This is a genomic window from Neobacillus notoginsengisoli, from assembly GCF_003515685.1.
Classification (GTDB): Bacteria; Bacillota; Bacilli; order Bacillales; family Cytobacillaceae; genus Bacillus_D; species Bacillus_D notoginsengisoli.
In genome coordinates this window covers 1-57,671 of sequence record NZ_QWEG01000013.1, presented here as the reverse complement: position 1 = coordinate 57,671, position 57,671 = coordinate 1, and the positions used below count along the sequence as shown (strand labels likewise).

The following is a 57,671-nucleotide window of genomic DNA, read 5'->3' as shown; positions in this document are numbered from 1 at the left end:
CAGGGGATATTTTTGGAAGCAAACGGTGTGATTGCGGCTACCAATTGAAGCACTCGATGAAAATGATTGTGGAACACGGGACCGGAGCGCTCTTTTATCTGGCCAACCACGAGGGTAGGGGAATTGGCCTCTTCAGTAAAGCGATGGCTTACATCCTCCAGGAAAATGGTTACGATACGGTGGAAGCCAATGAAGCGCTGGGCTTTGTGGATGATTCCCGTAATTACGATGACGCCATTTCTGTGCTGAAAGCGTTGCGCTCAAAGCCTGTGACCTTGATGACGAATAACCCAAGAAAATTGGAAGCGTTGGAAAAATCGGGCCTTCCGGTATCGGGAAGGCAGCCTTTATGGGGGGATATTTCCGAATTTAATGAAAAATATTTAGAAACGAAAATTAACCGTTCGGGGCATTTAGGGGCAGAAGGGACATGTCCGAATGACTAACCAAGAGTTTTATATGAAATTGGCTCTCCAAAATGCGAGGGCACAAAAAGGGCAAACCGATCCAAACCCCCTTGTTGGTTCAGTTATTGTGAACGAAGGGCGAATTGTTGGAATAGGGGCGCATCTTAAAGCGGGTGAGCCCCATGCGGAAATCCATGCTTTAAGAATGGCAGGGGATAAGGCAATAGGGGGGACTATTTACGTCACTTTAGAGCCATGCTCCTATCACGGGGGAACTGGACCTTGTGCGGAAGCCATTGTCCAGGCGGGAATAAAAAATGCGGTCATCGCCACCCTTGATCCGAATCCGCTTGTATCAGGAAAAGGGATTGAAATTCTTGAAGAGGCTGGAATCAATGTTCAAATTGGTATTTGTGAAGAAGAATCCCGAAGAATGAACGAGGTATTCAATAAGTTCATCGTCACGAAAAGGCCTTTTGTCACAATGAAAGCCGGCTCTTCCCTCGACGGCAAGATTGCCACCCATACAATGGAGAGCAAGTGGATCACTTCTGACGAGTCCCGCCACGATGTCCACTTGCTGAGAAACGAATATATGGCTATTCTGGTTGGAATCAACACAGTCATTAGGGATAATCCTGCACTGACGGCAAGAATTCCAAACGGGCGGAATCCCGTTCGCGTCGTCCTGGACTCAAGTTTGAGAATTCCACTTGATTCAATAGTGGTAACGGATGGACTTGCAGAGACATGGATTTTCACTAGCCAGTCGGCTGACCGTGAAAAAGAAAATATGCTGCAATCTATGGGGATTGAGGTTTTTCGTACACAAGGGGAAAATAAGGTTGACCCTTCCGATGTACTTGAGATCCTCGGTGAGAGGGATATCTCTTCCCTGCTCCTTGAAGGGGGAGGAACGGTCCATGCAAGCTTCCTGGAGAGAGGGTTAGTCGATAAAGTCGTCCTCTATTTCGCCCCGAAGCTCATTGGCGGCCAGTCAGCACCAACGTTTTTAGAAGGAGCCGGAGCCGAAACGATGAAAGATGTCGTTGACCTCGTTGATACGGAGATCGTAAAAATCGGAAATGATTTTAAGTTTATCGGGTATCCAGTAATAAAATAAACTCTTAAAAGCGGGCGCATGCCTGCTTTTTTTACTTTTTTAAAAAGATGTAAGGGGTGATTCGAGGCAGTTGTGTAATGGTTAGGAATTTTGCAAAAAAAGCAAATAATTTTCACTTCAAAGTGATATAGTTAAATTGTCATAGATTAGGAAAGGAGGACAGGGAAATGGAACTATTGATCGTCGCGGGGCTAACAAAATCATTTAAGGATTTCAAAGCTGTGAAGGAGGTATCGTTTGACGTAAAAAAAGGCGAATCCTTCGGGTTGCTCGGGCCAAACGGGGCGGGAAAATCAACGACCATAAACATGCTGACAGGACTGTTTCCGCCAACATCCGGTTCAATACAGATTGCAGGAATTGACATGGTGAAGGAACCGAAAAAGGCTCAGGGGCTGATTGGAATCGTCCCACAGGAAATTGCGCTTTACCAGTCGATGAGCGCGAAGGAAAATCTGATTTTTTGGGGCAGGATGTACGGACTATCGGGAAACATGCTCGAACAGCGGGTTGCGGAAGCGCTTGAATTAATTGGGCTTGAGGACAGGGCGAAGGATAAAGTCGAAACCTTTTCGGGAGGCATGAAGCGGCGGGTCAATATTGGGGCTGCCATTTTGCACCGGCCAGAATTGCTGATTATGGATGAACCAACTGTCGGAATTGATCCGCAGTCAAGGACGCACATCCTTGAAACGGTCAAAAGGTTGAACGGTGAGGGCATAACGGTCATTTATACCAGCCATTACATGGAGGAAGTCGAGTTTTTGTGCGAGCGGATCGGCATTATGGACCATGGCCGGCTCATTGCCCTCGGGACAATACCAGAGCTGAGGGAAACAATTGGGGATAGGTCTCGGATGATTTTCGCCATCCCGGAAGGCTTTAGTGATTCCGCTGTTTTAAGCGGGATGATTCCCTCGGAGGATGTTCTTTTTGCAAGCCAAAAGCTCACTGTTTTCCATAAACAACCTCAGTCCATCCTGAGCAGCCTTGTTCAGAAAATCACAGAAACCGGCGCCCAGATTACAGGAGTGGAAATTGTCGAGCCGAATTTGGAAAGTGTCTTTTTGCATTTGACCGGAAGAAGCCTGCGCGACTAGGGGGGGGGAGAAAAATGAGTTTCTGGTGGCTTGCCTTAAAGGATACGCTGCTGATTGCGAAGGATAAAAAAGCTCTGCTGACCCTGATTTTAATGCCAATGCTTTTGATTGCCATTCTTGGCGCAGCTTTTGGCAACTTGATGGGTGACGGAGAAGTGAAAATTGACCAATTTGCCCTTGGGGTCGCTAATTTGGATGAAGGCGAACTTGGGGACACAATGACAGAGGAAGTTTTTGCAAAAGGGCTTTCGGAAATGGTTGAAGTGAGAAGGATGGATGAAGAAGAACTTTATCGCAGCTTGCGTGACCAGAAAATTGCTGTCGGATTGTTAATCAATCAGGATTTTTCAAGTAGAGTGATTGCCGGGAAGGAAACAGCGGTAAAGCTCGTTTCCATCCCATCTGCCCAGCTCCAGGCTACGATTACAGAAAATGTTGTGCAGCAGTTTGCCCGGGAAGCGGCCGTTCGAATGGAAGGGATGAAGCTTGCCATTACGGCAGCAGGCGGTGCTGGCTCCAAGGCGACAGCAACTCCAGCCACAGCTGGTGAGGCTTCATTCGGGAGGATTAAAGAACAAGCGGTTGGTGAGGAAGGAGTACCGGTCAGCTCGTTCCAGTATTACGCAGCCGGGATGGGTGTCATGTTCTTGCTGATGACGGTCACCATTGGCGTCAGTGCGATGATTGAGGAAAAAGAGCAGGAAGTTTATAAGCGTCTTCTTGTATCAAAATTAACCCATTTTGAGTACCTGACAGGAAAATTTTTAGGTCTACTGTTCCTCTCCCTTCTGCAATTACTGGCCATTATGCTCGGTACACACTTCCTGTTTTCGGTTGATTGGGGCAGCTCAATCTCAGGGGTTTTGCTGATTGGCGTGTCATTTGTCTTCAGCGCGAGTGCCCTTGGAGTGATGGCGGGCTCGTTTATAAAAACGGAGAAAGCCTTCAGTACAGCAGCGATGCTCGGCACACAAATCATGGCGGCTGTCGGTGGAAGCATGGTGCCGCTTTATGCTTTCCCGGACTGGATTAATCATCTTGTAAAAGTTTTTCCGAATGCCCTTGCCTTACAGTCGTTCCTGGAATTAATGTCAGGCGGAGGCGTGAAGGATGTATTGCCTGGTGCGGCTGCGCTTATTGGACTCGGAATCATCTTCCTTGCGATTGGCCTAAGCCGCCTCGCTGTCGAGAGGAGGACCATATATGCGTAAAACGGTTGCAATCTTATTGCTTCATCTCAAATCGAAGTTCAGGACTTCTTCCGTCTGGGTGCTGATGATTGTCATGCCGCTCGTGTTCAGCTTTATTTTTGGCGGAATGGCGGGGGACAAGGAAAGTAATAAGCCGCTGGTTTTGTATGCGGTTGGGTCTGGCGAGATTTCAGTCCGAGCAGCCGATTTGCTGACAGCGAACGATCAATATAACTGGAAGAAAGTGACGGCAGAAGAAGCGAAGAGTGAAGTGAAAGAACAGAAGGCAATCGCGGCTGTGATGATTGCTGACAGAATAGAAGATAAGATTGCCGCGGAGGAACCGCTGTTCGACGTTATTGTCCAGCGGGAAACGCAGGAGTACCTGGCGCTTTATCCACATCTTGAAGGGGCCGCGCGGACGATTGTGACAAGCCACTCCTTTACTTCGACAATCGATGGGAATGCTCTGCCGGTATTGCTTCAGAAGGTTTCAAACCATAAGGGAATCAAAGTTGAGAAGGAAATCATCCAAAAGAAAGGTAAGAAAGGGGAGAATGTATCAATCGGTTCCCTTGGGTTTACAATTATGTTCATGATGTTCGGTATTTCGGCTGCCGCGGCGACAATTCTTGAGGAAAGAGCCGGCGGCACGTGGGCGAGGCTGATGACGACGCCGGCATCAAGGTCGCAAATCATTTCCGGCTATATCCTATCTTATTTTTTAATGGGGTGGATCCAGCTTGGGGTCATGGCTTTGTCAATTAAACTGTTTTTTAATGGCAGCTTGGGAAACCCGCTTTACTTCATCCCGTTCGCATCTTTGGTCATCCTGACGGTTGTCGGCCTCGGGCTCATGATTGCCGGGCTAGTAAAAACAAAACAGCAGGCGGGAGCAATCAGTGCTGTCATCATCGTCAGCACTTGTATGCTTGGCGGTGTGTATTGGCCACTGGACGTTGTGCCTGATTTCATGAAACTCATTGCAAAATTCGTGCCGCAGAGCTGGATGATGTCTGGAGTCACGGAAATCGTCAGCGGAAGCATGAACGGATCAGTTATCCTGTCTTCGGTTTTCGTGCTAATCGGATTTTCCGTCCTCTTTTTCTTTGTTGGCCTTCGGAAATTGAAATATGAAACTTGAGGAAGACTTAAGCGGAAATCAACACCAAGATTAAAAGTACTTTTGCCAAAAAAAAGAGAGCCTGTCCGGCTCTCTTTCACGTTTTTATTCAATTAAATACGCTTTGCTCCAACATAACGCGGCTTCCAATACGAGTTACTGAGGTATGCGATTGACACGCCCTTGGAAGAAGCGGAGTGGATGAACTTTCCGTTGCCTATGTAGATCCCTACATGTGTCGGCTTTGCAGATGCGTAAGTTTTATAGAATACAAGATCACCTGGCTGAAGGCTGTAAACACGCTTGCCTTTGCCCCACATTTCACCAGCTGTTCGCGGAAGGACTTTCCCCGCCTTGCCATAAGAATATTTCACAAGTCCGGAACAATCGAATCCGGCCGGGGTGATTCCTCCCCATTTATATTTAACACCCATATTGGCTTTTGCGACAGAAATAGCTTTCGTATGGTAGGATGCAGCTTCACTCATGCCCGGTAGGATTGTTGTCAGCATCGTTGTCATTAGAAGGACGGCGAGAAATTTCTTCAACATAGTTGTTTACCCCCTGGTGTGATTTGCTAAACATACTATAAACGATTCTATTTAACAGAGTCATCACAGGTAGATTACAAGTCTATTACAGTGCGAATAAAAAATTCTGAAAATTACGGTCGGTTTTTGATGAGCCATCGGGAAACCAGGACCATTTTTTTGCAAAAACATGGCTGGGTAAGGGGTTATAGCCATATACATAGGAGTTACATGAAATTGAAAACCTCTCATTCTGCTTGAAAACTATCAGGTTATAAGGCAAAAATATTTGGCGGAAAAATGAACAATTATGAAAGAGGTTAAAAAAGAGTTGTATTTCTTACAAAAATGTAAGATTGTCAGGAGCAAATGTAAGGAAAAGTTATGGTTGGTCCTGCAGAAGTTTTATAAAATTTAAGTAACAAAAAAATAAAAGAGGGATCAGTATGGAATTGGTTTTAGAGGCAGTTGGCATTAATAAATCATTTGGAAGCAGAGGAAATGTGTTTCCGGCACTCCACAACATTGACTTTCGAATTGAAAAAGGTGAATTCACTGCGGTAATGGGGCCTTCAGGTGCGGGAAAAACAACACTATTAAATATTTTATCGACAATTGATGACCCGACCTCCGGAACAATCCGAATCAATGGCATGACAGTACAGGGATTTAAAGAGGAGGAACTTAGCAGGTTCAGGCAGGAACAGCTTGGATTTATTTTTCAGGATTACAATCTGCTTGATACATTAACAATTGAAGAAAATATTTCACTTCCTTTGGCTTTGGCTAATATACCGCCAGTTGACATTAATCATAAAACTGGAAGTATCGCAAGGGCGTTTGGGATTGAAACGATCCTTACGAAGTATCCTTATGAGGTATCCGGCGGCCAGCAGCAGCGAGCATCTGCTGCAAGAGCACTGGTGACGAATCCTAGTATTGTTTTTGCTGATGAGCCCACAGGTGCGCTTGATTCCAAATCAGCCCATACATTGTTACAAACTCTAGAAGGAATCAATAAACAACAAGGGTCAACCATTTTGATGGTCACGCACGATCCAACGGCAGCCAGTTTTTGCAATCGAGTCGTCTTTATTAAGGACGGCACATTTTTCACTGAACTGCGAAAAGGCGGACAGACTCGAAAGCAATTTTTTCAGCAGGTTGTGAATGTTCTGGCTGCTCTTGGGGGTGGACAGATTGACGCTGATTGAGTTGACGAAAAGAAATATTCGAAAAAACAGCAGAGCCTATCTCGTGTATTTTTACCCGATGGTTTTCAGTGTGATGATCTATTTCACGTTTGTGTCCCTGCAATACAACAGGGAAATTGTTGATGGTGCAAAGACCCTTGGTAAAATTGGTCCGGCTTTCATGGCAGCCTCTGTTTTTCTAATGGTTTTTTCTGCTCTATTTATCTTTTATTCAAACAGTTTTTTCATGAAAAAGAGAAAGAAGGAAATCGCGCTCTATTCGTTATTTGGGATGACGAAAGGAAAAGCGGGCAGAATGCTTTTTTATGAGAACGCGCTTGTCGGGGCGGGAGCGCTTCTCGTCGGGATAGGACTTGGCGCTATTCTTTCAAAGCTGTTTGCAATGGTGTTGGTCAAATTAATGGGGATGAAAGTCGTTGCAGGATTTTCTCTATCGCCGGCAGCGGCTATTCAGACTGTCCTTGTTTTCTTTCTCATCATCGCGGTAACTTCGGGGTATAATGCAAGAATGATTTATACATCCACTTTACAGGAGCTTTTTCGGGCGGAAAAGAAAGCTGAGCAGAAGCCTCAGGCATCCACAATCATGTCTTTTGTTTCAATCCTGATGATCGGGGGTGGATATTGGATCATTCTTCAGTCAGCCTCATCAAGCCTTTGGTCGAGTTTTGCATGGCAAAAACTGCTTGGTTCTATTGTTCTTCTCATTATAGGAACGTATTTGTTCATCAGAGCTTTTCTCATTTTTTTGCTAAGATTCATTGCGAGAAAAGAAAAGTTTTTTTATAAAGGCTCGAATATGCTGAGTCTGACAAACCTCCTGTACAGAATAAAAGGGAATATGATGGTGTTAGCCGTTTTGTCGCTCTTAACAACATTTGCTCTTTTTCTAATGGGGACAACATGGAGTTTTTACGCAAATTTAAATCAAGTTTCGGAACAGAATTTTCCGCACAGCTTTCTCTACACCATTCCTAATAAAGAGGCGGAAAAGGAGATTAAGAGCCTTTTTGCCAAGAGGAAAGATATCCGGTACGGGATGAAGCTCGAAACCGTAAAACTGGCAGCAGGTCCTGATTTTCTAGAAAAATTCCCGCCTGATTACCCAGTCCTCCTCATCCCGGAATCATCATTTAAAAAGCTTGCTGGAAACATGGGGAAAAAAGACGTTGAGTTTACTGAAGGGGAGGCTGTTTCATTTTATGACGGCACACTGAATCGCTCGCATGATCCTTATACAGGCAAAAGCCTACAACTTCCGGGTGGGGAAACTGTTACAGTCGGTTCATACGAGCCGTATTCTCTGCTCAATCAAATTATTTTTGCCTTTCCTTTAGTGGTCAAAGATTCTGTATATGAGAAGGCAAAACAGGCTGGCGGACAGGTTGAAAACTTGCAAATTTACAAGCTTGGCAGAGAAAAAGAGACAAAAAAGCTGAACGATTCAATTGAAGAGGTCCTCTTTAGTCATACAGAAAAAGAGGTTGATGTGATTTGGTCCAGCTTTTACAAGCAATACGAACAGGGGATGGAAACGTATGGCATTCTCATTTTTATTAGTGGCTTCCTCGGGCTTGTTTTCCTTACCGCTACCGGCAGTGTTCTCTATTACCGGATGCTTTCCGAAGCGGAGGCTGATAAACCAAGGTATCAAATTTTGAAAAAAATTGGCTTGAGCAGCAAGGAAATGAAAAGGACGATTCGCTTCCAAACAATGTTTGTTTTTTCCGTTCCACTCGTCATTGCCATTTTACACAGCTCGGTCCTTATGACTGCACTGGCAAGGTTTGCAGGAATTGCTATGTCTGGCGCGTTCGCTCTCGTGCTTGGCATGTATATGCTCTTGTTTTTTGGGTATTTCTATTACACTTCAACACGGTTTTACAAACTCGTATATGAATGATAAAAGGGATGGCTGGCCATCCCTTTTTTATATTGATTAGGAATAAAACTCCCTGGGAATTTTTCCAAACGTACGTTTATGGTAGAGTAGTGGTTCTTTATGATTGCTTTCAATGTCAATGACTTTGCCGATCAGGATTGTATGGTCGCCTGCATCGACCGTTTTAAAGGTGTGACACTGAAAAACTCCAGCTGTTCCACCTAGGACCGGCAAGCTATGCTTTGAGAGATTCCATTCGCAATTCGCGAAACGGTCGGTGCCCTTCATTGCAAACAGGCTGCATACATCGCCCTGGTCTGCCGCAAGGATATTAACAGCAAATTTGTCCGTTGCTGTGAAGAGATCATGCGAGGAAACTCGCTTGTCAATCGACCAGAGAATCAAAAGCGGTTCAAGCGAAACCGATGCAAACGAATTGACTGTCAGGCCGACTGGTGTGTTGGTTTCGTCAACTGTGGTTACAACGGTAACGCCAGTAGGATAATTTCCCATAACTTCTTTAAATTTTGAAACATTGTCCATCGAAAACACCTCTTGATTGTAAATTAATATTTCCATATTGATCAAACACAAGCTAATTAATATTACTATATAATACCTGTTAGTAAAATTATTAGAGTTGTCTCAAAAGGTTCTTTTTGGGAAACCCTTTTGCAATATAAGGAACTTCAGTATCATTTAGCTCCCATATGAAAGGCATCGCCGTGATCGGGAAAGTGAATGCAAGCCTCTGTATAAGAGCCTTTTTCCGAATGGATTTTTATTCGGTGACCGAGCTTATCAGCGATTTTTTTGGCCAGGTAAAGTCCCATCCCGGTGGAAGAATGCAGTTTTCGCCCATTTTTTCCGGTAAAGCCTTTTTCGAAAATTCTCGGAAGGTCTTCAGGCGAAATGCCTATTCCGTTGTCTGAGATGACGATTGTTTTGTTTTTGCTCCTTACCGTAATCCTTAATTCCCCGCCAGCGCCGGTATATTTCAGGGAGTTGCCGAGAAGTTGATTCAGTATGAACTGCAGGGCCTTTTTATCGGTCAGGCAGATGAACGATTCAAGGTGAACGACAGGCCTGATTTTTTTTGCAAAAAAAGTCTTTGAATGGGCTTTGAGTAATTCCTTCACAAGAGAATCTATTTCTAATTCCTGAATCAGATAATCATTGTTGAATTCATTCAGCCTTGAAAAATAAAGGGCCTGTTCTGCAAAATGTTCAATTCTGTCCATTTCTTCCTCAAGACTTTTGCTTCCATCACCGGTTTCAAACAGCATTCTGCTTACAGCAATGGGTGTTTTAATTTCATGAAACCAGGAAGTCATATATTCCATCCATTCCTTCTTTTCGAGGTCGCTCTTATGTATTTTATCAAGATAGGACGCATGATGCCTGGCAAGAAGGTTCATGTATCGTTTTTCTTCATTGCTAAACCTGACACCTCTAAAATCAATCGGTTGTCCGAGCTCAAGCTTATCTGCACTTTTAAAAAATGCATTTTTCCTCCTGAAATCAAGAATAAAATAACCTGCCATAATGAGGATGGCGATGGAATCAATGTAGAGAAGGCTGCTCATATGGATTTTCAATGCTGGATCGGAAAGAACGACAATATTCATAAAGGCCATAATCAGCATGAAACAACCAATCAACGCCTTTTGGTCCGAAAAATAGCCACGGAAGTTCATTGAAGTATGTACCCCTGGCCTTTTCTAGTGTGAATGACTTCCTTGCGGCCGATGCTTTCAAGCTTTTTACGAAGCCTGTTCATATTGACCGTCAATGTATTATCGTCGATGAAATTTTCGTCTTCCCACAGCACCCGCATAATGGCATCTCTTGTGGCAATTTGTCCCGGCTTTTTCATGAGTATTGATAAAATGAGGAATTCATTTTTTGTTAAGATGGCTTCCTTCTCTCCAAAAGAAATGGTGGCTTTATCAACATTAAGCTTTAGGCCATTATAGTGGGGGAAGGCGGTTTCTGGAGATAGGGACGTTTTTGACCTTCGCAAAATGGCCTTCAGCTTCGCAGTTAGCACTTCGAGCGAAAAAGGCTTCTGGATGTAGTCGTCACCGCCAACATTCATCGCCATGACGATATCCATGTTTTCTGTCCTCGAAGAAATAAACACAATTGGAGCAGCAGTGACTTCACGTATTTTTTGGCACCAGTAAAAGCCATCAAAAGAAGGGAGATTGATATCCAGTAAAATGATGTCAGGCTTCCAATCAGCCGCCACTTGATCAATTTCTTCAAATGATTCAATGGCCAAAACTGAAAAATTCCACTTTTCAAGATATGTGGCAATCAGGTGCCTTAATTTATGTTCGTCTTCAATGACCAGTACTTTTTCCACGTGCCCGCCTCCTTCGAGAATTGAATGTAAATATAGTATAGTTAAATTTGGAAAGTTTTAATAGAGTGTCCAAGAAAGTAGATTGAAAGGGAGGAGATTGGATGATTAAAGGAATCGTCTTTGACTTTGACGGCCTGATTGTTGACACAGAATCGCTTTGGTTTGAGGCGTATCAAGAAATAATGAAGGAGTTTCGCTGCGACTTAACTCTTGAAGAGTTTTCAAAAGTGATTGGAACAACAGATGAACAGTTAAACGAGTTTTTTGAGCTGACAACCGGAATGACGGTGGATGAAGCGGGTCTCCATGTAAAAACGAGGGACTTTTACCATCAAAGGGCAGGCAGCCTTGAACTGAGGGAAGGAGTCCGGGAATTTCTCGATGAAGCGAGGGAACTTAATTTGAAAATCGGACTGGCCTCGAGCTCCGGCAGGGACTGGGTGGAGTCGTATTTAAAGAAATTCGAAATTCTTGAGTATTTCGAAACAATTAAAACGAAAGAGGATGTCGAAAAGGTCAAGCCCGACCCGGCTTTATACGTCAAGGCCCTCGCCGCCTTGGGCATCAGGCCAGAAGAGACAATCGCCTTTGAAGACTCACTGAACGGATCCGCAGCCGCCATAGCCGCCGGCATGCACTGCGTCATCGTCCCTAATCCCGTCACAAACCACCTGCCATTTGAAAACTACCGCCTAAAACTCATATCCATGGCCGAAAAAAGCCTCGCCCAAGTCATAAAAGAAGTCGAGGCAGCCTCATCCACATGTTGAACACAATTTTATGTTTGCACATGCCGTGAATAAAGGTATAGAAGAGGGAACCTGCCGAATTGGCTGGTTCCCTCTTCATAATACTGGCAATTAATTATTTGATGATGATATTGTAATTGTAAGAAGACGAAGGGAGTGGTTGGAATGTATAAACGGCCGGCTCAAGGAGAGTATGCTGCTTATTATGAGCCATATGTTGACCTGGTACCTGAGGGGGATATCGTTCAATTGCTTGAACGGCAGGCTGAGGAAACGAGGATTCTCTTAAAAGGCCTGTCCGAAGCACAAACCTTATTCAGATATGGGGAGAAAAAGTGGAGCATAAAAGAAGTTTTGGGGCATATGGCTGACACGGAACGAGTCATGGTTTACCGCCTTCTAGTCATTGCCCGCGGGGACACCGTACAGCTGCCAGGTTTTGAGGAGAATGCCTATGTTCTGACGGCGGATTTTGATCGTATTCCGCTTGTGGATTTGCTCGCAAATTTTGTGGCCGTCCGTCTAGCAACCATCCAGCTTGTAAAAACGCTGCCAGAGGATGCGTGGACGCGTGAAGGCATAGCGAATGATCAGAGGGTTTCCGTCCGGGCAATCATTGCCATCATCGCCGGCCACGAACTTCATCACCGGAAAATCTTGATGGAAAGGTACCTCGGTTCGAATGGGTTTCCTACTGAATAACTTAGTATGGCAGGGAGTTTTCTTCCCTGTCTTTTTTTCAGTGCGAGAATTTTACACCGATTCTCTTTGTTTCGGGCCGAATTTTTGCAAAAGAAGGCAGTTGGGCTGGGGAAGTTTGGACCTGCCAATTTTCTTCCCAGTTTATAAACCGTCCGGATAGGCAAATATGTTATCGACAGTCACGTTTATTTTTGCCAAAGGAGAGATCGACTTGAACGGTGAAGTCCCAAAAGACCAAAGTCTTGATAATAGCCTTGCTTTAATGCAGGAGGGGTATGAATTTATCCGGAACCGCTGCAGGAAGTATGGCGCCGATTTGTTTGAAGCTCGGCTGCTCGGCCAGAAGGTTGTTTGCATGACGGGCGAAGAAGCGGCGCGAATCTTTTATGATAACGAAAAGTTCCAGCGCAAGGGAGCTGCACCAAAACGGGTGCAGAAGACGCTGTTCGGCGTGAATGCGATTCAAACAAAGGATGGCGCCGTCCATCACTGCAGGAAAATGCTGTTCATGTCACTCTTGTCGCCGGAAGGGGTGAATCAGCTGAAAAGCCTTGCCGAGGTGCATTTCCAGGAAGCTGTTTCCAGATGGAAGAAGATGGAGCGAGTCGTGCTGTTTGACGAGGCAGAAGTGATTCTTTGCAAAATTGCCTGCGAATGGGCCGGCGTCCCCTTAACGGAAGAAGAGGCGAAAGAACGGGCGGAGGATTTCAGCGCGATGGTCGATGCGTTCGGCGCAGTCGGACCGAGGCACTGGAAAGGGAGAAGGGCGAGGACCAGCGCCGAAGAATGGATAACCGGAGTAATTGAAAAAGTCCGGACCAGTGAACTGGACACACGGCAAGGTTCAGCGCTTCATTCGTGGGCTGTCCACCGGGATCCGGATGGCGAACCGCTCGATGCGAACATGGCTGCGATCGAGTTAATCAACGTCCTTAGGCCGATTGTCGCGATTGCCACATTCATCACTTTCAGTGCGCTTGCTTTGCATGAACATCCGGAATGCCGGGAAAAACTCCGGACAGAAGGAGATGAATACAAGGAATGGTTCGCAGAGGAAGTTCGGCGCTATTACCCATTCGGGCCATTCGTCGGCGCGAGGGTAAAACAACCTTTCACCTGGCAAAATTACAATTTTGCAGAAGGCCAGCTCGTCTTGCTTGACATGTACGGAACGAACCATGACTACAGGCTGTGGGAATTTCCTGAACAATTCCATCCCGAACGCTTCCGGGACTGGGACGGCAACCTGTTCAAATTCATCCCGCAAGGAGGAGGCGACCCCGCCAAAGGCCACCGCTGTCCAGGTGAAGGCGTCACCGTCGAAGTCATGAAAGTGTGCATCGACCTCCTCGCCAACAAAATCACCTACGAAGTACCAGAAGACCAAGACCTAACCTACAGCCTTACCCGTATGCCAACCCGCCCCCAAAGCGGCTTCATCCTCACTAATGTTGAGTGAAGCAGGGGACGGTTCCACTGCATCATTCGGGTTACGAAAGAAGCAGGGGGACGGTTCTATTGCTTCATTCTATTTGCCAAGCAGCAGCCAGTATTTCAATTTGTCGAGCCATGTTTTAGCGGGGACCAATACATTGAAAAACAAAAGGAGCACGGTCCACGAGTGGGATCGTGCTCCTGGCTTTTACCAAAATGAAAACAACGGAAAAATTCAGCAACTTCATGACCACTCTACTGTATTCAGCCTCATTCCTAGACCTTATCTTGGAACTTCCCTCTAAACACCTATTACTAGCATTTTAAGAATCAGGCAAATTAATCGGGTTTCTGTTGATGATTGGTTACAATAAAGGCGAAGCTTCATAAGAGAAAGGAGACAATATTTTGTCTAATTTAAATATACCTGTGTCTGTCCTGAACCTCGCTCCAATCCGCCATGGAGAAGGCCCGAAGGAAGCTATAGACGCAATGGTTGAACTGGCGCAGGCGACTGAAAGGATGGGCTATACCCGATATTGGATCGCGGAACATCATAACACACCGAATTTAGTCAGTTCCGCGACTTCAATTTTAATCAAACATACTCTAGAACATACCGAGAAAATCCGTGTCGGTTCTGGAGGAATTATGCTCCCAAACCATTCACCATTGGTTGTTGCGGAGCAGTTCGGAACAATGGCAACGATATATGGGGACCGCCTGGACCTTGGCCTTGGCCGTGCTCCAGGTACGGATATGCTTACAGCTAGTGCCCTCAGGCGTTCAAAACATGAAACTGTTTATACATTTCCTGAGGATGTTAAAAGCCTACTAACTTATTTCGGTCCTCCCCAAGAACAGGGCTATGTAAAGGCCTACCCGGGAGCTGGGACCAATATCCCAATTTACATTTTAGGCTCATCAACGGATTCCGCGTATTTGGCTGCAAGCCTCGGCCTTCCTTATGCTTTTGCTTCCCATTTTGCCCCGCGCCACATGGCGGAAGCAATTCAAATTTACCGAAATCGGTTCCAGCCATCGGCGTACCTTGATAAACCGTATATGATGGTATGCCTAAATGTAATTGCGGCCGAAAGCGATGAAGAGGCTGAGCGCGAGTTAACAACATTGCAGCAATTTTTCTTGAATGTGGTACGCGGGGCGCAAAGCCCGCTTCAGCCTCCTGTCGATGATATGGATGCAATCTGGAATGCACAAGAGAAGGAAATGGCTCTGTCTATGACAAGTGTCTCACTTGTAGGAGCAAAAGAGTCCATCCGCAATCAACTGCAGCAATTTCAAAATAAATATAATGTCGATGAGTTGATGGCTGTAACCTATATGTACGATAGGGGGAAGCAAATCAGATCCTATGAAATTTTGAAAGAAGTCGTGGACGGGAGATAAACGGGCTTTATAGCAAACACAGAAAGCACAGATTAAAAAAGAAATTCTTCTCCCTAGTAAGCTGGTGAAATGCTAGAATATGAAATAATAAAAGTTTAGTGGAAATAGAAGAAAGCCGATTGATAGGTAAAGGAGACTGAAAAATGGACTGGTTTGGCGGCAGCTCCGACAGCTATAAATTTACGATGTTTTCGACAACGCATATCATCGTACTTGTGACTCTCATTGCAGCATCCTACGCGATGTTCTTGCTGCGGAATCGTTTCCCGGAAACACGCCAGCGCAAACTGGAGGTTGGTTTCGCGTTTTCACTTATTGTAATGGAATCACTTTACCATGTATGGATGGTGGCGAACGGCTTCTGGCGGTCGTTCGATTCATTGCCTGCCGGGCTTTGCAGCATCAGTTTGATTCTTGCTATCATCCTGCTTTTGACAGGAAAGAAAGTTGTGTATGACATCTTGTTGTATACCGGGTTGCTTGGGGCGACCCAGGCGCTCGCAACGCCGTACCTGTTTTACGATTTTCCGCACTTCCGGTTTATCCACTTTTTCTATACGCATATGATGATGGTCCTTGTGCCGCTTTATTTCACTTGGGTCAAGGGCTACCGGCCGACAATCAGGTCGGTCTTCCGGCTAATCATCTTCCTGAATCTGCTCATGCCGGTTGTCATGCTGATCAACAAACTCACAGGCGGCAATTATATGTATCTTAGCCACAAACCCGAGACCGCCAGCCTCCTCGATGTCCTTGGTCCATATCCATGGTACATCCTGTCACTCGAAGGCCTGCTCGTCTCACTTAGCCTTTTACTCTGGCTGATCTTCCGTCAAAAAGGAAACAAAGCGACGGTGCACGCTTCGAAGAGAAATGAGGCAGGGGACGGTTCCAGTGCCTCAAAGCTGGAAAAAGTGAAAACATAATAAATCGAAAGTACTATTCATTCCATCGGCCGTTCCTAGAGGGACGGTTTTTTCCTTTTTATTTGAGATTATGGTTGCATGTGAAGTTGTACCGAGAAAAAACAACTGAAAGAGATTGAAAAATCGAGTTTAGAAGAGAAAATCACTGTGATATTAGATGGAAATCGCCCCAATTAATAGCAAACTCATCTTTATCAAAAAAATTCCGGACGATATCGGAGTCTGTCACACGTTTATCAATAAATTTTTCGTTTTATCGAAAACTTTTCTTGCTTTATCAGAGTCTGTCACATTTCCGACACATCTAACCACTTAGGGTTTCCACCTTCCTCACGTTTAATAAATTGTTCACATTGCAATACTCAACGACCAAAGCACTCGCCTTATAATGGGAGTACTAAGAACTCTTCGGAGGTATGTTCCAATATGGCAAAACACATGACCGGTTTTCTATTGTTGATTTTCATTTTGATAAACCTGGGTGGCTGCACGAAGGAAGCAACCGCCCCAACCAAAACAAAAGCACCTGCACAAACGGACACTGGACAGCCGCCCCAAGAGGTTTCAGACGAATTAAAACATGTCCTGCAAACCCACCAGATGCTTACCCCGATTGGAGATATTCCCATACCGGAAGACAATCCGATGAATCCGGAAGTCCTCAAGCTGGGCCAGGCGCTTTATTTTGATCCGCTTCTTTCAGGCGATAATACGAGAAGCTGCGCTTCCTGCCATGATGCAAGCCTTGGTTATGGGGACGGAAAGGCTACTTTTGAAAAAGTTGACGGTACAGCAGGGGCACGCAATTCACCGACCGTCATTAACTCCGGCTATTACAAGACGAATTTTTGGGATGGCCGTGCTTCATCACTTGAGGAGCAGGCACTGGGCCCAATTGAAAATCCAAACGAAATGAACCAAAATCTCGATGCCCTCATTAATGAACTGAAAGCGATTAAAGGGTATGAAGAGATGTTCCAAAAAGCCTTTGGAACAGGAATTACGAAAGAAACGATTGCAAAAGCGATTGCGGCTTTTGAGAGACAAATTGTCGTCAAGGACACCGCCTATGACCGTTTTCTTCAAGGCGAGAAAAATGCGCTCACCGATCAGGAAGTTCGCGGCCTCGGCCTGTTCGTCGGCAAGGCGATGTGTGTGACGTGCCATAACGGCCCGAATCTGTCCGACAACAATTTTTATAATATTGGGATAGAGTCTGAGGATGAAGGCAGGTTTGCTGTGACACAAGAGCCGGGCGACCTTGGCAGGATTCGGACGCCAGGACTGTACGGGATTACCCATACCGCGCCTTATATGAGGGATGGGAGCCTGAAAACGCTCGAAGATGTCATTGATTACTACGACCGGGGCGGTGACAATCACCCGAACAAAAGCTTCTTCATAAAGCAATTCATGCCTCTAGGCCTAAGCGATTCTGAAAAAGCGGATCTTCTCGCATTCCTGAAAACACTTGGCGGACAGCCCCCTGTATTTGAGAAACCCGAACTTCCGTAAACGGAGAATTCAAGATAGCCTCACTCTGAACCCTCTAATAATAGGGGGGTTGTTTTGGTTTTAATCCTTTTCTGGCAAGGGAATGTGAAAGAAAGTTATAATAAAGGTAATAGTGAAGGCTGCATTTTTTCAAAAATGGCGCCTAGATTCGTATTGTTTTGTTAGAAAGGAACGATTTGTTCATTGGCTATTCGAGTGAATCAAAAAATAATTAAAGAACGTTGCGGGCCAGTTTCATTCAAGAGGGGCGAAGCTTTTTTCCGGGCGAACAAGGTCACGTTCCGCCGGGTGTCTGATGGAAAGTGGTCAGCCGTTGTGAGCGGTGCGGAGGATTTCCACATCACTGTTGAGGCTGACCAAAATGGGCAAATCGTTACAACGTGCACGTGTCCTTCACTTGCTTCAGTTAGCCATGATTGCCAGCATGTTGCCGCTGTTTTGCTCGCGATTTCGGCGGATACCACTCAACAACCTTACCAAAAACGGGTACCTAATCAAGATGAGGGTGAACTGCTTTCGGGTTTGTTCAAAAAACAGCCGAAGCGCCCGACTGCCCGGCAGCTTCATTTTGAAACTAGGGAGATTTTAGTGGCAGAGTTCATTTGTGGACCAATACCCATAGCCGGCAATCGGACGATGTTTGGATTGGAACTCCGAGTGAATGCAACGCCTGTCAAAAATATACGGGCGTTCCTCGAGCATGTTCAGGAAGCAAAGCCTTGTGCATCTGGAATGTATCACCCAGACCTGCACTGCTTTGAATTGGAAGCGGATGACATTATCCAGTTGTTAATCACAGTCCACGAGGACGAAATTGCAATCAAGAAAGACGGGGCAGAACACACGGAATCGATCATCCAGGACGACAGGCAATTCCTCGTCATCCCGCCATCGATCTTGCCGCGGCTTCTACCGTTACTTGCTAAAGCCCCATTTGCAAAATTAGCCTACAACGGCCAACTACATGCTGGGATTCGCTTATCCGACGGGCCGCTGCCTTTAACGATCAACCTGACTGAAACACCTGAAGGCGGTAAACTTTTGAAAATAGAAGGTCTCGAAGATATTATCCTCCTCGAACCTTATCGGACAGTCATGACAGAAGGGAAGCTTGTTCCATTATCCAAGGAAGATTGCGATCGCCTTGCAGAACTGAAACGTGTACTCGATGGATCGAAAACCGGAACGATACCTGTCCCAAATAACCAGGCCGACATCTTTATAAAAGAAGTCGTTCCATCCTTAAGAAACTTAGGGAGGATTCAACTGTCCGAATCGGTCGCCAAGAAACAGGAACGCCCGCCATTACTCGCAAAACTTTATCTGGACCGCTTGAAAAACCGCCTCCTCGCTGGCCTTGAGTTCCATTATGGAAACGAAGTGATCAATCCGCTAGAGGCCGACAGCACATCGTACCATGCGGGAATCCTTCGGGACGTGATGAAGGAAAACGAAATCCTCGAACAAATGGACGAGGGCTCTTTTGCAAAAACAGAGGGCGGATATTATCTGCAAAATGAAGAGCTGGAATATGAATTTCTCACCCATATCATTCCGAAACTCGAAAAGCTTGTCCAAATTTATGCAACGACTGCGGTCAGGAACCGGATTTTTAAAGGTCCTACTCCGCCGAGAATCAGTGTGAAGGTTAAAAAAGAACGGACGAATTGGCTTGAATTCAAGTTCGAGTTGAAAGGGATTAACGAACAGGAAATAAAAGAAGTGTTGGCTTCGCTTGAGGAAAAACGAAAATATTACCGGCTCCGGAACGGCTCGCTCCTGTCGCTTGAGACGAGGGAGTTTGAAGAAATACAACGATTTCTGAACGCTGCGCCAATACAGGCGGTAGATTTGGAGTCACCATTGAATTTCCCGATAATTGAAGGGCTCCGGCTCATTGATTCCGCCGGGGAAGGGGATGCTTTTTCCTTTGAAGAATCGTTCAGGAACTTCATTGAGGAATTCAGTAACCCGAAGCTTGCAAAATATGAAATCCCAGCAAGCCTTGAACCGATTATGAGAAATTATCAAAAGCAGGGCTTTCAATGGCTGAAGACACTGGCCGGCTTCGGTTTTGGCGGGGTGCTGGCCGATGATATGGGCCTCGGGAAAACGCTGCAGAGCATTGCCTATATTCTTTCCGAGCTTCCGGAAATACGCAAACAAGAGCAGCCTGCGCTGATTGTCTGCCCCTCATCGGTCACGTATAACTGGTTGAATGAATTTATTACATTCGCACCTGAGATCAATGCGGTTGTTGCGGACGGTGACAAAGGGGAGAGAAGTACGATCATGAAAGAGATGAACGGCGTTGATGTGCTGATCACTTCCTATCCTTTGCTCAGGAAGGATGTTCACTGGTACGAACGCCAATCCTTTCACAGTGTTTTCTTTGATGAGGCCCAGGCTTTTAAAAACCCGATCACCCAAACAGCAAGGGCTGTGAAAAAAATCAAGTCTCCTCACCGGTTTGCGCTGACAGGGACACCGATTGAAAATTCCATTGAGGAACTGTGGTCCATCTTTCATGTCGTTTTTCCTGAATTATTCCAAGGGTTAAGGGAATACAGCCACCTTACAAAAAAACAGATTGCCAGGAGAGTCCGCCCGTTTATGCTGCGCAGGTTAAAAAAGGATGTATTGTCCGAGCTTCCGGCAAAAATTGAAACGGTCAACACGTCCGAACTTTTGCCGGACCAGAAAAAGCTTTATGCCGCCTATTTGGCAAAGCTGCGATTTAAAACGCTGAAGCATCTTGATCAGGAGACAATCCGGAAGAACCGGATTAAAATTCTCGCAGGCATCACTAGGCTAAGGCAGATCTGCTGCCACCCGGCTTTGTTCGTCGATGGCTATAAAGGAAGTTCGGGGAAATTTGAACAGCTGCTGCAAATCGTTGAAGAAGCGAAGACGGCAGGCAGACGCGTTCTAATCTTCTCGCAATTCACGAAAATGCTTGGCATGATTGGACGGCAACTATCCGTTCAGGGAATTCCTTACTACTACCTGGATGGACAGACACCGCCAGAAGAAAGAGTGGAAGTGTGCCGCCGGTATAACGAGGGGGAGCGCGATTTCTTCCTCATATCCCTGAAAGCAGGCGGAACCGGGCTCAATTTGGCAGGAGCCGACACGGTCATTTTATATGATTTATGGTGGAACCCGGCTGTCGAGGAGCAGGCAGCAGACCGGGCATACAGGATGGGCCAGAAAAATACGGTCCAGGTCATCAAACTCGTCTCAAGGGGAACAATTGAGGAAAAAATAAATGAACTGCAGGAAAAGAAACGCCGCCTCGCAGATGATCTGATCGGCACAAACGAAGACAAAGCCGTCCCGTCTCTGACTGAGGAAGACATCCTGGAAATATTAAGGATTGAGTAAAAATGCCCGAACATAAAAAAAGCAGAACCCAATGGAGAGTGGGTTCTGCTTTTTTGCTGCTTATCGGTCATCACGATCATCATCATGGTCGTTATCAAGGTCAAATTCGATCATTTTGCCAGTGTTTCCGTCAATGGTAATTTCCGTTTCGGATTTGCCGTTTTCAAATTCGAATTTGTATTCAACACGGCCGTGCTCGATTTCAGTTTCTGCTTCAGTTAAAGTACCCTCGGCTTTTTCACGGGCAATCTTCAAAGCTTCCTCAAAGGAAATCTTAGCTCCTTTTACGACTTCACCGAGCTGCTTCTTATCTTCCTTATTCATCAAGACTTCACCATGCTCAACCTTGTGTTCCACTTCTACCTCGCGGACAGCATTTCTTGAATCATCATTTTTAGCTGCCCCTACTGCAAAAGTACCCCCGGCTACCAAGCCAAACAAGACTCCAGCTGTTATTAGTTTTGTTTTCATAAATGATTTCCTCCCTTTCATATCTTACTTTCACTATATCGTGTGAAAATGAGAGGATAGGGATAGAAAGATTAGAAATTGATTAGAAATCAATTTATGAACGATTATGACAAGATTCTTCGCCCGTATCCGTACCTAACCAGCAGTGTGTTCATCAACGGTATCATTCAGAAACTCCCTAATTTAATCATCCCACTTCACCGACATGACAGTGCCTGTTATGGCATGGACTTGGACGGTTGCTTCTTTGTCATCGGCTGTCTGGATTTCAACGAGGTAGAATGTCTGGCCATTTACGGTTTCCAAATCAATATCATCCACTTTTCCGCGTACTTCCTTTTGGGCGATTTTAGCGGCCTCGTTTTCCGTCAGCCTTTTCGGGGGATTCGCTGGACCTACATTTTCTGATAGGACTGCCCCGTTCTCGGCATCGACCGTGATAGTCGTTGTATGGTTGCCGGAATCCTTTATAACCCCTTTGTAAATAATCTTCCCGTCACTTTCCATTTTTTCGAAAGACACAAGCTCACCTTGTGCTTTTGAAAGGAGGATTGTTTTAATTTCATCCTCGGAAAGGGAAGGGGGGTGGCCACCTTCTTTTTTAGTTCCAATCGGATCGATCGCCAGGATTTTGCCGGTCTTGGCATCCACACTCAACTTGTAGGAGTTATTTTGGAAGTCCATTTTTGCAAAATACATCTCCTTTTCAGCCTTTACGGAAGAAACGTTTCCACCGTAGCGGTTTTCAATCAGCTTTTTCGCTTCTTCCTTGCTCAGCTCCTTGGCGGCAGAGCCTTCAGGTCTGAATAGTAGCCAGCCAACCAAAACAGAAAGCGCGAAAAGAGTGCCGATTAGTGTAAGATAGCCCCATTTCTTTTTCAAAATCAAATTACCCTTCACCGCCTTATCGGCAGGTTTCCCTGCACGGAATTCCTGCCTCTATTATCCGTCAGTAACATTAAAATTTGCTGAGAAAGGCTTATTTTAGCTACAACTTTCACTTGCCGCTGAACTAATATTTTTTCAAATACAGTGTGGCAGTTGTGCCGACTCCGGGCTTACTCGTCAGATGAAGTTGAATTTTCAAGGCATCGGCGATTTCTTTTGCAAGCGAAAGGCCGAGTCCGGAGCCGCCTATCTTTCGATTCCGCGCTTTATCGACACGGTAGAAGCGGTCGAAAACCCTCGGCAATTCATCATCTTCAATCCCAATTCCTTGATCGGCAACCCGGATAAATGCTCCATTGCCCTCGCTGCCGAACGAAAGGGTAATGGGAGCGTCACTGTATTTCCTCGCATTGTCGAGAAAAATAAACAGCAGCTGCTTCAGTTTTTGCTCGTCTGTATTCACGACTAGCGGCTCTCCGGGATGCTCAAGGATGACTTCCCGGTTAAATGCGTTTTCGAAAGCTTTCACCGAGGCAAAGACAAGCGAACTTAGATCAACGTTTTCCATCTGGAGATTCCACTGTTCGTTATGTTTTGCCAAGAGCAACAGCTGTTCGGTCATTTCCTTCATCCGAATCGCCTCTGAATGGATGGCATCAACCGATTCTTCAAAGAGTTTCGGGTCCTGAAGGCCGCGCCTCTTCAGCAAGCTTGAATAACTCCCGATAATCGTAATCGGGGTTTTCAACTCATGCGAGGCATTCGAGATGAATTGCCGCTGTTTGTCAAAGTTTGATTCAAGCAAATCGATCATATGGTTGAATGTTTCACCCATCTGGTAGAGTTCATCCTTTGACTTGACCTCAATATGAAGGCGCTTGAACTGTCCGCTTCGCCGAATATCAGACATGGTCTGGATCATGGATGTAACCGGCCCAATAATAATTTTGCCGAGAAAAGCGCTGGATACGAGCACTGGAATCAATGCAACGAAGGTAGCGAGCAGTAGGACAAGCCTGAGCGTCTTCACAATTCTAACCGCCGGCTCAAGGCTCGTTGTTATTTGAAGATTGCCGACATTGCCGCTTGGCAGGATAATCGGCATCGATTGGAACGAATAATCCCGGCCGAAATACTCAACTCTGCTGCTCGTTTCACTGGCAAAATAACGGGGCGGCCGTTTAGCCAGTTTTTGCTCAGAAAGTGAAGTGATTGTCGGAAATCCTGTTCCATCGCTGCTCACGAGCTGGATCATTCCATCGACAGGGACATAAGCCCGCAGAAGTTCCGCTTCGGGAATCTTTCCGAGTGATTGGGCCACGACGGCGGCAGATTTCTTCATCTCAGCTTCAGCGGCTTCCATATGGCTCGAAAAAGTCAGCTTACTGAAGGTGAAATATATGAACAAGTTCATCGTCATCAGAACAAGTGCGAATAGGGCGGCTGTGTATAAATTTATTTTTGAACGGAGCTTCATTGGTCCTCCCGTAACACGTAGCCAACCCCGCGAACAGTATGAATAAGTGGAGGCAGGCCGGGAATGTCGACTTTTTTCCTTACATAGCGGATATACACATCAACGACGTTTGTGTCTCCTGCAAAATCGTACCCCCAAACCTTTTCAAGTATTTGATCCCTCGTTAGCACCTGCCTCCGGTTCGTGAGGAGATAGACAAGCAAGTCGTATTCCCTTGGCGTCAAATCAATGGAAGCCCCATTTCGATTGATTTCACGAGTTTTCAAATTGAGTGTAAGGCCTCCATAAGAAAGAAGGCTTTCGTCCTCGACTTGTTCCTCTACAATTTTCATGCGTAATGCGGCCCTGATTCTCGCCAGAAGTTCTTCAATTTGGAATGGCTTCGTAATATAATCGTTCGCACCAAGGTCAAGCCCTGCCACCTTGTCCTCAACCGTTCCTTTCGCGGTCAGCAAAATCACTTTCGTATGCGGATCATTTGCCCGGATCCGGCGCAGAAGGTCAATTCCGCTCATCGCAGGCAGCATCACATCAAGCAAAATTAAATCCCACTTCCCGGTTCGGTAGGCTTCAAGCCCTTCAATCCCGTCAGCCGCCTTCGTTACCGCATAGCCCTCAAACTCCAGTTCAAGCTCCAAAACACGCGCAATCTTTTCCTCATCCTCAACTACTAAAATGGACCCCATCCCCATCTAAAAACCTCCTGCGAAAATTCCTATACAAATAAAATACCCTTAACACTAAAATAGATGAAAAGCAGCCACTTTTCCACTCAGTACCTCCGCTTCAATCAACGAGAGCTAGTTAAAAAAACTTCACAAAGCAGGCAAAATAAAAAGGCCGTCCGGCAAGGCGGACGGCCACTGATTAAAATACGTTATTTCCTAATTTCCTTCAGCAAGAGGCGGGGGCCGCCAAGCATGAGGAAGTACCGCTTTTCAATGACCCATTTCATGAAGGAGGCGAACCTGCCATGGATTGCTTTCCCATACACAACCCCGGTTGCATTTTTATGGCCCATGCTCATGACCGTCCCACGATGAACATATTTGAACGGCTTTGCAGCGAATCCGTAAATTTTCGCTGCAAGATTGTAGCCGCAATATTGTCCCTGTTGGAGGGCGATTTGCGCTGTTGGCGGATAAGGCTTTCCTTCCGGCGAGAAGCTGACGGACGCGTCGCCAAGCACGTACACATCACGGCGGCCAGGCACCTCGCAGTATTCATTCACGATGATACGCCCGTCCCTGTAAGTCTTAAAGCCGAGATTTTCAAGAAGCGGGTTGCCCTTGACGCCGCCGGCCCACACAAAGGTATTCGTTTCAATCGTGGAGCCGTCCGCGAAGAGGACTTCATTCTCGGTACAGGACGAAATCGCAATCCCGGTCCTAAACTCGGCTGGAATGGACGCCGATGCTTTTTTCGCATCGCGGACCATTGGCTCCTCATAGCCTTTAAGCAGTTCATCGTTCGCTTCTACGCAGATGACCTTCACGAGTTTCTGCTCAATCCCGTACTCTTCGCACATCTCTGGAAGCTTTTCAGTCAGCTCATAAATGAATTCCATCCCTGAGAAACCGGCGCCGCCAATGACGAATGTAAGCCTTTTTTCATCCCGGTCGTCAAGATATGCCTCAAACTGTTCCTCAATATGCTCGCGAAGCTTGTTCGTTCCTTCCCAGTCGAACAGGAAAAAGGCATGTTCCTTTACGCCGGGCAGGCCGAATGTTTGCGGGACACCGCCAATTGTAATGACGAGATAATCATAAGAAAGCTTGTTGTTTTTAAGCAAAATAGTCTTCGTCCCAAGGTCGATGCCAGTGACCTCATCTTTGATGAAATTGACTCGTTCAGGGTCAATTAATTCCTTAATTGGGTAAACAATCGACTCGGGAGGGATTGTGCCCGCACCGGATTCATGGACCTTCGTCGTCAAATAATGGTAATCATTCTTATTCACCAACGTAATGTCCGCCCGTTTTCCATGAACTTTCTTTTGAAGAGTAACAGCGGTTAGTAATCCGGCATACCCTCCACCAAGAATAATAATCTTTTCTTTAGTTACCATCCGTACCACTCCCTTCACTTATAGTATACTATCATGCTCAAAACTTCACAATCTATTATTGTGAAATTTTGAGCATTTTTACAAATTTTTCTTTATCATCATTTTCCCTTTGCAAAAAGAAAAAACCGCCGGCGTTTTTACCGGCAGTTTTAGTCATTCCCTTATCCTAAAACTCCTTGAAATCTTTTCTGCTTCCGAATCACCAACATCAGGAGAATAAAAATAAACATGGTAGCGGAGCTTCGATTTCTCCGAAAGGAAAAAGTAGTGGCGAATCTGAACTGCTTCCATCGTTTTTTGATGATCCAGCGTAAAGCGGAGGGGATATAGAAAGCCTGGGAGATTGTTGCTTTCAAAAACATTCTGCTTGGAGATGTTTAGATGCATTTCATTTTCTGTCAAGATTTCAATCCCGCCTACTTTTTTATCTTCCTGGTAAAACTCGACTGTATCATTGGAAAGTTTTTTAACCGCAAATGCGCCCATTGGATCAATTGAAAACTTTTTGCCGTGATAGACTGTTGCCCCCGAATGCCACGTATTATCTCCGGAAAGGCTGTTCAGAACAAAAGTCGACATGCCGATGAACAGCGCTGCGAGGATAACAAAACTAAACAAAGCAGGGACAAGGCGTTTTTTCGGCTTTGAGACAGTTTCCGTTTTAAGGAGGGAAGCGGCAATTTTCACTCTCTCTTCCTTGGCGAGTTCGAAGCGAGGAAAGCTGCTCAGCTCCCGCTTGATTTCGTCATTCGTTAATGGCTGCATTCCGGGTACCTCCTTTTTGTTCTGTTGACATCTTTTTCAAGCTTTCAATCCCCCGATGAAAAGATAGATTGACCTTTGCCTTCTCCCAGCCAAGGATACTTGCAGTTTCATTGGGGGTAAGCTGCATGATGCCGCGGAGGATCAGCACATCCCTGTATGCGGGTTTCATCTTCTTAATCATGTCATAGAGCTCCTGCTTAGTTTCGTCTTCCAGCACTAAGTCGAGCGGAGACTTTTCCTCTGAGGCTGCTTTCTTTAACAGACTTATGGGCAAAAAGCGGCTAACCCTGTTTTTCCTGAAATGGTCAATCGCCACATTCCGGGCAATTGAAATAAGCCATGTTTTTGGACTTGACCGCCCCTCGTATCGGCCAATATTTTGAAAGGCTTTCAGGAATGCTTCCTGGACAAAGTCTTCAACGTCTTTCCTGCCAAAATAGTAAACCAAGTAGTTATAAATATCATCATGGTATTCATTGAACCATCGATGGATGAGGTCATCCTTTTGCATGTCCGGCCTCCTTTTTACTCCTTTACTCATTTGACGTGGAAGTGAGGGAGCAATTTCACTCTTCAGAACATTTTCTTACCATCTTTTTCTCGTTCCAGGCATTGTTCTCCTTCAATTACCCAGGCTGATCGCGTTTAATATGGTAAAATATATGTGCTGGATGGTGAAGCGCATTTTCCGTCCTTTTCACATACACGTATTTGATACAAGGGGAGTCATTGATGCGAACAGTTGACCATTCTTCGTTCGATTTAGCGAAGCAGAATAGGAAAGAATTGATGCGGCTATTCCCGGAGGCTTTCATTGAAGGGAAAATTGATTTTGAAAAATTAAAACTCCTGCTCGGTGAAATCGTTGAAACTGAAAGGGAAAGGTATGAATTCAGCTGGAATGGCAAGAAAAAAGCGATGAAGATGACTCACAGCCGATCCACTGGAACGCTTCGCCCTGACAAGCCTTCAAGCAAGAACTGGTTCGAAACTGAAAACCTTTATATTGAAGGGGATAATCTTGAAGTCCTGAAAATTTTGCAAAAGGCTTATTTCGGCAAACTCAAAATGATTTATATAGATCCGCCGTATAACACCGGCCGCGACTTTGTTTATAAAGACAATTTTCATGGCGGGATAAAGAACTACAAAGAACTAACCGGCCAGACGACAAGGGCGAATGCCGAAACGAGCGGCCGTTTCCATACGGACTGGCTGAATATGATGTATCCCCGCCTGAAGCTTGCGCGGAATCTCCTCGCCGACAACGGTGTCATCTTTCTGTCGATTGATGATAACGAGGTGACAAACCTGAGGGCCATTTGCAATGAAATTTTTGGGGAACTGAATTTCGTCGCCCAGCTTCCAACGATAATGAACCTTAAGGGGAACAATGACCAGTTCGGTTTTTCGGGAACACATGAGTATACGCTTGTTTTTGCAAAAAATATCGCCAACGAAGACTCGATCAACCAGCTTCCATTAACGGAGGAGGACATCGGTGATTACAGCCTGAAGGACGAGAAAGGCTATTACAAACAGGGAGCGACACTGATGAGGACCGGCGAGGCCGGGGCAAGGGAGAAGCGGCCGAAAGGGTATTATCCTATTTATGTGACAAAAGAACTTACCCGGATTTCGATCGAGCGGATGAATCCGGATGATTTCGAAGTGTATCCGAAAACCGCCGACGGAAAAGAAATGACATGGCGACGTTCAAAGGAAACTCTCGCAAAAACATATGATGAATTCATTGTGAAAAAGTCAGCAAATGGGATTTCTTTTTATAAAAAGCAGCGTCTTGAGGAAGAGGAAGGGATACGGGGCAAAAAGCCCAAAACGCTTTTTTATAAGCCGGAATACAGCTCGGGAAACGGAACAAATTTGCTGAAACGCTTGTTTAATGGAAAAGTATTCGACAATCCGAAACCCCTTGAACTGATTAAGGACTTCGTCTTGATTGGATCAGGGGAGGATGATATCGTTCTTGACTTCTTCTCGGGATCATCGACAACGGCTCATGCGGTCATGGATGTGAATAGGGAATCTGGAAGCAGGCGGAAGTTCATCATGGTCCAGATCCCCGAGCGGGCAGCTCCGGATTCCGAAGCGGCTAAGGCGGGTTTTTCGACAATATGCGAGATAGCCAAGGAAAGGATCCGACGAGCGGGTTCAGTGATCGAAGCAGTAGGATCAAAGGACATCATCGACACTGGCTTCAGAGTATATAAGCTTGATTCTTCTAATCTTAAGGCATGGAGACCAGACTACAACGATTTGGAACGGAATCTATTTGATCTTGAAGACATGATTAAGGCCGGGCGCACAAAAGAGGACCTGCTTACCGAACTGCTGCTTAAAGTTGGGGTTCCGCTCACCGAACGGTTGAAGGAATTGGATTTTGCCGGCAAAAAAATCTACAAAGCGAGAAAAGGCGCGCTTCTGATTTGCCTTGAAGAGGAAGTTACACTTGACCTTGTCTCAATGATTGTACGCCACAAAGCAGGTGATGTTGACACAATGGTCATTTTTAGGGAATCGGGCTTTTTGAACGACACGGTGAAAACAAATGCGATTCAAACGTTGAAAAAAAGCGGAATCACATATATTAGAAGCATTTAGAAAAAGATAGATTGGAAGGCGTGCTTCTATAGAGTTTGCCAAATCAATGAAAAAGAGAAAAACTTTTAACTTGCCGGCCGGTAGTGAACTTGGCCGGTTCTTCATTTTTGACGGCACAACTCCGCAGCCGTTAAACTGAAAAAAGATGGAAAATTAAGCCGATCTGGGGGAGATGGCATGATGGAAATAAAACGGCTGGCCGACTGTACATTTAACGAAGCACTGACAGCCTGGAACACTGGTTTTGAAGGGTACTTTGCGGATATGACGATGACGCATGAAGCATTCCTGAGGAGATTCCCGCTTGAAGACCTTTCGCCTGCATTAAGTGTTGTCGCCTTTATTGATGGTGAGCCTGCAGGACTAATACTCAGTGGCATTCGGACATTGAAAGGGGTGAAGACGGCCTGGAACGGCGGGACTGCTGTAGCTGTGAAATTTCGCCAGCAGGGTGTAGGCAGGGCGCTGATGGAAAAAACGCTGGCCATCTATGAAGAGGAGGGCGTCCAGCTCGCTATGCTAGAAGCAATTGAGGGGAATGACAAGGCGATTGCCCTCTATGAAAGCCTCGGCTATAAAAATGTTGACCACCTGGAGTATCTGGAGCTAAAAGGAAAGCTGGATGCGAGTCCGCTAGAGCATGATGGCAGCTATACGTTCCGGAAAGTTCACCCGCTTCATGCAGGCCTTCTGCCATTTTACAAAGGCGGCAACCCATGGCAGACACATTGGCAAAGTGCGAAGGATGCCGAAGCCGTCATATTAACTGACAGAACTGGCAAAGAAGCTGGTTATGCTTATTTCCGGAAGAGTTTTAATGAGGAAGGGGCACATATTAGCACGGTCATTTATCAGAGTGAAGCAGATGAAACGAGAGAAGATGCAAGAAAAATTATTCAATCCTTATTGGGGTGTGTGATCGGTCAATTCGATGACGAAATTCGCCGAATTGTCCTGAACCTGCCGGCGCAAAGAAGCAAGATTGCCCATTCCGTTCTTAAGGAAATTGGTTTTACTCCGTTCGTCAATCAGGTGATGATGAACAGAGAAATGTAACGGCTCGGGAAAGGAGAAGAGACAAACATGCAACAGTCGGAAATCAGAAAATTGACGGAAGCTGACTTTCCCGGTTTTGCCCACATCGCAATCCAGGCTTTTCCTGCAAACAAAGAAAATACTCTCGAATATAAAGAAAAACTTGCTGGAAATCTGCTCCGGACTCAGCAGAAATCGGGCAACATCGAATTTTATGGATTGTTCCGGGAAGGAAAGTTACTTGGCGGAATGAGGCTTCATTCGTTTGAACTGAATCTTTTCGGCAAAATTGTTCCCGCGGGCGGGGTTGGACTTGTCGCGGTTGATCTTTTGCACAAAAAAGAAAAGGTTGCAAAGGAACTAATCGAATTTTTTATCCGCCATTTTAAAGAAAAAGGAATGTCCGTTACGCTTCTGTACCCATTCAGTCCGGGCTTTTATAAAAAAATGGGGTACGGTTATGGAACAAAAATGAATCAGTATCAAATTAAACCGGGAAGTTTTCCAGGCGCGGACAGCAAGGAAGGTCTGACAATGCTGACCGAGACAGACGGAAACGCCATCAGGGAGTGTTATAACCGCTTTGCGAAAAAAACGCATGGGATGATTTTGAAAACCGCTTACGATATTGAAAAAATATTCGAAAACCCCGAAAACAGGGTGGCGGGTTTTTTTAGCGGGTCGGAATTGAAGGGATATATCGTTTTTGGCTTCGAACAGGTGGACAAAAAGAACTTCCTCCGCAATCATCTTGTTGTCCGGGAACTGATTTACGAAACACCCAAGGCATTATCTGGATTGGCCGTCTTTTTGAACACTCAAGCGGACCAGATTGAAAGGGTTATTTTCAATACACAGGACGATGCGCTTGAATACATGCTAGGTGATCCTGCTAATAGCAGCAATCACCTCATCCCGAGTGTTTTTCATGAAACAAATACATCCGGAGTCGGTCTGATGTACAGGGTAAGCCTGCCGGAAAACATCTCTACTCATTTTAGCGGCCGACATTTCAATCATGTTTCTACCTGCTTTACAATGCGTATCCATGACAGCTTCCTGCTGGAGGAACCGTCATTCGTTTGCTTGAAATTAGAAGACGGCATGCTCGGGGAAGGAAAAGAGGAGGAGGCTGAGTTTGAAATTGAGCTTGATGGATCAGACATGTCTTCGCTTTTAATGGGAGCAGTGAATGCCCGTAAACTGTACCAATTTGGCAGGATGAAGGTAAGTGATCCTAGTTATCTTGGTCTTATTGAAAAAGCGTTTCAGACAGACCCTAAACCTGTCTGCATGACTCCGTTCTAATAAAAGTCTTTTTCAGACCGGCATGTTCCTAGTCCAATAGATATAGGAATAAAAAACCGGCCTGGATTGAATCCAGGCCGTCTCTTTTAGTTAACAGTTATTCTTTTTGGATGTGCAGAGTATTCATGTATTCCGCAGGCTCTGTTTTTCCCGGAGCGTTTTGCAATATAAAGCGCTGAATCAGCTTCAAGCAATAATTCCTTAGGAGATTGGCTGTTTTCTGGAAGCAAGGATGCATAGCCTGCACTAATCGTGACGAAATGGTCGACTTGGGAAGCAGTATGGGAGATTTCCTTTTCCCTAACCGAATGCCTGATCAATTCAGCCACTTTACGGGATCCCGCCAAATCGGTATCAGGAAGGAGAACGACAAATTCCTCGCCGCCATATCTTGCTACAAAATCCCTTGGACGTTTGACAGAACCTTTTATAATGGAAGCGACTTCTTTCAAACAGTCGTCCCCGGCGAGATGGCCGAAAGTATCGTTATATTCCTTAAAACAGTCGATATCAATCATGATTGCCGATAAGCCTGTCCCGGATGCCAAACAGCGTTGCCACTCATGATCAAGCGTTTCCTCGAAAGAACGCCTGTTGGGAATCCCAGTCAGTCCATCGAGATTTGAAAGCATTTTGAGAAAATCATTGGCTGTTTCAAGGCTTCTTTCCTTTTCCTTGCGTTTCGTCGCATCCCTGGAAATCGCCAGAATGGACTCAGCCTTTCCCTGCTCGTTCAAAAGTAATTTTGCTACGGTCTCAAACCAAATATAACCGCCATTTTTCAGCTTATGCCGGTAAAGTAGAGAAAAATGGTCGCTTGTTCCTGCTTTATCCCCAATTATGATACTGCTCATCTCTGCCGCATCATCTTCATGGACATAATGGAAGGAAATTTCGCCGAGGAGCTCTTTCGGGGAAAATCCGAGAATCTCACGGCAGGAATCGGAAATATATTCATACCTCCCGTCAGGGGAAAGAAAAGCAATGATGTCCTTTGAATTCTCAGTTATAAAGCGGTAACGTTCTGTGGTTTTCCTCAATTCTTTCTCAAGGCGCCTCCGTTCGGTTACATCGCGGAAAATTGCCTGGATGGAAGGAGCGCCTTCGTAATCGATCACTTTGAGGGTGATTTCAATAATCAATCTCCGGCCATTGGCGGTGATGATTTCAAGAGGACGGTTTTCTGCCTCCCCGTAAACATTCTGCAGCTCTGCAAGTGTTTTCCTCGTCTTGTGATGAAATTCGGGCCTTATGAAGTCATAAATTGACTTACCAAGCAGCTCCGTCATGGACAATTCAACTATTTTGCATGCCTTTTCGTTGGCAAAAATAATCATTCCATCACGTTGGACAAGAAATGGTTCAGGGGAATAAGTGACGAGATCCCGATATCGCTTTTGGCTTTCCTTCAGATGATCCTCTAGCTGCTTTTCTTTTGTGATGTCCTCAACATGGGCAACAGTGTATATAGGGAATCCTTTATCATCAAGGATGAATGAGGCGGACAATTTGCCAATAAACATTCCGCCATCTTTCCTGATGTATCTTTTCTCCTTCGAGTAGGGCAGCTTCTTCTGTAGGGCGAGCGCGTAATGTTCCATGTCTTTTTCACGGTCATCCGGAAAAGTTAATTCGATGTAAGAAAGGGTTTTGATTTCTTCCATGGAATAGCCGAGCATCTCTAAAAATTTTGGATTGGCATCTAATAGTTTGCCATTGCGGTCGGCAAGCATGATCCCAAGCGCCGAATGGTTGAACACCGACTCAAGCTTCTGGTTTTTTTCAATAAGGTCTTTTTTTGCGGCTGTTGTTTCTGTACGGTATTTATGTACAAGCCAAAGCTGCCAACTGCTAAAAACGCAAAGAACCATGGTCAACAGAAGAGGAAGCTGCCAAATTTCATTCGTTTTAATCAGATATATGTAAAGTATGATGAACAAAGTCAATGGTAAGAAAAGCGTTTTATATTTCACCAAGTATCACCCAATGTTAATTATACAGCATTCCAAAAGGTTATGGATGGTTAATTTTACTAATTTTTCCGACAAAAAACCCGAAACGCCCCTGGCATTTCGGGTTTCAATTTTCTATGCGGCAACATCTCTTTTTGAAAACACCCAAAAAGCAAAAAACTGGAACAGAGTAAAATAAATGACGAGCATTGTGATGGAAAATCCTAGTGTCATTCCGGAAATAAGCGGGGTTCCGTCAAGATAGACAGTCAAGTCGGTATTGGCAAAAAGGAAATATTTTGCCCATTCAAACTTTCCTGCAAGCAGCATGGTCAATGTTCCTCCTGTCAAAAGAAGGAACAAGGAAATGCCAATTGCGAGTGAACTGTTCCGGAAAACAGCCGAAATCATAAAGGCCATCGTCGCAACCATTAACACATCAATCGAACTAAGCAGATATTCAGCAATCAACTGAAGGCCCATGCTCCTTTCGTAAACATGACCGTCGGAAAAAACCAAATGCGGCGAAGGACTGTCTGAAAATCCGAAAAGAATGAGCCCTGCTAGAAATGAAAAGACAAATAATAATGCCAATAGACCGAGTCCGAATAGAAGGACAGTCAAATATTTAGATAACAAAATTTTCGGACGGCTGATTGGCCTGATTAAAAGAAGCTTGACTGTTCCCCAAGAGAATTCGGAGGAGACTATTCCTGCGGCGATGACAATCGTGAACAGGCCGACAAAGCTAATGAAATTCTGTGAGTTATTTACGAAGGACCATACATGTGTTCCAACAGGGGGAGCCATATCCTTTTTTAGCCTGTATTCCTTTATGGCTATTTCCCTTTCGTAAAAGGCCCTCAAGTTTGCGTTCGTCATGCCGAAATCGTCAAGGGCGGCCCGGTCATTAACAAGCTGTTTTTGAAGTTCCGTTTTCCATTGCGGATTTTCCTTCGGCGGATTGTCATACTCCTCATATTTTGCAAGCCCGGCCATTCCCATAACTAAAATGACGATCATGCCGACCATGACATAGGTACCGGCTCTGCTGAAGATTTTTACGAATTCATTTGTAATCAGGTTTTTCATCAATCGGCTCTCCTTATTTCGGATGTGAGTTCAAGGAAACGGTCTTCGAGTGTTTTCGCTTCTGCCTTAATTCCATAAACATCGATTTCCGCTTCAACCATTTTTTTCAGAATAGATGGGATGTCTTCGCGTTTGGCGTTGACAGTAAAGCCGCTCTCGGAGACAGACGCGTGCCATTTCTCACGCAGCCAAGCTTCAATGCCAGCCAGCGGCCCTGTTTCGAATGAATAAAACGTCTTATTTTTACCTGTTAATGTCCGAACTTCCTGGACATCGATAAGCTCCCCATTTTGAATGACGGCAATACGGTCACACATCAGTTCCATTTCGGATAATAGGTGGCTTGATACGATCACCGACATCCCTTTCTCCCTGGTAAGCATTCGCAAGTGATCACGAATTTCCCTGATTCCCGCCGGGTCGAGCCCATTCGTCGGTTCATCAAGGATCAGGATTTTCGGATCATGTAGAAGGCACTGGGCAAGGCCAAGCCGCTGCCTCATTCCGAGTGAATATGTTTTTACTTTATCATGGATGCGGTCCGCAAGGCCGACGAGATTGACAACCTCAGCAATTTTGTCCTTTGCGATGCCTCCATGCATCCGGCTATATTGCAGGAGGTTTTGGTAGCCAGACAGGAATTTGTACATTTCCGGGTTTTCTACGATTGCGCCGACATTCCCAATCGCTTTTTCAAAATCCTCCTTTACGCTTGTCCCGCAAATCATAATATCCCCAGCCGTAATATCCATGAGACCGACGATCATCCTTATGGTCGTTGTCTTTCCAGCTCCATTTGGGCCTAGGAACCCGAACACTTCACCTTCCCTGACAGTAAAGCTGAGCTTATTTATAATCGTTTTCTTCCTAATTTTCTTTGTTACGTTTTTTAATTCGAGAACAGTCTTCATTATTTACCTCCAGTCCGACAATAAAGCTAATAAAATTGCATTCTTTATTTATACTACACTATCTCGGGGGAGTGGGAAATCGGATAAAGGGGTAAAATGGAAGGAGTGGTAATAAATATTTGGAGGAGCCGGATATGACACTGCTATTTGCAAATGATTACAGGGAAAATCCTGTATTAAGGAAGAGCCTCAGCCGGCTTGCGGAGTCTGTATTTGGAATCAGTTTTGAAGAGTGGTATGAAAAAGGCTATTGGACAGATAAGTATAATCCCTACTCGTTTATTGCGGGGGACAAAGTGGTCTCGAATGTTTCTGTAAATAAAATAGGCTTAATTGTGGAGGGGAAATATAGAAAGGGATTACAAATCGGTACAGTCATGACGCATCCTGATTACCGGGGACAAGGGTTATCACGATTGTTAATGGAAAGAGTTTTGAGAGAGTTTAAAGGTAAATACGATTTAATGTACTTGTTTGCTAATGATTCGGTTCTAGGGTATTATCCGAAATTTGGGTTCAATGAGACAAGGGAGACAGTTTTCTCTACATTTTTTGCTGGGGGCGGAGCAGGCGATAGCAGTGTCCGGAGACTTGACATGGACAACGGCGGAGACAGAGAGCTTTTGTATCATTTTGCAAAGAAACGAATTCCTGTGTCCCGCACGTTCGCCACGACTGAAACAGCAGAACTGCTCATGTTCTATTGTCTGAGTGTTTTTCGCGAAAGAATCTTTTACCTGGAAGATGAAAATTGCATTGTTATATATGGGGAGAAGGGAGAAGAGATGGAAATCTATGATATTCTTACTATGGCAAAAGTGGACATGTCTTCCGTTCTCTCAAAAATTCCTAGAACTGGAGCTATAAAGATCATTTTTCACTTCACTCCCGGGCAGATTGGTCACCAGGTTGCCTGCTCTCCAATTATAAAGAGTGAGACATTGTTTGTACGATATGGCAATGACTTCGCTTTGCCGGAGCAATTCAAACATCCGCTTACCTCTCAGGCGTGATGTCATGAGCGAATGAATGTTTTTTGCCAGCAAGCTAGAAACATTTACATAAATAATAAGAAAGCAGGGATGTAGGGATGAGAAAGATGCCTTTAGACAAAAGGGATATCACTGACAGCAGGCTGGTGCTTGGCTGCATGGGCTTTGGGGGTGCCTGGGATAACAGTCCCATAACAGCAGAAGACGAGAAAAAAGCAGAACGGGGTATTGAAACTGCCCTTGAAGTGGGAATAAGAATGTTTGACCACGCAGATATTTACACAAGGGGTAAAGCCGAAAAGGTATTTGGGAACTGGCTTAAGAAAAATCACGATATACGTGAACAAATTGTCATCCAGAGCAAATGCGGAATCCGCTTTGCAGAGGACAATATTCCAGGGCGCTATGATTTTTCAAGAGATTATATTCTCCAATCCGTTGATGGGATTCTTGACAGGTTGGGTACGGATTATTTGGACATCCTCCTTTTACACAGACCGGATCCATTAATGGAACCCGAAGAGGTTGCTGAGGCATTCGAAAGGTTGAAGGAGTCCGGGAAGGTTAGAAACTTTGGCGTATCCAATATGAATGCAGGGCAAATGAAACTGCTCCAAGCTTATATCGGCACTCCACTCGTTGTAAATCAACTGGAAATGAGCGTGAAAAAGCTAGACTGGGTGGACCAGGGAGTCCATGTGAACCAGCCTGCGGGAAGGGAGAGCCATTTTGCTGAAGGATTGCTTGAACACTGCATGCTTCACGATATCCAAATCCAGGCATGGTCGCCTCTTGCAAAAGGAATTTATTCCGGCGGCATGGAGCCAGTGACTGAAGCTGAAAAATCTTCGGCCGCTCTCGTTGCCAAGTTGGCGGAAGAAAAGGGGACAACGCGGGAAGCAATTGTTCTTGGCTGGCTGATGCGCCATCCTGCAAACATCCAGCCGGTCATTGGCACAACTGACCCTGAAAGAATCAAACATTGCCAGGATGCGGTCCGCCAGGCTAGCCTCATGACAAGAGATGAATGGTACAGCCTTTATGTGACATCAAGAGGGCACCGTCTGCCATAATTGGAAAAAAACCTGGCCCCCAAGGGAATTCCCCCTCGGGGGCCAAGCAGTTTTGATGTACATAAATTGATCTGGATTTTAATCCCCTTTTAGTCTATATCGGGTTGGAAGCCGATTAGATGGGCTTTTTTGTCAACGCCCACTCTGGTTTGGTCTGGGAAGGTAATGACTGAGCTGATGAATTCCCACCGGATCAGCAAGTTTGTTATACACGTCTCTTCAACTTGCTCTTCTTTAGGGATGGCCCTGCCTTCCTCATTTCGTATCATGGTCCGTTTATAACAGGGGTTCTCAACCCAAATTCCTATGCTTTCGCTTTTGACGAGTTTGGCCAAATACCATTCATCGGGTTTGTAAATGCCGGTCACGTCGCCAACCATTTCATGGGGGAAATTACGGAGTTTTATTTGGATGTTTTCATTTTCAAAATCCTCGAGATGCATCATCAGTTCTCCTTTCTTCGCAAACGACTCAACCTTCACTGTACATCTTCCTTTTGAACCAGTTTTTAAACGTCATTTTGCAGTATTCTTGTTAATACGACTAGAAGCGAGAAAACACGATAGAGGAAAAGGATAAGAAACCCCTCCTAATTAACTATAAAAGGAAAAACAGAAAAATTCTTACAAGAATATTAAGAATATTACATTATTAAAATTGACCCGGTGAAGTTTTGTATATTATAATATAAAAATAAATTCAGAAAATTTATAATAGTCACCAGTAGGTGCGGTTCACTCATTCTAATACAGATAGACAGTTTCTTGAAAGGGGGAATTAACATGATTGTTTTTGACAAAGTGAATAAATATTTCGGGGATTTTCATGTTCTGAAAGATATTAATCTAAAAATACATAAAGGGGAAGTGGTGGTCGTCATTGGTCCTTCGGGCTCGGGGAAGAGTACAATGCTCCGCTGCATTAACAGGCTCGAAGAAATCACCACTGGCAACCTGACTGTAAAAGATATAAGAGTGAACGACAAGAAAACAGATATTAATGAGGTTCGCCGGGAAATCGGGATGGTCTTCCAGCATTTCCACTTATATCCACATAAAACAGTTCTCGAAAATATCACGCTTGCTCCAATAAAGGTTCTTGGGAAATCTCAAAGTGAAGCTAAGGAAACTGCGATGAAATATCTTGAAAAAGTCGGCATCCCCGACAAGGCGAATTCGTATCCGGCACAGCTTTCAGGTGGACAGCAGCAGCGTGTAGCCATTGCGAGGGGACTGGCCATGAAGCCTGAGATTATGCTTTTCGATGAACCTACATCCGCTCTTGATCCAGAAATGATCGGGGAAGTGCTCGATGTTATGAAAACCCTTGCAAAAGAAGGAATGACCATGGTCGTTGTCACACATGAAATGGGCTTTGCCCGCGAAGTGGCGGATCGGATTGTTTTTATGGATGAAGGAAAAATTCTTGAAGAGGCAGTCCCGGCTGAGTTTTTTGCCAGTCCAAAAGAGGAAAGGGCAAAATCATTCCTCAGCCGTATATTAAATCACTAAAAAATTAGGAGGGAAAATGATGAAGAAAAGGCTTTTTACACTGTCCCTAATTTCTCTGTTTGCCGTTTTGCTTTTGGCAGCATGCGGAGGAAAGGATGACAAGGCTAACGGAGACAGCAAAGATGGCAAGGACAAAGGAGTCATGGCCCAAATCGAGAAACGCGACAAATTTATTTTTGGGGTAAAGCATGATACAAGGCTATTTGGCCTGAAAAACCCAAGCTCAGGTGAAGTGGAAGGTTTTGATATTGATTTGGCAAAGGCTCTGGCAAAAGAAATCCTTGGCGATGAGAGCAAAGTCGAGTTCAAGGAAGTAACATCGAAAACAAGGATTCCTATGCTGAATAATGGCGATATTGACGCTGTCATTGCAACTATGACAATTTCAGAAGAACGTAAAAAGGAAGTGGACTTCACTGATGTTTATTTCGAAGCCGGCCAATCCTTGCTCGTTAAAAAGGGGAGCAAAATCAAAGGCCTGGAAGACCTGAAGAAAGGCACGAAGGTTCTGGCTGTTAAAGGGTCTACTTCCGCAGTCAACATCCGCGAGAAAGCCCCTGAAACACAAGTGCTGGAATTCGAAAACTATGCAGAAGCGTTCACAGCTCTTAAGTCCGGAAAAGGCGATGCTTTGACGACGGATGACTCGATTCTATATGGAATGGCCGACGAGGATCCATCATTCGGTCTTGTTGGCGGAACTTTCACAGAAGAGCCTTATGGAATTGCTGTTAAAAAAGGTAACAAGGAACTGGTCGACAAGCTGAACGAAGCCCTAAAGAAAGTAAAGGATTCTGGCAAATATGATGAAATAAAGAATAAGTGGATTAAAGAACAATAAGGTAATTGTCTATCAGGATGGGCCTGCCCGGCTCATCCTGATTACTTGAATCATATATTAGGTTGAACTTACAAATTGGCCAAGGAAGCAGGTTGATTGAAGCGGAAGGCACGAAGACTCCTCGAAAATGCTATCGCATTTCCTTCGTGCATAGCCAATTCGAGGAAGCTGTTTGTCCTGCGGGATGCGGCGGCAAGGTGGAGACCCCACAGGCGCCAAAGCGCCGAGGAGGCTCCACTGACGCCCCGCGGAAAGCGAAGTGCCTGAAGCTTAAATCAACCAAGATTCACCTTGAAAAGAAAATATCTAGTTCAACCTATATAGAAACTTGTGCTTTTATGCTGCCGTTGGCAATAGCAAGAGAGGTGAGGCTGTTGGACTTTTCGATTTTAACAGAAAACATTGACTTGTACATGGATGGGTTTAAGAGAACACTTGCAGTCAGTTTAATTGCATTGATCGCGAGCTTTTTTCTCGGTACACTGATAGCGGTTTTCCGTATTTCCCCGTTTAAATTCCTGAACTGGATTGGCACAGCGTATGTGGAATTTTTCAGAAACATTCCAGTGCTGATTATTGCATTCTTTTTCTATTTTGGGCTGGCGTCAATTGGGATTGATTTCGACGGATTTACCGCGGGAACCATTGCGCTTGCCATTTATACGTCAGCCTTTATTGCGGAGGCCATCCGTGCCGGGATATTGTCTGTCCCAAAAGGGCAGATGGAAGCAGCCCGTTCTTCAGGCCTTACGTATAACCAAGCGATGCTGCTAATTATTTTGCCGCAAGCGATTAAAATTGTCATCCCTCCGCTTGGCAACCAATTTATCAACCTCGTGAAAAATTCTTCCATTCTCGGGGTAATCGCCGGTATGGAGTTGATGTATCAGGGAGACATTATTTCTTCCAGGACATTTGTCACCTTTGATGTTTATATTTTCGTTGCGATGTTTTATCTCATTATTACTATTCCGCTAAGCCTTGGGGTCGGCTATTTGGAACGCCACATGGCGAAAAGCCATTAAGGGGGGCCAAAAATGGATTTTATAGGGGCTTATTCACCTGATCATCTTAAGTTTCTCTTGCAAGGCTTCGGAGTCACGCTGCTAGTGGCTTCGTTATCAATTGTTTTAAGTTTTATTATTGGCGGAGCCATCGGCACGGCACGTTATGCCAGGATTCCAGTCGTTTCACAAGTGCTCGCAGTAGGCGTTGAAACAATTCGGAACCTGCCTCTGCTCTTAATTATCTTTTTTACTTTTTTTGCTTTGCCAGACATTGGGCTGAAGCTGCCTGTTACGACAGCGGCGATTGTGGCACTCACGATTTTTGAATCAGCGATGCTGTCGGAGATTATCCGAAGCGGGCTGAATTCAGTCGAAAAAGGCCAGATTGAGGCTGCGCGTTCATCAGGGCTTGGCTATGTCCAGACAATCAGATATATTGTCATGCCGCAGGCGTTAAGAAGGATGGTTCCGCCAATTGTCAGCCAATTTATTTCCTTGCTGAAGGATACCTCATTGGCTGTCGTGATTTCGCTGCCGGAACTGACTCACAACGCGCAAATCATTTATGGACAAAAAGATTCTTATGTCATCCCAATGATTCTGATTCTTACACTCATGTATTTTACGGTTAACTATATGCTTTCCATTATCGCCGGCCGCCTAGAAGTGAAAAAAGCCTGACTCTTATTAAAGTTGAGTCGGGCTTTTTCTTTTGAAATTATCGGTGCCCCCCGTAACCGTAAGGGTATCCATGTCCGTGATGGTGGTCGTGATGATATCCGTGATGGTGCCCGTGATGATGATGATGTCCGTATCCATAATGATGTCCATATCCAGGGTAGCCATGGTGCCCCCCATAACCGCCGTATCCTCCAGGGTATCCGCCGTGTCCTCCATATACTCCGTAATCTCCAGGGTATCCGCCGTAACCCCCATATCCCGGATAGCCGCCCATTCCCCCGTGGCCGGCCATTCCTGGCATATGACCATAAAATTGTCTATTTTCCATTCTTTAAGCTCCTCCTCTTATACTTCCATCCACGATAGTTTATGAAATATCTATTTCCTGTGTGAATGAATTTCCCTTCAATGGAATGGGATAGAACGGATAAGCCCTAAAAAGAAAAGGCAAGATAAAGTGAATCTTCCATCAGTGGGCGCCTTTCCCACTGATGGTTAGATGAACTTATCGGACCTTTAGGGGCAGTTGCCTCCGGAGGAGGCTTATTGCCCGTAAAGAGTGGGATAACTTTTGAACCGGAAAGCATGCATAAAAAATACCTGGCATATGCCAGGCAGTCAATCTATATGGGGGTTCGTTATTGATTTTTAGTCTTGCATTCTTCTTGTGGTTTTACAGGGTCGCGTTGCGGCTCGATGTCTTTCCCTGTTAACTTTTTCTTCTCTTGTTCAAGTGAGTCGTTTTTTTCTTTTTCCTTATTTTCTGTCAATTTTATCCCTCCATCTATTTTTGGAAGAGTGAATTAAAATCCGGATTTATATTTTCTATCACTCGAGGAATCATTCTTCGTGTGATGCTCTTTTTTCTCTTCCTTTTGTTCGAGCTTAAGATCTTCCATTGGAATTGGATCGACATTTTGCTCACTCTCAAACTTGTCAAAAAGACTTTCATTTGATGTCGGATATTGTTCTGGATGATCCCTGTTTCCCTGCTGAAGGGAGGGAGCGGTTTTTTTCCCTTTTTTTTGCATTTCATCACCTCTCTTATCCCACTCTTAACGGGCAGTCCTACATCGGGGATTATGAGTTACCGAAGAAGTTAGGAGGGGTTCAACTGCCCGTAAAAGCCGATTGGTCTAACCATCAGGGGAAGAAGGAAGAACTCCCCTGATGGAAGATTCACTGTATTGTATACCCTGACGATTAAATGGATAAAACAAATTGGTCAAAATGAAAATGAGTAGGCTGGCTTTTCTAATGAAAAATTATTTACATGTATTGCTATAATTTCAGGGAAATTTACATATACCTTTTTACGGATGAAGTTTTGTAAATGGCGCTAGCGGGTATATAAAATATTATTATAATTTTGAAAAAACTCCCGGACAGGTGATGATTTTGAAAAACGGCCCTTTGTTAATCATTGGAGGAGCGGAAGAAAAATACCACGGTGTTACAATTCTAAGCAAATTTGTCGAGCTCTCCTCCAAACGGATAGGGAAGGTCGGCATTTTAACGACGGCAACACAAATTCCCGAGCAGGTCGGTAATGAATATAGAGAAGTATTTGAAAAACATGGAGTAAAGGATTCCGTCATCATAGATGTTAATAGCAGAGAGATGTCTGAGGATCCGAGAATTATTGAGACTGTTGATGGACTTTCCGCCCTTTTCATAACCGGGGGAGACCAAAGTAGGCTGACACAGATGATCACTGGAACAAAGCTTCATTCGCTAATTTACAAGCAATGGCAAAATGGACTTGTTCTTGGGGGAACCAGTGCCGGGGCATCGATTATGGGTAAGCATATGATTGTAAACGCCTTGACGAAGGATTCTGATGACATACTTCAGGTTGAAATGGACAACGGATTCGGTTTCATGGAGGACTTGCTGATTGACCAGCATTTTTCACAAAGGTCACGATTTGACCGGCTCCTGGGCGCTATTGCGGGAAATCCAAATTTAATGGGAATTGGTATTGATGAAAATACTGCCATTCTTGTTGAAGGTGATCAATTTGAAGTAATAGGAGAACACCAGGTCCTCATTTTGGATGGAAAAGACAGTGCGTACGTTGAAGTGAAAAAATCAGATAATGGAAGCGAGGAACTGACCTTATCCAACTTTAAGCTTCACACCCTGACACACGGCTATAAATTTGATCTGAAAAATAGAAAGTTAATAGTAAAAGGGGAGTAAAAAGATGAAGATTATCCGGGTACGGTACTTAAAGGGGCCAAATTATTTTAGTTATAAACCAACAATGTGGATTGAACTGGATCTCGAAGAATTGGAATTTAGTCCGTCAAATACACTGTCTGGATTTAACGAAGCATTATTAAAAACACTCCCAAGCCTAAGAAGCCACACCTGCTCCCTTGGGTATGAAGGAGGGTTTGTTGAGAGGCTTGAGGAAGGCACCTGGATGGGGCACATTCTCGAGCATATCGCGATTGACTTGCAGTATCTGGCTGGAATCAAGGTCAAAAGGGGAAAAACGATTACGGGCGGCAAAAAAGGAATTTATTTCGTTACATATGATTACCGTGAGCCTAAATCCGGTTTTTATGCCTTTCAAGCTGCCAAGGAAATTGTCGAGAAAATCTTGGATGGCGCGCCTTATGTTGATTCAAGTACGTACATTCATGAAATTGAAAATCTCTATTTCACGAATAAACTTGGCCCAAGTACTGAGGCAATCTACAACGCTGCTTTTGCAAAGGGGATTCCGGTTGAAAGGGTCGGTACTGACAGCCTTGTCAGAATAGGCACCGGTCGAAGACAAAAGCATGTTCAGGCTACAATCACAAGCCAGACGCCGTATATGGCGGTGGAAAATTCTTGCGATAAGCAGGTGACAAAGTCAATCCTCTCAAGTGTCGGTGTTCCCGTACCTGAAGGTGAAACAGCCTCCTCCTATGAGGAAGTATTTGGTGTTGCTGAGCGAGTCGGTTTTCCTGTCGTCATGAAGCCGCTTAATGGTAACCAGGGCAGAGGCGTTTTTACAAATATAAAAAGCAGGGAAGAATTATTCAGTATTCTCCACTGCATGGAGAACAAGGAAACTGAAATAATCGTTGAAAGATACTATCAAGGCAATGATTACAGGCTGCTCATGGTGGACGGAAAACTAATTGCAGCAAGTATGAGAGTGCCTCCGTTTGTCATTGGAAATGGACACGAATCTATCAGAAAATTGATTGAGGTTGAAAATAAAAATCCGCTCAGAGGAGACGGGCATGAAAAGCCGATGACAAAAATCCCCTTGAATTCAACGATTACATGCCATCTGGAGAAATCGAACTTAACGTTAGAATCGATACCTGAACCAGGCAGTGTCATCCAGGTTGCCGGCAATGCAAACCTTTCTACAGGGGGCCTCGCCATTGATGTAACAGATGAGATCCATCCTACTATCAGGGAAATGGCTTCCCTTGCAGCACAGTCGATTGGATTGGATGTGGCCGGAGTTGATTTGATTTGCCCCGATATATCTGTTCCGCTTGACAGATCCAAGTCAGCGGTCATTGAAGTGAATGCCGCACCTGGAATCAGGATGCACCATTATCCCGCAAAAGGAAAGCCGAGGGATGTTGGCAATGCAATTGTCGATTACTTATTCAAAACAAGGGAAGAGGCAGCGATACCCATTATTGCTATAACCGGAACGAACGGTAAAACGACCACGACAAGAATGATTAAGCATTTTTTAGAAAGGGACGGCTATCATGTTGGTATGACCAATTCCGATGGGGTTTATATTGGCAGCCGTGTTATTGATGAAGGAGATTGCAGCGGCCCGATCAGCGCCCGTAAAATTCTGGCTAATCCAGAAGTGGATGCGGCTGTCCTGGAAACTGCCCGCGGCGGGATTCTACGTGAAGGCCTTGCGTTCAGAGAATGTGATGTTGGCATCGTTACGAATGTCTCCGAGGATCATTTAGGGCTTGATGGCATTGAGGATTTCAAGCAGCTTGTTAAATTAAAAAGGCTCATTCCTGAAGTTGTCAGGCAGGATGGCGTCTGCGTATTGAATGCAGATGATCCGGAGGTTGTCCAAATGGCTGCCCATACGCGGGGAAGGATTGTTTATACGAGCCTTTTCCATACAAACCACCATGTTCAGGGAGCTGTCGAAAGAGGATGGACAGTCTGGTATCTTGATGAAGATAACTGGATTACCTGTATCAAAGAAGGGAAGAAGATGAAATTGCTTCCCGCCAAAGATATTCCCGTTACGATTGAAGGCAAAGCAAGGCACAATATCGCCAACCTGCTTCAGGCGCTGGCTGCCGCCAGCTCTCAAGGCGTCGAGATTGAAGTCCTGAAAGAAAAGGCGTTAACCTTTAAGCCGGATCATGAACAGTCGAGGGGCAGATTTAATACGTTTGAATTGGATGGCAGGTTGATCATCATTGATTATGCCCATAATATTGCCGGGCTGAATGCATTCTTTGATACTGCAAAGCATTTCAGAAAAGGAACAACAACGACAGTCCTCTCTGCACCGGGTGATAGGCAGGACCATGAAATCAGGGAAATGGCAAGAATGGCTGTTAAAAACACCGATGGGCTGGTCATTCGGGAGGATCAGGATCTCCGCGGAAGAGCTCCATATGAAACAGCCAGCATGATGCACGCCGCTGCCCTGAAGGAAATAGGGGGAAGCGGAAAACAGCTATCCATTATTACGGATGAACTGAAAGCTTATTACTATGCATGGAACTGCTCCCATCCTGGAGACTCCCTATTTTTCCTTTATGAGAAATACTCGGTTGTATCTGGATTTTTATCCCAAATAAGCAGCCAGAAAAACATGGGTGCGAAAAAAATTATCTAATAAAATGGGGGTGCCCGGGCGGCATCCCTTTTTATTGGAAGGATGTTTTTTTTCGACAAAAGCTTCGCTTTAGCCGCGGTTAATAGATATAATTGAATAACGAAGCTTACCTTTAGTTAATAGCTACCGGGAGAGAAGATTATGTGGAAAAAGTGGATTATTCTGGCAGTTCTTATTCTGCTCTTTATTTTTTTTATACCTTATAGCTTGCCGCTTCTATTTGCATTGGTTACCGCCATTTTGCTCGAAGGGCTTGTGGGCTATTTGCAGAGGAAATTGAAGTTAAGCAGGGTCAAGTCCGTTATCGCCTCCTTCATTGCTTTTCTGCTTGGTATTGTAGTTCTTGGTTACAACTTGTTCCTGATCCTCTTTCAGCAGGTTATGAACCTGTCAGAAAGAACACCAACCTATGTCAGAGACATTTATTCATCAGGAATCAAGCCGCTAATAAAGCGATGGAAGGATTACACGCAGACGCTTCCGCCCGATGTCATTGCGTCGATTGAGAAGACGCTTGATGAATCTGTTAATTCCCTGGATCGATTCGTACAGGAAATGATCCACGTATTGATAGGTTTTTTAACCTCAATACCCGGATTCTTAATTGAATTCCTTATTTACCTGGTGGCATTATTTTTAATCAGCCTCGAGCTGCCGGAAATAAAAGCCTCAATCAAATCCCATTTGACCGAAGGCACGAAGAGGAAAGTTTCCATTGTCCTAAACCAATTAACGAAAGCCGGCGTCGGATTTATCAAAGCCCAAATTATCCTTAGCCTGATTACATTTTCGCTGGCGTTTATCGGCCTTATGCTATTAAAAGTCAAGTATGCGGGGCTTTTTTCCCTTCTAATCGTGCTGGTCGATATTTTGCCGATTCTCGGAACAGGCTCTTTCCTCGTCCCGTGGGCAGTCATTTCCATCATACAGGGAAAACAGTTTCTTGGGATTGGCCTGATCATCTTATTTCTTGCCATTACGGTCATTCGGCGGATCATCGAGCCAAAGGTTTATGCTACAAGCCTTGGTATTTCTCCGCTTGCATCGCTTGCAAGCCTGTATATTGGGTTTAAACTGATCGGTTTTGTCGGACTGTTTGCCGGGCCGGCTCTGGTCATTTTGCTTGATGCGCTTATTAGAGTGAATGTCATCAAAACCAACTTTAAAATATGATGGTGAAAGAACCCGCAAATGGGTTCTTTTTTTGTTCATGGAATGGTAAGACGCCCATTTATGAAAAATGCTTCTGAGTCTATTGCACATTTTCCTGTTCATGAATAGGATATATGGACTTAACTAAAGGAGGTAATGTGAATGTCTGGTGGAGGATTTGGGTATGGCGGAGGTTTTGCCCTCCTAGTTGTTCTATTCATTCTGTTGGTTATCATCGGGGCTTCCTGGGGATATGGTGGATTTTATTAAATAGGAGGAGGTTCTTATATGTTCGGATACGGCGGTTATGGATATGGCGGCTGTGGATACGGCGGCGGCTTTGGATATGGCGGAGGCTTTGCCCTCATTGTCGTCCTGTTCATTCTCTTGATTATAGTTGGCGCTGCCTGTTTTAGATTCTGTTAACTGGCAGTAAAGGCCGGCCCATTGGGCCGGCCTTTTGCGTGTTCTTCTTTTCACCTGGGCTCACCTTCGTCCAATATGCCCTTTTAATTACGTTCTCCTTAAGAAGCTAATCCCTTTGTTATAGCTTCTCCTAATGAATTTGTCGTAATATCAGATTTTTTCAGGAAAAAGGAAGTTTTGAAGGAGAAAATATGGGTAAAAGGATATAAGGTTTGGAAAATGGCTGTGTTATAGAGTTATGTTGATTTTTAACTTTGTTGATTGAAGCGAAGGGCACTGACGCCCCGCGGAAAGCGTGTGCCCGTAGTGGAAATCAACAACCAAAATTAACAGAGCCTAAAAAATACATAATTCAGGAGGAAAAAATGAGAAAGGGAATTTTGGGGTTATTAAGCTTTCTGTTAGTTTTAGGGGTGCTAGCAGGTTGCAGCGGTGAGAAAAGCAACGCAGATTCAAAAGATGGAAAAGTAGTCATCGATTTTTGGACATTTTGGGGTTCCGAAACACGGAGACCAATTATCGAAAAGATCGTGAAGGACTTTAATGATTCTCAGGACAAAATTGAAGTAAAGCATACATTTCTTCCATGGGGAGATATTTGGACAAAGAACCTTGCTTCTGTCGCAGCCGGGAGCCCAGCCGATGTCATCGTGAATGATATTAACTCGGTCGCACAGCGCGCTGAGAACAATCAAGCCGAAGACCTAAGCAAGTATCTTGATGATTCATTCAAGGAAAATTTTTACCCGCATCTATGGGAAATGGTATTGCATGATAATAAGCCTTATGCTGTTCCGTTTAATACAGATACAAGGCTGTTATTTTATAATAAAGAAGCATTCAAGGAAGCTGGCTTAGACCCTGAAAAGCCGCCTCAAACCTGGGCCGAGCTTGAGGAATATGCCAAAAAGCTGGATGTGAAAAACGGTGATAAATTTGAGCGCTTTGGCTTCTATCCGCTATGGGGAAGTACTGGCGCACCTGCCTGGATGGCTAGCGCCGATGACGGCAAAGGCTTTATCGAAGATGGCGAGCTCTTCATCAATACACCTAAAAAGCTGGATGCGTTGAATTGGCTACTTGATTGGCAAAAACATTATGGCGAAAAAAATGTCCAGGCTTTCAAAGCTGAATTTGGCAGCGAACAAGCCAACCCATTCATTTCTGGTAAAGTCGCCATGTACATTGATGTTGGAACTTTCTACACGCAAATCCGTGATTACGGCAAGGATATGGAGTTCGGCGTTGCAAAAATTCCAGCTTATGATGAAAACAGTAAGCATTGGGCCGATGGTGGAGGCTTCGTGGTCGAGGTGCCTAAAGGCTCTAAACATCCAAAGGAAGCTGTTGAATTCATTAAATACTTGACAGGCAAAGATGCACAGCAATATTGGGGAGAGAAAAACTACGATAATATCGCCAATATTGAAGGAGCTGAGGCAGTAGCCAAGTCTCTTGACGGACAAGCGAAAGAAGTTTATGAATTGACCGTTGAGAATCTAAAGGTAACAAATCTATACCCTGTTCCGCTGGAATATCCTGATTACCAAAACAGGATCAACCCGCATATCGACAAGGTTTTTGCCGGAAAAATGAGCCCTGAAGAGGCGCTGGAAAGAGCGGAGGCAGATGTCAAAAAGCTGAAAAAATAAAATATATATGAATTTTTCCACGAGAGAGAAGGGACGGCTTGGCTGTCCTTCTCTTTTTCAATCGTTCGACAAGAAAGAGGGGGAAAATATGAAGTCGCCACAAACATCACAAGCTGCACTTCCAGAAGACATGGACCTCGTCTCAGGGAGGGAGTCAGGTTTAGCCGCCCCGCGGCAGATGGCGCCTAAACCACGCATGTCAAGAGGAACAAGAGAGAATTTTTGGGGATATATTTTTATTAGCCCTTGGTTAATCGGCTTTATCTGCCTGACGCTCGGGCCGCTTCTGTTTTCATTGGCAGCGAGCTTCACCGATTACAATATTACTTCAAAAATGAATTATATAGGATTCGACAATTTTGTCAGAATGTTTACGATTGATGATTTGTTCTGGACGTCATTATGGAACACGCTTTACTATGTTGTGTTCTCAGTTCCGCTGACAACAGTAGGGGCTATACTGATTGCCGTCCTTCTCAATCAAAGGATTTTCGGCATGAAGGTTTTTAGAACGATTTACTATTTGCCGGCGATTTTGTCAGGGGTGGCTGTGTATTTTTTATGGATGCAGCTTTTAAGCCCATCCACCGGTCTCGTAAACACATTCCTAGGCTGGTTTGGGATAGATGGGCCTGCCTGGCTATTTGATCCGGAATGGACGAAGCCCGCGTTGATTCTAATGAAAATGTGGGGAGTAGGGGGAGGAATGCTACTATATCTGGCCAGCCTTCAGGGGGTTTCGCGTGAAATGTACGAGGCAGCCGATATTGAGGGAGCAACCGGCCTGCAAAAATTCTTTTATATAACGGTTCCGATGATTTCCCCGATTATTTTCTTTGACATTTTGACGAGCACAATTGGCGCTTTCCAAATTTTCCAGGAAGCTTATGTCATGACGGAAAATGGAAGCGGAGCACCTGCAAACTCGTTATTATTCTATAATCTTCACATGTGGAATAATGCCTTTAAGCTATTTGATATGGGCTATGCCTCGGCAATGGCGTGGATCCTGTTCATCATTGTCATGATCCTGACCGCGCTGAACTTGAAGCTAGGAAAGGGATGGGTGCACTATGAGGGGGCAGACAATAAATGAGGACATATACAGAGCCGAAGTTTTACGAAAAAAGAAAATTCAAAGAAAATATTAAATCGTGGATTATCACCCTTCTGCTAGTGGCTGGGAGTGTGGTCATCCTTTCTCCGCTATGGTGGATGATTTCCACCTCCCTGAAAAGCCCTGCGGAAATAGCCCAGTATCCCCCAACCTTTTTTCCAAAGGAAATCAGGTTCGATAATTACCTCAAAGCCTGGCAGACGGCGCCATTCACGAGGTGGGCGCTCAATACAGTGTTCATTGCTGTCATCGGCACGATTGGCAGTGTGATCGTTAACTCTTTAGTTGCATATTCTTTCGCAAAAATTCGCTTTAAAGGACGCAATGCTTTATTTGTTATCGTTCTGTCTACGATGCTGATTCCAGGTTTTGTGACAATGGTGCCACAGTATATCCTGTTTTCCAAACTAGGATGGGTTAATACGTATTTACCGCTCATTGTCCCGGCCTTTTTAGGGAGCGCGTTTTTCATCTTCCTGTTGCGGCAATTCATGATGACGATCCCGAATTCGCTGATTGAGGCTGCTGTTTTGGATGGGGCCAGCCATTTGCAGATTTGGTGGCACATCATGCTTCCGCTGACAAAACCAGCACTCATGGTGGTAGCGATTTTTTCGTTTAATGGAGCATGGAATGACTTGCTTGGACCGCTTCTATATATTAATGATGAACGGCTTTATACTTTGCAAATCGGGCTCCAGACCTTTAAAGGCACCGTACAGACGCAATGGCATTACCTCATGTCAATGTCAGTTACAGTCCTGATACCAGTCGTTTTGATCTTTTTCTTTTTCCAGCGCTACTTCATTGAAGGGTCCAATATTTCATCGGGAACGAAAGGCTAAGAAGGAAGTTTCTTCATCGTTTTCCATGGGAAGTTTTTGGGGGTAGCATAAGCCGGGGTTCAATGTTAGCCTAGTTAAGGAATTGAATTATGAAGGGAGATGGAGGAATGAGAGGACAGAAACCTCTATTCAAACTTATTGTGCCGGCTATGTTGCTCATGCTTGCCTTCCCTTTGTTAAACTTAGGCAAAACAAGTAATCCAATGCCTCCTGAACCAAAAAAAGCAGTGGCTGGAGAAAAAGAAAAACATAGGAAACCGGCAGTGAAACAATCTCCGGCCAAAGTAAAGGCCGAGGCAAATAGATCAGAAAAACAAGCTGAAAATGAGCCCGTATTAACAAAGGCCGATAAAGAATTGCTGGCAAAGCTCGTCCATGCGGAAGCGAAAGGTGAGCCATTTAAAGGGAAAGTGGCAGTTGCCGAAGTTGTGTTGAACAGGGTTGAAAGTGAAGGTTTTCCTGATACAGTAAAAGAAGTCATCTACCAGGAAAATCAATTTCAGCCCGTTGCCAATGGAGAGATTAACAAACCTGCTGACGTGGATGCGAGAGAAGCAGTTGATGAAGCTCTTTCGAATAAGAAAAAGATAACGAATGCCCTGTTCTTTTATAATCCTGAGATTGCTACAGATCAATGGATTCGGACGAGGCCAATTATTAGTAAAATTGGAAACCACGCCTTTACTAGTTAAAACAAGCAACAAATCACCCCCTGTCCAATATGGATAGGGGGTGATTTGTTATTGGGGGCTGTATATTAGGCGTACAGGAATTCTTCTTCTGCTTTGCTTGAGGCGATGATTTCTTCTACTTCCGAGCCTTCCAATGTTTCTTTCTTTAAAAGAGCTTCGACTAGATTTTCATAGGCTTTCCGGTTTGAGCGAATGATCAGTTCGGACTTCTCAAGTCCGTTTTGGAACAACTCCTGCATTTTCGCCTCTTTCTCGGTTTTACCAAATGTTAGTGTAAAGCCATCCTGGAGCATGCCTGTATCGACCATTTGCTCGATGATTTGCTTCGCCTGCTGAACATCACCGCTGACCCCGATGCTGTGCTCGCCAAGATATTGGCGCTCGGCGACTCCACCGGCAAGAATCATCGCAATCCTGTCCATAAGGTCACTTGTTGTTGAAAGATGTAGTTCCTTAGGGATTGGCGCAACATATCCGAGCGCTTCACCGCGGGGAATAATGGTTGCTTTTCGAACGGAGCCTGGTTTTGTAATGGCTGCCACAATGGCGTGTCCCGCTTCATGGATCGCTACCCTGCGCTTTGTATCTTCATCTTGCAGTGCGCGGGATGTGCTGCCGAGAATGGTCCGGTCAAGTGCGTAATCCAAATCCGCTTTTGTAATTTCATCCTGGCCATTCCGGACTGCCCGCCTGCTGGCTGTTTCGAACAACATGCTTAAATCCGCACCTGAAAATCCAGATGTGCTCTCAGCAAGATCGTCTAACGATTCCATGACATCTTTGGCGAGCATTTTGCCTTTTGTATGGATCTCGATAATTTCCCTGCGGCCTTTTGTATCAGGCAGCGGTACTTGGAACGAGAAATCGATCCTGCCTGGGCGAAGGAACGCATCATCGAGCATATCCTTCCGGTTCGTTGCGGCCACAAATAAAATACCGTCATTTGAATGTCCGCCATCTAGCTGCACAAGAAGCTCTGTTAGCGTTTTTTCAGACTCCTCCCCGCCAAGTGCCTTCCTTTTGGCGGCTAGTGCATCTACCTCATCTATAAAAATAACTGCTGGTGTCTGTTTTCTTGCATTTTGAAAAAGGCTTCTTACTCTTGAAGCACCCACACCGACAAACAGTTCATTGAAGGCGGATCCGCTCGTTGAGAAGAACGATGCGCCCAGTTCTTTTGCCATTGCCTGTGCAAGCAGTGTTTTTCCTGTTCCTGGAGGGCCGTATAGCAAAATGCCTTTCGGGGGTTTAATGCCAAGCTTAGATGAACGCTCGGGCTCTTTAAAAATCGATAATGTCTGAAGGATTTCTTCTTTCATTTCTTCTCCAAGACCGCCAACATCCTTTAATGTAATGGAAGGAAGTGGTCTAGCTTTTGAAAGGCTGTTCTTCATTGTATTGGTAACGCCTAGCCCGCTGCCGCCTTTTGATTTTTGGATAGCAAATGCCGCGGCTGCCAATGAAGCGATGACGCCTCCCATAATCCATTTTCCATACTTGCTATTGCTTGTAAATGTATAATCTACATTGTATTTAGAAACTAATTCATCTGCCATCTGGCTGTTAGGAGGCACTTTTGTCACGAATATCCCCTCGCTTGTAGTTAGTGTAAGGCTGCCATTGGAATGTTCTTCAAGACTGACGGTTTTTCCGTTTTCAGCGGCAATCTTCTTTTCCATGGAGGAGAAAGGGATTGCGACCTCTTTTGCCGTTGACTGTACTGCCCAGATAATACCTGCGGCTGCTATAATAACCGCTACGATCAGCGGAATGATTTTATGAATCGCCTTTTTACTCATATCCACTATGCTCATCTCCTTTAATGTCTATCTCCATTATATGAAAATACTTTTTGTTATAAATAGGGAATGAGGATTATGTGGCATGGGAATTGTAGGAAACTTGACGAAACGGGATTGAACAACTAGTGAATTTATAAGACAATTTACCCTTTGCATTGGCAATGAAACTTGTATTTATAGGTCTTTAAGGCTAGTATTTTTGCAAAAAACAAGCAAAGATGAAGAGGAAATTATTTTAAAAAGAATGTCTCATTTAGACACAAAGTTGACAAAAGTATCCCGTTGACAAATAAACTTGCTTCTATAATGCCCTGGAAAGAATTCAGGATTGCAAACTAGCAACTCCCACGATAATATAGAAGTTATGGACAAAACTCTAATTGTCAAAAGTGAGGAACCAAATTATGAGTAATAATTTTAAAAATGATGTCCTGTCTAGAAGGACTTTTGCAATTATTTCCCACCCGGATGCCGGTAAAACGACGATTACCGAAAAGCTTCTTCTTTTTGGTGGTGCCATTCGTGATGCCGGTACAGTAAAAGCAAAGAAGACAGGGAAGTTTGCGACAAGTGACTGGATGGAAATTGAAAAGCAACGTGGAATTTCGGTTACATCAAGTGTCATGCAATTTGATTACAGCGGATTTAGGGTCAACATTCTAGATACGCCTGGCCACCAGGATTTCAGTGAAGATACGTACAGGACATTGATGGCGGTTGACAGTGCCGTCATGGTCGTTGACTCCGCAAAAGGGATTGAGGAGCAAACAATGAAGCTCTTCAAGGTTTGCCGGATGCGCGGTATTCCAATCTTTACATTCATGAATAAGCTTGACCGACAAGGAAAACCGCCGCTTGAGCTTTTGGCTGAGCTAGAAGAGGTACTTGGAATCGAATCGTATCCGATGAACTGGCCAATTGGGATGGGGAAGGAATTCCTCGGAATTTATGACAGGTTTAATAATAGGGTCGAGCAATTTAGGGTAGATGAAGGAAGCAGATATATTCCTTTGAATAAGGATGGTGAAATTGAAGGCGACCATCCTTTAAAGAATACCGGGCTGTATGACCAAACGCTTGATGAAGTATTGTTGTTAAATGAAGCGGGAAATGAGTTTTCTGCCGAACGGGTTGCGGAAGGGAATTTAACGCCTGTTTTCTTCGGTAGTGCTTTGACGAATTTCGGAGTCCAGACTTTCTTGGACGCTTATTTGAAATTCGCTCCGCCTCCAAAGCCACGGAATTCAACCGCAGGTGAAATTGATCCGCTGTCTGAAAATTTCTCTGGATTTGTTTTTAAAATCCAGGCGAATATGAATCCTGCCCATCGTGATCGAATTGCCTTTGTCAGGATATGCTCAGGCAAGTTCGAGCGCGGGATGAACGTCAATGTTCCAAGGATTGGAAAACAGGTTAAGCTTTCGAATTCCACATCATTTATGGCCGAAGAACGCAGCACGGTTGAGGAAGCGGTAAGCGGCGATATCATTGGTTTGTATGATACTGGTACGTACCAAATCGGTGATACAATTACGTCAGGTAAAGACCAATTCCAATTTGAGAAACTGCCTCAATTCACTCCCGAGTTGTTCGTGAAGGTAATGGCGAAGAACGTCATGAAGCAGAAGTCGTTTTATAAAGGGATTGAACAGCTTGTCCAGGAAGGGGCCATCCAGCTTTTCAAAACAGTCAGGATGGAAGAATTCTTACTAGGCGCTGTTGGCCAGCTTCAGTTTGAAGTGTTTGAGCACCGGATGAAAAATGAGTATAATTCTGACGTCATCATGGAAAGAATCGGCTCTAAGGTCACAAGGTGGGTGGAAGGGGATTCGGTTAACGAAAATCTTTCCAACTCGAGAAGCCTTCTTGTAAAGGACCGATATGGAAAATATGCGTTCCTTTTTGAAAATGAATTTGCATTAAGATGGTTTGAGGATAAAAATCCTGATGTAAAACTGTATAATCCTATGGATATGCATGACTAATAATAGGGAAACCGGTGGCTGAGGCTGCCGGTTTTTTTGTTTTTCTACGCGTTTTTTGCGATATCCATGAATTTTTTCAGGATATCAACTAATTTTTTACGATATCCATAAAATTTTTCAACTTATCCATTACTTTTTTCGTTTTATCCAGAACTGTCACCTTTTCGTCACATATTCAGCACCAGTCGAATGTTCGAAAGGGAAAAATTTTAACATGTTAGAACAAGACAAAAGGCCTGTACGTACTATATAATGGAAATAAGTGAATACATCCTTTTCAAAGGGGAGTAGCTGTTAGGGAAACCTAATGCAAAGTCGTCATTTCGCGGGCCATGTCCGCCGGCTTTGTTGGCAATCTATTGTCTAGCAAGACCTTTGCCTTCAGGCAGGGGTCTTTTTTGATTCCTTTTCATTGACCCTGTCTGATTGAAGAAGGAAATCCAAAAAACAGGAGGAGTTTGGATGGACGCTTCAATGGTATTGGAATATGGCTGGGTATTGCTTGTCCTAGTTGGGCTTGAGGGGATTTTAGCAGCTGACAATGCGGTCGTCCTTGCGGTAATGGTAAAGAATCTCCCTGAGAAGGAGCAAAAAAAAGCATTGTTCTATGGTTTGGCAGGCGCTTTTGTTTTTCGGTTCAGCGCATTATTCATGATTTCTTTTCTTTCAGGAGTCTGGGAAATCCAGGCTGCAGGGGCGCTTTATTTGCTGTACATCTCAACTAAGCATCTACATCAGCACCACCCAGGCAAAAAAACGTTAACGAGAGCCAAAAGTGGCAGGACTTCGTTTTGGATGACCGTTTTTAAAATTGAACTTGCTGATTTGGCATTCGCTGTCGATTCGATGCTGGCCGCTGTCGCGCTGGCGATCACAATTACCCCCGCCGGCTGGTTTAATATCGGCGGCCTTGATGGCGGGCAATTCATCGTTATGTTCTTGGGCGGTATAATCGGTATCATTATGATGCGCTTTGCAGCGACATGGTTTATTAAGTTGTTAAAACAGAGGCCGAGCCTCGAAACCGCTGCTTTTCTAATTGTTGGATGGGTCGGGATCAAGCTGGCTGTATTCACTTTGGCCCACCCCGAAGTTGCAATAATTGCCAAGAGTTTCCCCCATTCAATGGCTTGGAAATTTATTTTCTGGAGTGTGTTGATCGCTCTGGCGGGGGGTGGGTTCTTATTTCCAAAAAAAGCCATCCACGCTCATCCCCGCCCATAGCCAATACGATAAACAGTCCTAATAGAAGAAAAAGGAAGGCCTTTAAACCACAGTTTGAACTGCCCCCTGTCAAGTAGACAGTGGAAATAATAAAAACAAGCTAAGCGGCTTTAGTCCTGTATTCCATGGGGCTAAGGCCGTTTAATCGTTTTTGGTATCGATTATGATTATAAAAGTGTATG

Annotated in this window: 55 protein-coding genes (1 of these 55 running past the window's edge); 35 read left to right on the top strand and 20 right to left on the bottom strand. The window is 44.8% G+C overall.

What is annotated here, in order from left to right:
• The 5 genes from D1B31_RS18855 to D1B31_RS18835 all read left to right on the top strand — a co-directional run.
• Positions 1–446, top strand: the 3' portion of a protein-coding gene (locus tag D1B31_RS18855; protein ID WP_118923328.1) for a GTP cyclohydrolase II. The gene continues 310 nt to the left of window position 1, outside the view; 446 of the gene's 756 nt are visible here — the last part of the coding sequence; the start codon falls outside the window, past its left edge; its stop codon occupies positions 444–446.
• Positions 439–1,530, top strand: a complete 1,092-nt coding sequence (gene ribD, locus D1B31_RS18850; RefSeq protein ID WP_118923326.1) for a bifunctional diaminohydroxyphosphoribosylaminopyrimidine deaminase/5-amino-6-(5-phosphoribosylamino)uracil reductase RibD — start codon at positions 439–441, stop codon at positions 1,528–1,530. Before D1B31_RS18855 ends, ribD begins: the two co-directional genes overlap by 8 nt.
• A gap of 167 nt (positions 1,531–1,697) precedes the next feature.
• On the top strand, positions 1,698–2,630 hold the full coding sequence (locus D1B31_RS18845; protein ID WP_118923324.1) for an ABC transporter ATP-binding protein: 933 nt from the start codon (positions 1,698–1,700) through the stop codon (positions 2,628–2,630).
• A 14-nt stretch (positions 2,631–2,644) separates the two neighbouring features.
• On the top strand, positions 2,645–3,841 hold the full coding sequence (locus D1B31_RS18840; RefSeq protein ID WP_118923322.1) for an ABC transporter permease: 1,197 nt from the start codon (positions 2,645–2,647) through the stop codon (positions 3,839–3,841).
• Positions 3,834–4,964, top strand: coding sequence for an ABC transporter permease (locus D1B31_RS18835; protein WP_118923320.1), 1,131 nt, complete (start codon positions 3,834–3,836; stop codon positions 4,962–4,964). Before D1B31_RS18840 ends, D1B31_RS18835 begins: the two co-directional genes overlap by 8 nt.
• Before the next feature lie 92 nt (positions 4,965–5,056).
• Here the strand turns inward: D1B31_RS18835 and D1B31_RS18830 are convergent, their stop codons facing one another.
• On the bottom strand, positions 5,057–5,494 hold the full coding sequence (locus tag D1B31_RS18830; RefSeq protein ID WP_118923318.1) for a C40 family peptidase: 438 nt from the start codon (positions 5,492–5,494) through the stop codon (positions 5,057–5,059).
• 425 nt (positions 5,495–5,919) lie between these two features.
• Between D1B31_RS18830 and D1B31_RS18825 the strand changes: the two genes are divergently transcribed.
• Positions 5,920–6,687 carry an ABC transporter ATP-binding protein gene (locus D1B31_RS18825; RefSeq protein WP_118923316.1) on the top strand — a complete coding sequence of 256 codons (768 nt, stop codon included), beginning with the start codon at positions 5,920–5,922 and terminating at the stop codon, positions 6,685–6,687.
• Positions 6,644–8,590 carry an ABC transporter permease gene (locus D1B31_RS18820; RefSeq protein WP_118923314.1) on the top strand — a complete coding sequence of 649 codons (1,947 nt, stop codon included), beginning with the start codon at positions 6,644–6,646 and terminating at the stop codon, positions 8,588–8,590. The genes D1B31_RS18825 and D1B31_RS18820 overlap by 44 nt, the downstream gene beginning before the upstream one ends.
• A 36-nt stretch (positions 8,591–8,626) precedes the next feature.
• On the opposite strand, the gene D1B31_RS18815 is transcribed toward D1B31_RS18820, so the two are convergent.
• The 3 genes from D1B31_RS18815 to D1B31_RS18805 form a co-directional block, all read right to left on the bottom strand.
• Entirely contained in the window at positions 8,627–9,112 is a 486-nt protein-coding gene (locus tag D1B31_RS18815; RefSeq protein ID WP_118923312.1) for a flavin reductase family protein, read from the bottom strand.
• A gap of 152 nt (positions 9,113–9,264) precedes the next feature.
• Entirely contained in the window at positions 9,265–10,266 is a 1,002-nt protein-coding gene (locus D1B31_RS18810) for a sensor histidine kinase (RefSeq protein WP_118923310.1), read from the bottom strand.
• On the bottom strand, positions 10,263–10,937 hold the full coding sequence (locus tag D1B31_RS18805; RefSeq protein ID WP_118923308.1) for a response regulator transcription factor: 675 nt from the start codon (positions 10,935–10,937) through the stop codon (positions 10,263–10,265). The genes D1B31_RS18810 and D1B31_RS18805 overlap by 4 nt, the downstream gene beginning before the upstream one ends.
• 101 nt (positions 10,938–11,038) lie before the next feature.
• On the opposite strand from D1B31_RS18805, the gene D1B31_RS18800 reads away from it, so the two are divergent.
• The 8 genes from D1B31_RS18800 (at position 11,039) to D1B31_RS18765 (ending at position 21,057) form a co-directional block, all read left to right on the top strand.
• Positions 11,039–11,707 (top strand): HAD family hydrolase, encoded by a 669-nt coding sequence (locus D1B31_RS18800; RefSeq protein ID WP_118923306.1) that lies wholly within the window; start codon positions 11,039–11,041, stop codon positions 11,705–11,707.
• A 144-nt stretch (positions 11,708–11,851) separates the two neighbouring features.
• Complete coding sequence (locus tag D1B31_RS18795) at positions 11,852–12,388, top strand: DinB family protein (protein WP_118923304.1); 537 nt, start codon at positions 11,852–11,854, stop codon at positions 12,386–12,388.
• 211 nt (positions 12,389–12,599) lie between these two features.
• Positions 12,600–13,847 carry a CYP152 family fatty-acid peroxygenase CypC gene (locus tag D1B31_RS18790; RefSeq protein WP_192894804.1) on the top strand — a complete coding sequence of 416 codons (1,248 nt, stop codon included), beginning with the start codon at positions 12,600–12,602 and terminating at the stop codon, positions 13,845–13,847.
• Entirely contained in the window at positions 13,837–14,127 is a 291-nt protein-coding gene (locus D1B31_RS18785; protein ID WP_118923300.1) for a hypothetical protein, read from the top strand. Before D1B31_RS18790 ends, D1B31_RS18785 begins: the two co-directional genes overlap by 11 nt.
• Before the next feature lie 103 nt (positions 14,128–14,230).
• A complete protein-coding gene (locus tag D1B31_RS18780; RefSeq protein ID WP_118923298.1) occupies positions 14,231–15,232 on the top strand; it encodes an LLM class flavin-dependent oxidoreductase in 1,002 nt (333 codons plus the stop codon).
• A 143-nt stretch (positions 15,233–15,375) separates the two neighbouring features.
• Positions 15,376–16,158: a YwaF family protein gene (locus D1B31_RS18775; RefSeq protein WP_118923295.1), complete on the top strand. Its 783-nt coding sequence runs from the start codon at positions 15,376–15,378 to the stop codon at positions 16,156–16,158.
• A gap of 426 nt (positions 16,159–16,584) precedes the next feature.
• Positions 16,585–17,673 carry a cytochrome-c peroxidase gene (locus D1B31_RS18770; RefSeq protein ID WP_240035342.1) on the top strand — a complete coding sequence of 363 codons (1,089 nt, stop codon included), beginning with the start codon at positions 16,585–16,587 and terminating at the stop codon, positions 17,671–17,673.
• Between the two features lie 195 nt (positions 17,674–17,868).
• On the top strand, positions 17,869–21,057 hold the full coding sequence (locus tag D1B31_RS18765; protein WP_420846127.1) for a DEAD/DEAH box helicase: 3,189 nt from the start codon (positions 17,869–17,871) through the stop codon (positions 21,055–21,057).
• Positions 21,058–21,117: 60 nt separating this feature from the next.
• Here the strand turns inward: D1B31_RS18765 and D1B31_RS18760 are convergent, their stop codons facing one another.
• The 7 genes from D1B31_RS18760 to D1B31_RS18730 form a co-directional block, all read right to left on the bottom strand.
• Positions 21,118–21,528, bottom strand: coding sequence for a PepSY domain-containing protein (locus D1B31_RS18760; RefSeq protein ID WP_158587611.1), 411 nt, complete (start codon positions 21,526–21,528; stop codon positions 21,118–21,120).
• A gap of 183 nt (positions 21,529–21,711) precedes the next feature.
• A complete protein-coding gene (locus D1B31_RS18755) occupies positions 21,712–22,428 on the bottom strand; it encodes a PepSY domain-containing protein (protein ID WP_204563043.1) in 717 nt (238 codons plus the stop codon).
• A gap of 112 nt (positions 22,429–22,540) precedes the next feature.
• Positions 22,541–23,893, bottom strand: coding sequence for a sensor histidine kinase (locus D1B31_RS18750; protein WP_118923287.1), 1,353 nt, complete (start codon positions 23,891–23,893; stop codon positions 22,541–22,543).
• Complete coding sequence (locus D1B31_RS18745; protein ID WP_118923446.1) at positions 23,890–24,579, bottom strand: response regulator transcription factor; 690 nt, start codon at positions 24,577–24,579, stop codon at positions 23,890–23,892. Before D1B31_RS18745 ends, D1B31_RS18750 begins: the two co-directional genes overlap by 4 nt.
• A gap of 191 nt (positions 24,580–24,770) precedes the next feature.
• Entirely contained in the window at positions 24,771–25,961 is a 1,191-nt protein-coding gene (locus D1B31_RS18740; RefSeq protein WP_118923285.1) for an NAD(P)/FAD-dependent oxidoreductase, read from the bottom strand.
• Positions 25,962–26,114: 153 nt separating this feature from the next.
• On the bottom strand, positions 26,115–26,726 hold the full coding sequence (locus D1B31_RS18735) for a hypothetical protein (RefSeq protein WP_118923283.1): 612 nt from the start codon (positions 26,724–26,726) through the stop codon (positions 26,115–26,117).
• Positions 26,707–27,237, bottom strand: coding sequence for an RNA polymerase sigma factor (locus tag D1B31_RS18730; RefSeq protein WP_118923281.1), 531 nt, complete (start codon positions 27,235–27,237; stop codon positions 26,707–26,709). The genes D1B31_RS18735 and D1B31_RS18730 overlap by 20 nt, the downstream gene beginning before the upstream one ends.
• Positions 27,238–27,458: 221 nt before the next feature.
• On the opposite strand from D1B31_RS18730, the gene D1B31_RS18725 reads away from it, so the two are divergent.
• The 3 genes from D1B31_RS18725 to D1B31_RS18715 all read left to right on the top strand — a co-directional run bounded on the left by D1B31_RS18725 (position 27,459) and on the right by D1B31_RS18715 (position 31,691).
• Positions 27,459–29,348: a site-specific DNA-methyltransferase gene (locus D1B31_RS18725; protein WP_118923279.1), complete on the top strand. Its 1,890-nt coding sequence runs from the start codon at positions 27,459–27,461 to the stop codon at positions 29,346–29,348.
• 177 nt (positions 29,349–29,525) lie between these two features.
• Positions 29,526–30,404 (top strand): GNAT family N-acetyltransferase, encoded by an 879-nt coding sequence (locus D1B31_RS18720; RefSeq protein ID WP_118923277.1) that lies wholly within the window; start codon positions 29,526–29,528, stop codon positions 30,402–30,404.
• A gap of 27 nt (positions 30,405–30,431) precedes the next feature.
• The gene (locus D1B31_RS18715; RefSeq protein WP_118923275.1) at positions 30,432–31,691 is read left to right on the top strand and encodes a GNAT family N-acetyltransferase; all 1,260 of its coding nucleotides are present in this window, start codon (positions 30,432–30,434) and stop codon (positions 31,689–31,691) included.
• Positions 31,692–31,777: 86 nt separating this feature from the next.
• Here D1B31_RS18715 and D1B31_RS18710 read toward each other — a convergent pair whose 3' ends face one another.
• From D1B31_RS18710 to D1B31_RS18700, 3 genes are all read right to left on the bottom strand, one after another.
• The gene (locus D1B31_RS18710) at positions 31,778–33,664 is read right to left on the bottom strand and encodes a GGDEF domain-containing protein (RefSeq protein ID WP_118923273.1); all 1,887 of its coding nucleotides are present in this window, start codon (positions 33,662–33,664) and stop codon (positions 31,778–31,780) included.
• Between the two features lie 114 nt (positions 33,665–33,778).
• A complete protein-coding gene (locus tag D1B31_RS18705) occupies positions 33,779–34,735 on the bottom strand; it encodes an ABC transporter permease (RefSeq protein WP_118923271.1) in 957 nt (318 codons plus the stop codon).
• Positions 34,735–35,646: an ABC transporter ATP-binding protein gene (locus D1B31_RS18700; protein ID WP_118923269.1), complete on the bottom strand. Its 912-nt coding sequence runs from the start codon at positions 35,644–35,646 to the stop codon at positions 34,735–34,737. The genes D1B31_RS18705 and D1B31_RS18700 overlap by 1 nt, the downstream gene beginning before the upstream one ends.
• Positions 35,647–35,780: 134 nt before the next feature.
• On the opposite strand from D1B31_RS18700, the gene D1B31_RS18695 reads away from it, so the two are divergent.
• Positions 35,781–36,659 (top strand): GNAT family N-acetyltransferase, encoded by an 879-nt coding sequence (locus D1B31_RS18695; RefSeq protein ID WP_118923267.1) that lies wholly within the window; start codon positions 35,781–35,783, stop codon positions 36,657–36,659.
• A gap of 77 nt (positions 36,660–36,736) precedes the next feature.
• Positions 36,737–37,711 carry an aldo/keto reductase gene (locus D1B31_RS18690; protein WP_118923265.1) on the top strand — a complete coding sequence of 325 codons (975 nt, stop codon included), beginning with the start codon at positions 36,737–36,739 and terminating at the stop codon, positions 37,709–37,711.
• A gap of 89 nt (positions 37,712–37,800) precedes the next feature.
• Here D1B31_RS18690 and D1B31_RS18685 read toward each other — a convergent pair whose 3' ends face one another.
• On the bottom strand, positions 37,801–38,193 hold the full coding sequence (locus D1B31_RS18685) for a hypothetical protein (protein WP_240035341.1): 393 nt from the start codon (positions 38,191–38,193) through the stop codon (positions 37,801–37,803).
• A gap of 300 nt (positions 38,194–38,493) precedes the next feature.
• Between D1B31_RS18685 and D1B31_RS18680 the strand changes: the two genes are divergently transcribed.
• From D1B31_RS18680 to D1B31_RS18665, 4 genes are all read left to right on the top strand, one after another.
• Complete coding sequence (locus tag D1B31_RS18680; protein ID WP_118923263.1) at positions 38,494–39,222, top strand: amino acid ABC transporter ATP-binding protein; 729 nt, start codon at positions 38,494–38,496, stop codon at positions 39,220–39,222.
• A gap of 16 nt (positions 39,223–39,238) precedes the next feature.
• The gene (locus D1B31_RS18675) at positions 39,239–40,063 is read left to right on the top strand and encodes a transporter substrate-binding domain-containing protein (protein WP_118923261.1); all 825 of its coding nucleotides are present in this window, start codon (positions 39,239–39,241) and stop codon (positions 40,061–40,063) included.
• A 371-nt stretch (positions 40,064–40,434) separates the two neighbouring features.
• Positions 40,435–41,088: an amino acid ABC transporter permease gene (locus D1B31_RS18670; RefSeq protein WP_118923442.1), complete on the top strand. Its 654-nt coding sequence runs from the start codon at positions 40,435–40,437 to the stop codon at positions 41,086–41,088.
• Between the two features lie 12 nt (positions 41,089–41,100).
• Positions 41,101–41,751, top strand: a complete 651-nt coding sequence (locus D1B31_RS18665; protein ID WP_118923259.1) for an amino acid ABC transporter permease — start codon at positions 41,101–41,103, stop codon at positions 41,749–41,751.
• Between the two features lie 37 nt (positions 41,752–41,788).
• Here the strand turns inward: D1B31_RS18665 and D1B31_RS18660 are convergent, their stop codons facing one another.
• From D1B31_RS18660 to D1B31_RS18650, 3 genes are all read right to left on the bottom strand, one after another.
• Positions 41,789–42,079, bottom strand: a complete 291-nt coding sequence (locus D1B31_RS18660; RefSeq protein WP_192894803.1) for a hypothetical protein — start codon at positions 42,077–42,079, stop codon at positions 41,789–41,791.
• Positions 42,080–42,389: 310 nt separating this feature from the next.
• A complete protein-coding gene (locus D1B31_RS18655; RefSeq protein ID WP_118923257.1) occupies positions 42,390–42,521 on the bottom strand; it encodes a 3-methyladenine DNA glycosylase in 132 nt (43 codons plus the stop codon).
• A gap of 33 nt (positions 42,522–42,554) precedes the next feature.
• Complete coding sequence (locus D1B31_RS18650; protein ID WP_118923255.1) at positions 42,555–42,782, bottom strand: hypothetical protein; 228 nt, start codon at positions 42,780–42,782, stop codon at positions 42,555–42,557.
• Positions 42,783–43,143: 361 nt separating this feature from the next.
• On the opposite strand from D1B31_RS18650, the gene D1B31_RS18645 reads away from it, so the two are divergent.
• The 9 genes from D1B31_RS18645 to D1B31_RS18605 all read left to right on the top strand — a co-directional run bounded on the left by D1B31_RS18645 (position 43,144) and on the right by D1B31_RS18605 (position 52,478).
• Positions 43,144–43,953 carry a cyanophycinase gene (locus tag D1B31_RS18645; RefSeq protein ID WP_118923253.1) on the top strand — a complete coding sequence of 270 codons (810 nt, stop codon included), beginning with the start codon at positions 43,144–43,146 and terminating at the stop codon, positions 43,951–43,953.
• Between the two features lie 4 nt (positions 43,954–43,957).
• Complete coding sequence (cphA, locus tag D1B31_RS18640; RefSeq protein ID WP_118923251.1) at positions 43,958–46,594, top strand: cyanophycin synthetase; 2,637 nt, start codon at positions 43,958–43,960, stop codon at positions 46,592–46,594.
• A gap of 141 nt (positions 46,595–46,735) precedes the next feature.
• On the top strand, positions 46,736–47,767 hold the full coding sequence (gene ytvI / locus D1B31_RS18635) for a sporulation integral membrane protein YtvI (RefSeq protein WP_118923249.1): 1,032 nt from the start codon (positions 46,736–46,738) through the stop codon (positions 47,765–47,767).
• A gap of 141 nt (positions 47,768–47,908) precedes the next feature.
• Positions 47,909–48,016: a YjcZ family sporulation protein gene (locus D1B31_RS18630; protein ID WP_118923247.1), complete on the top strand. Its 108-nt coding sequence runs from the start codon at positions 47,909–47,911 to the stop codon at positions 48,014–48,016.
• Between the two features lie 18 nt (positions 48,017–48,034).
• Positions 48,035–48,172 (top strand): YjcZ family sporulation protein, encoded by a 138-nt coding sequence (locus tag D1B31_RS18625; protein WP_118923245.1) that lies wholly within the window; start codon positions 48,035–48,037, stop codon positions 48,170–48,172.
• A gap of 365 nt (positions 48,173–48,537) precedes the next feature.
• On the top strand, positions 48,538–49,824 hold the full coding sequence (locus tag D1B31_RS18620; protein ID WP_118923243.1) for an ABC transporter substrate-binding protein: 1,287 nt from the start codon (positions 48,538–48,540) through the stop codon (positions 49,822–49,824).
• Positions 49,825–49,912: 88 nt separating this feature from the next.
• On the top strand, positions 49,913–50,920 hold the full coding sequence (locus tag D1B31_RS18615; RefSeq protein ID WP_338036494.1) for a carbohydrate ABC transporter permease: 1,008 nt from the start codon (positions 49,913–49,915) through the stop codon (positions 50,918–50,920).
• Positions 50,917–51,786 carry a carbohydrate ABC transporter permease gene (locus tag D1B31_RS18610; protein ID WP_118923241.1) on the top strand — a complete coding sequence of 290 codons (870 nt, stop codon included), beginning with the start codon at positions 50,917–50,919 and terminating at the stop codon, positions 51,784–51,786. The genes D1B31_RS18615 and D1B31_RS18610 overlap by 4 nt, the downstream gene beginning before the upstream one ends.
• A 107-nt stretch (positions 51,787–51,893) precedes the next feature.
• Complete coding sequence (locus tag D1B31_RS18605; RefSeq protein ID WP_240035340.1) at positions 51,894–52,478, top strand: cell wall hydrolase; 585 nt, start codon at positions 51,894–51,896, stop codon at positions 52,476–52,478.
• Between the two features lie 65 nt (positions 52,479–52,543).
• Here D1B31_RS18605 and D1B31_RS18600 read toward each other — a convergent pair whose 3' ends face one another.
• A complete protein-coding gene (locus D1B31_RS18600; protein ID WP_240035349.1) occupies positions 52,544–54,277 on the bottom strand; it encodes an AAA family ATPase in 1,734 nt (577 codons plus the stop codon).
• A gap of 407 nt (positions 54,278–54,684) precedes the next feature.
• Here D1B31_RS18600 and D1B31_RS18595 point away from each other — a divergent pair, with 407 nt between their 5' ends.
• A complete protein-coding gene (locus tag D1B31_RS18595) occupies positions 54,685–56,265 on the top strand; it encodes a peptide chain release factor 3 (protein ID WP_118923235.1) in 1,581 nt (526 codons plus the stop codon).
• 462 nt (positions 56,266–56,727) lie between these two features.
• Entirely contained in the window at positions 56,728–57,489 is a 762-nt protein-coding gene (locus D1B31_RS18590; protein WP_118923233.1) for a TerC family protein, read from the top strand.
• 100 nt (positions 57,490–57,589) lie between these two features.
• Here the strand turns inward: D1B31_RS18590 and D1B31_RS25235 are convergent.
• Positions 57,590–57,671: IS3 family transposase (locus tag D1B31_RS25235; protein ID WP_142922562.1), on the bottom strand; the 82-nt coding region annotated here is incomplete at its 5' end.

Coding starts and splice junctions, on each gene's coding strand:
- D1B31_RS18705 (WP_118923271.1), bottom strand. CDS start 34,735: ATGAAAAACCTGATTACAAATGAATTCGTAAAAATCTTCAGCAGAGCC.
- D1B31_RS18815 (WP_118923312.1), bottom strand. CDS start 9,112: ATGGACAATGTTTCAAAATTTAAAGAAGTTATGGGAAATTATCCTACT.
- D1B31_RS18770 (WP_240035342.1), top strand. CDS start 16,585: ATGGCAAAACACATGACCGGTTTTCTATTGTTGATTTTCATTTTGATA.
- D1B31_RS18830 (WP_118923318.1), bottom strand. CDS start 5,494: ATGTTGAAGAAATTTCTCGCCGTCCTTCTAATGACAACGATGCTGACA.
- D1B31_RS18600 (WP_240035349.1), bottom strand. CDS start 54,277: ATGAGTAAAAAGGCGATTCATAAAATCATTCCGCTGATCGTAGCGGTT.
- D1B31_RS18725 (WP_118923279.1), top strand. CDS start 27,459: ATGCGAACAGTTGACCATTCTTCGTTCGATTTAGCGAAGCAGAATAGG.
- D1B31_RS18740 (WP_118923285.1), bottom strand. CDS start 25,961: ATGGTAACTAAAGAAAAGATTATTATTCTTGGTGGAGGGTATGCCGGA.
- D1B31_RS18675 (WP_118923261.1), top strand. CDS start 39,239: ATGATGAAGAAAAGGCTTTTTACACTGTCCCTAATTTCTCTGTTTGCC.
- ribD (WP_118923326.1), top strand. CDS start 439: ATGACTAACCAAGAGTTTTATATGAAATTGGCTCTCCAAAATGCGAGG.
- D1B31_RS18590 (WP_118923233.1), top strand. CDS start 56,728: ATGGACGCTTCAATGGTATTGGAATATGGCTGGGTATTGCTTGTCCTA.
- cphA (WP_118923251.1), top strand. CDS start 43,958: ATGAAGATTATCCGGGTACGGTACTTAAAGGGGCCAAATTATTTTAGT.
- D1B31_RS18760 (WP_158587611.1), bottom strand. CDS start 21,528: ATGAAAACAAAACTAATAACAGCTGGAGTCTTGTTTGGCTTGGTAGCC.
- D1B31_RS18775 (WP_118923295.1), top strand. CDS start 15,376: ATGGACTGGTTTGGCGGCAGCTCCGACAGCTATAAATTTACGATGTTT.
- D1B31_RS18620 (WP_118923243.1), top strand. CDS start 48,538: ATGAGAAAGGGAATTTTGGGGTTATTAAGCTTTCTGTTAGTTTTAGGG.
- D1B31_RS18745 (WP_118923446.1), bottom strand. CDS start 24,579: ATGGGGTCCATTTTAGTAGTTGAGGATGAGGAAAAGATTGCGCGTGTT.
- D1B31_RS18595 (WP_118923235.1), top strand. CDS start 54,685: ATGAGTAATAATTTTAAAAATGATGTCCTGTCTAGAAGGACTTTTGCA.
- D1B31_RS18650 (WP_118923255.1), bottom strand. CDS start 42,782: ATGCAAAAAAAAGGGAAAAAAACCGCTCCCTCCCTTCAGCAGGGAAAC.
- D1B31_RS18730 (WP_118923281.1), bottom strand. CDS start 27,237: ATGCAAAAGGATGACCTCATCCATCGATGGTTCAATGAATACCATGAT.
- D1B31_RS18610 (WP_118923241.1), top strand. CDS start 50,917: ATGAGGACATATACAGAGCCGAAGTTTTACGAAAAAAGAAAATTCAAA.
- D1B31_RS18715 (WP_118923275.1), top strand. CDS start 30,432: ATGCAACAGTCGGAAATCAGAAAATTGACGGAAGCTGACTTTCCCGGT.
- D1B31_RS18795 (WP_118923304.1), top strand. CDS start 11,852: ATGTATAAACGGCCGGCTCAAGGAGAGTATGCTGCTTATTATGAGCCA.
- D1B31_RS18810 (WP_118923310.1), bottom strand. CDS start 10,266: ATGAACTTCCGTGGCTATTTTTCGGACCAAAAGGCGTTGATTGGTTGT.
- ytvI (WP_118923249.1), top strand. CDS start 46,736: ATGTGGAAAAAGTGGATTATTCTGGCAGTTCTTATTCTGCTCTTTATT.
- D1B31_RS18820 (WP_118923314.1), top strand. CDS start 6,644: ATGTTCTGGCTGCTCTTGGGGGTGGACAGATTGACGCTGATTGAGTTG.
- D1B31_RS18700 (WP_118923269.1), bottom strand. CDS start 35,646: ATGAAGACTGTTCTCGAATTAAAAAACGTAACAAAGAAAATTAGGAAG.
- D1B31_RS18645 (WP_118923253.1), top strand. CDS start 43,144: ATGATTTTGAAAAACGGCCCTTTGTTAATCATTGGAGGAGCGGAAGAA.
- D1B31_RS18630 (WP_118923247.1), top strand. CDS start 47,909: ATGTCTGGTGGAGGATTTGGGTATGGCGGAGGTTTTGCCCTCCTAGTT.
- D1B31_RS18615 (WP_338036494.1), top strand. CDS start 49,913: ATGAAGTCGCCACAAACATCACAAGCTGCACTTCCAGAAGACATGGAC.
- D1B31_RS18605 (WP_240035340.1), top strand. CDS start 51,894: ATGAGAGGACAGAAACCTCTATTCAAACTTATTGTGCCGGCTATGTTG.
- D1B31_RS18665 (WP_118923259.1), top strand. CDS start 41,101: ATGGATTTTATAGGGGCTTATTCACCTGATCATCTTAAGTTTCTCTTG.
- D1B31_RS18625 (WP_118923245.1), top strand. CDS start 48,035: ATGTTCGGATACGGCGGTTATGGATATGGCGGCTGTGGATACGGCGGC.
- D1B31_RS18720 (WP_118923277.1), top strand. CDS start 29,526: ATGATGGAAATAAAACGGCTGGCCGACTGTACATTTAACGAAGCACTG.
- D1B31_RS18785 (WP_118923300.1), top strand. CDS start 13,837: ATGTTGAGTGAAGCAGGGGACGGTTCCACTGCATCATTCGGGTTACGA.
- D1B31_RS18840 (WP_118923322.1), top strand. CDS start 2,645: ATGAGTTTCTGGTGGCTTGCCTTAAAGGATACGCTGCTGATTGCGAAG.
- D1B31_RS18825 (WP_118923316.1), top strand. CDS start 5,920: ATGGAATTGGTTTTAGAGGCAGTTGGCATTAATAAATCATTTGGAAGC.
- D1B31_RS18835 (WP_118923320.1), top strand. CDS start 3,834: ATGCGTAAAACGGTTGCAATCTTATTGCTTCATCTCAAATCGAAGTTC.
- D1B31_RS18800 (WP_118923306.1), top strand. CDS start 11,039: ATGATTAAAGGAATCGTCTTTGACTTTGACGGCCTGATTGTTGACACA.
- D1B31_RS18660 (WP_192894803.1), bottom strand. CDS start 42,079: ATGGAAAATAGACAATTTTATGGTCATATGCCAGGAATGGCCGGCCAC.
- D1B31_RS18845 (WP_118923324.1), top strand. CDS start 1,698: ATGGAACTATTGATCGTCGCGGGGCTAACAAAATCATTTAAGGATTTC.
- D1B31_RS18680 (WP_118923263.1), top strand. CDS start 38,494: ATGATTGTTTTTGACAAAGTGAATAAATATTTCGGGGATTTTCATGTT.
- D1B31_RS18750 (WP_118923287.1), bottom strand. CDS start 23,893: ATGAAGCTCCGTTCAAAAATAAATTTATACACAGCCGCCCTATTCGCA.
- D1B31_RS18695 (WP_118923267.1), top strand. CDS start 35,781: ATGACACTGCTATTTGCAAATGATTACAGGGAAAATCCTGTATTAAGG.
- D1B31_RS18735 (WP_118923283.1), bottom strand. CDS start 26,726: ATGCAGCCATTAACGAATGACGAAATCAAGCGGGAGCTGAGCAGCTTT.
- D1B31_RS18690 (WP_118923265.1), top strand. CDS start 36,737: ATGAGAAAGATGCCTTTAGACAAAAGGGATATCACTGACAGCAGGCTG.